61 protein-coding genes and 1 riboswitch (2 of these 62 only partly in view) are annotated in these 55,414 nt (G+C 63.3%); of the genes, 28 read left to right on the top strand and 33 right to left on the bottom strand.

The window, feature by feature from the left end:
- Positions 1-254: the 3' end of a c-type cytochrome biogenesis protein CcsB gene (gene ccsB / locus ACFQ6H_RS07705; protein ID WP_019744351.1), read on the top strand. 709 nt of this gene lie to the left of the window's left edge; the window shows 254 of its 963 coding nt (coding positions 710-963); its start codon lies beyond the left edge, outside the window; it ends in the stop codon at positions 252-254.
- Positions 255-754: 500 nt separating this feature from the next.
- Positions 755-2,110, top strand: a complete 1,356-nt coding sequence (locus ACFQ6H_RS07700) for an AAA family ATPase (RefSeq protein ID WP_378645141.1) — start codon at positions 755-757, stop codon at positions 2,108-2,110.
- A 25-nt stretch (positions 2,111-2,135) separates the two neighbouring features.
- Here ACFQ6H_RS07700 and ACFQ6H_RS07695 read toward each other — a convergent pair whose 3' ends face one another.
- Positions 2,136-2,342: a hypothetical protein gene (locus ACFQ6H_RS07695; protein ID WP_060939066.1), complete on the bottom strand. Its 207-nt coding sequence runs from the start codon at positions 2,340-2,342 to the stop codon at positions 2,136-2,138.
- Between the two features lie 145 nt (positions 2,343-2,487).
- Complete coding sequence (locus ACFQ6H_RS07690) at positions 2,488-2,700, bottom strand: BldC family transcriptional regulator (protein WP_230812117.1); 213 nt, start codon at positions 2,698-2,700, stop codon at positions 2,488-2,490.
- A 272-nt stretch (positions 2,701-2,972) separates the two neighbouring features.
- On the opposite strand from ACFQ6H_RS07690, the gene ACFQ6H_RS07685 reads away from it, so the two are divergent.
- Positions 2,973-3,359 carry a DUF4229 domain-containing protein gene (locus ACFQ6H_RS07685; RefSeq protein ID WP_050656729.1) on the top strand — a complete coding sequence of 129 codons (387 nt, stop codon included), beginning with the start codon at positions 2,973-2,975 and terminating at the stop codon, positions 3,357-3,359.
- Complete coding sequence (locus ACFQ6H_RS07680) at positions 3,356-4,459, top strand: PLP-dependent cysteine synthase family protein (protein ID WP_378537590.1); 1,104 nt, start codon at positions 3,356-3,358, stop codon at positions 4,457-4,459. The genes ACFQ6H_RS07685 and ACFQ6H_RS07680 overlap by 4 nt, the downstream gene beginning before the upstream one ends.
- On the opposite strand, the gene ACFQ6H_RS07675 is transcribed toward ACFQ6H_RS07680, so the two are convergent.
- A complete protein-coding gene (locus ACFQ6H_RS07675; RefSeq protein ID WP_378645120.1) occupies positions 4,357-5,010 on the bottom strand; it encodes a GNAT family N-acetyltransferase in 654 nt (217 codons plus the stop codon). The genes ACFQ6H_RS07680 and ACFQ6H_RS07675 overlap by 103 nt on opposite strands.
- Positions 5,011-5,132: 122 nt before the next feature.
- Between ACFQ6H_RS07675 and ACFQ6H_RS07670 the strand changes: the two genes are divergently transcribed.
- The 4 genes from ACFQ6H_RS07670 to ACFQ6H_RS07655 are packed head-to-tail and all read left to right on the top strand — an operon-like array spanning position 5,133 to position 7,178.
- On the top strand, positions 5,133-5,870 hold the full coding sequence (locus ACFQ6H_RS07670) for a lysophospholipid acyltransferase family protein (protein ID WP_378548621.1): 738 nt from the start codon (positions 5,133-5,135) through the stop codon (positions 5,868-5,870).
- A 55-nt stretch (positions 5,871-5,925) separates the two neighbouring features.
- On the top strand, positions 5,926-6,177 hold the full coding sequence (locus ACFQ6H_RS07665; protein WP_230812121.1) for an HTH domain-containing protein: 252 nt from the start codon (positions 5,926-5,928) through the stop codon (positions 6,175-6,177).
- Positions 6,178-6,182: 5 nt separating this feature from the next.
- Complete coding sequence (locus ACFQ6H_RS07660) at positions 6,183-6,749, top strand: Clp protease N-terminal domain-containing protein (protein WP_378638215.1); 567 nt, start codon at positions 6,183-6,185, stop codon at positions 6,747-6,749.
- A gap of 48 nt (positions 6,750-6,797) precedes the next feature.
- Positions 6,798-7,178 (top strand): phage holin family protein, encoded by a 381-nt coding sequence (locus tag ACFQ6H_RS07655; RefSeq protein WP_003941998.1) that lies wholly within the window; start codon positions 6,798-6,800, stop codon positions 7,176-7,178.
- A gap of 12 nt (positions 7,179-7,190) precedes the next feature.
- Here the strand turns inward: ACFQ6H_RS07655 and ACFQ6H_RS07650 are convergent, their stop codons facing one another.
- On the bottom strand, positions 7,191-8,060 hold the full coding sequence (locus ACFQ6H_RS07650) for a 1,4-dihydroxy-2-naphthoate polyprenyltransferase (RefSeq protein ID WP_230812123.1): 870 nt from the start codon (positions 8,058-8,060) through the stop codon (positions 7,191-7,193).
- A gap of 49 nt (positions 8,061-8,109) precedes the next feature.
- Here ACFQ6H_RS07650 and ACFQ6H_RS07645 point away from each other — a divergent pair, with 49 nt between their 5' ends.
- Positions 8,110-11,358: a BTAD domain-containing putative transcriptional regulator gene (locus tag ACFQ6H_RS07645; protein WP_378548625.1), complete on the top strand. Its 3,249-nt coding sequence runs from the start codon at positions 8,110-8,112 to the stop codon at positions 11,356-11,358.
- 21 nt (positions 11,359-11,379) lie between these two features.
- Here the strand turns inward: ACFQ6H_RS07645 and ACFQ6H_RS07640 are convergent, their stop codons facing one another.
- Both ACFQ6H_RS07640 and ACFQ6H_RS07635 read right to left on the bottom strand, forming a co-directional pair.
- A complete protein-coding gene (locus ACFQ6H_RS07640; RefSeq protein WP_003941848.1) occupies positions 11,380-12,207 on the bottom strand; it encodes an ABC transporter permease in 828 nt (275 codons plus the stop codon).
- Positions 12,204-13,211 (bottom strand): ATP-binding cassette domain-containing protein, encoded by a 1,008-nt coding sequence (locus ACFQ6H_RS07635; RefSeq protein WP_378548627.1) that lies wholly within the window; start codon positions 13,209-13,211, stop codon positions 12,204-12,206. Before ACFQ6H_RS07635 ends, ACFQ6H_RS07640 begins: the two co-directional genes overlap by 4 nt.
- Positions 13,212-13,365: 154 nt before the next feature.
- Here ACFQ6H_RS07635 and ACFQ6H_RS07630 point away from each other — a divergent pair, with 154 nt between their 5' ends.
- On the top strand, positions 13,366-14,259 hold the full coding sequence (locus tag ACFQ6H_RS07630) for a hypothetical protein (protein ID WP_378645117.1): 894 nt from the start codon (positions 13,366-13,368) through the stop codon (positions 14,257-14,259).
- A gap of 54 nt (positions 14,260-14,313) precedes the next feature.
- Here the strand turns inward: ACFQ6H_RS07630 and menE are convergent, their stop codons facing one another.
- The 5 genes from menE to ACFQ6H_RS07605 are packed head-to-tail and all read right to left on the bottom strand — an operon-like array spanning position 14,314 to position 17,625.
- Positions 14,314-15,453, bottom strand: a complete 1,140-nt coding sequence (gene menE, locus ACFQ6H_RS07625; RefSeq protein ID WP_378645114.1) for an o-succinylbenzoate--CoA ligase — start codon at positions 15,451-15,453, stop codon at positions 14,314-14,316.
- Complete coding sequence (locus ACFQ6H_RS07620) at positions 15,450-15,752, bottom strand: DUF3349 domain-containing protein (RefSeq protein WP_003941976.1); 303 nt, start codon at positions 15,750-15,752, stop codon at positions 15,450-15,452. The genes menE and ACFQ6H_RS07620 overlap by 4 nt, the downstream gene beginning before the upstream one ends.
- Positions 15,753-15,756: 4 nt before the next feature.
- Positions 15,757-16,092, bottom strand: coding sequence for a DUF3349 domain-containing protein (locus ACFQ6H_RS07615; protein WP_378447163.1), 336 nt, complete (start codon positions 16,090-16,092; stop codon positions 15,757-15,759).
- Positions 16,093-16,146: 54 nt separating this feature from the next.
- Positions 16,147-16,410 carry a hypothetical protein gene (locus ACFQ6H_RS07610; protein WP_378645111.1) on the bottom strand — a complete coding sequence of 88 codons (264 nt, stop codon included), beginning with the start codon at positions 16,408-16,410 and terminating at the stop codon, positions 16,147-16,149.
- 15 nt (positions 16,411-16,425) lie between these two features.
- Positions 16,426-17,625, bottom strand: coding sequence for an anion permease (locus ACFQ6H_RS07605; RefSeq protein ID WP_378447164.1), 1,200 nt, complete (start codon positions 17,623-17,625; stop codon positions 16,426-16,428).
- A 284-nt stretch (positions 17,626-17,909) separates the two neighbouring features.
- Here ACFQ6H_RS07605 and ACFQ6H_RS07600 point away from each other — a divergent pair, with 284 nt between their 5' ends.
- From ACFQ6H_RS07600 to ACFQ6H_RS07580, 5 genes are read left to right on the top strand one after another with little or no spacing between them, the layout of a single operon-like run.
- Positions 17,910-19,334, top strand: coding sequence for an ABC transporter substrate-binding protein (locus ACFQ6H_RS07600; protein ID WP_378645108.1), 1,425 nt, complete (start codon positions 17,910-17,912; stop codon positions 19,332-19,334).
- Positions 19,335-19,394: 60 nt separating this feature from the next.
- The gene (locus ACFQ6H_RS07595) at positions 19,395-21,653 is read left to right on the top strand and encodes an ABC transporter permease (protein WP_378537610.1); all 2,259 of its coding nucleotides are present in this window, start codon (positions 19,395-19,397) and stop codon (positions 21,651-21,653) included.
- The gene (locus ACFQ6H_RS07590; protein ID WP_050656716.1) at positions 21,646-22,389 is read left to right on the top strand and encodes an ABC transporter ATP-binding protein; all 744 of its coding nucleotides are present in this window, start codon (positions 21,646-21,648) and stop codon (positions 22,387-22,389) included. The genes ACFQ6H_RS07595 and ACFQ6H_RS07590 overlap by 8 nt, the downstream gene beginning before the upstream one ends.
- Complete coding sequence (locus ACFQ6H_RS07585) at positions 22,386-23,144, top strand: ABC transporter ATP-binding protein (RefSeq protein ID WP_378645105.1); 759 nt, start codon at positions 22,386-22,388, stop codon at positions 23,142-23,144. The genes ACFQ6H_RS07590 and ACFQ6H_RS07585 overlap by 4 nt, the downstream gene beginning before the upstream one ends.
- A 2-nt stretch (positions 23,145-23,146) precedes the next feature.
- Complete coding sequence (locus tag ACFQ6H_RS07580; protein ID WP_003942018.1) at positions 23,147-23,506, top strand: hypothetical protein; 360 nt, start codon at positions 23,147-23,149, stop codon at positions 23,504-23,506.
- An 80-nt stretch (positions 23,507-23,586) separates the two neighbouring features.
- On the opposite strand, the gene ACFQ6H_RS07575 is transcribed toward ACFQ6H_RS07580, so the two are convergent.
- Together ACFQ6H_RS07575 and ACFQ6H_RS07570 are read right to left on the bottom strand one after the other, a co-directional pair.
- Positions 23,587-23,976, bottom strand: coding sequence for a VOC family protein (locus ACFQ6H_RS07575; RefSeq protein WP_378537614.1), 390 nt, complete (start codon positions 23,974-23,976; stop codon positions 23,587-23,589).
- Between the two features lie 29 nt (positions 23,977-24,005).
- On the bottom strand, positions 24,006-24,899 hold the full coding sequence (locus ACFQ6H_RS07570) for a 1,4-dihydroxy-2-naphthoyl-CoA synthase (RefSeq protein WP_378537616.1): 894 nt from the start codon (positions 24,897-24,899) through the stop codon (positions 24,006-24,008).
- A gap of 83 nt (positions 24,900-24,982) precedes the next feature.
- Between ACFQ6H_RS07570 and ACFQ6H_RS07565 the strand changes: the two genes are divergently transcribed.
- Genes ACFQ6H_RS07565 through ACFQ6H_RS07555 form a run of 3 tightly spaced genes read left to right on the top strand, consistent with a single transcriptional unit; the run spans position 24,983 to position 27,119 of the window.
- Positions 24,983-25,627, top strand: a complete 645-nt coding sequence (locus tag ACFQ6H_RS07565) for a PaaI family thioesterase (protein ID WP_378447168.1) — start codon at positions 24,983-24,985, stop codon at positions 25,625-25,627.
- Position 25,628: 1 nt separating this feature from the next.
- A complete protein-coding gene (locus ACFQ6H_RS07560) occupies positions 25,629-26,624 on the top strand; it encodes an o-succinylbenzoate synthase (protein ID WP_378645102.1) in 996 nt (331 codons plus the stop codon).
- A 48-nt stretch (positions 26,625-26,672) separates the two neighbouring features.
- Positions 26,673-27,119 (top strand): DUF6918 family protein, encoded by a 447-nt coding sequence (locus tag ACFQ6H_RS07555; RefSeq protein ID WP_378447170.1) that lies wholly within the window; start codon positions 26,673-26,675, stop codon positions 27,117-27,119.
- A 66-nt stretch (positions 27,120-27,185) separates the two neighbouring features.
- On the opposite strand, the gene ACFQ6H_RS07550 is transcribed toward ACFQ6H_RS07555, so the two are convergent.
- Positions 27,186-28,013, bottom strand: a complete 828-nt coding sequence (locus tag ACFQ6H_RS07550) for a siderophore-interacting protein (protein ID WP_378645099.1) — start codon at positions 28,011-28,013, stop codon at positions 27,186-27,188.
- A gap of 58 nt (positions 28,014-28,071) precedes the next feature.
- Positions 28,072-28,674: a flavin reductase family protein gene (locus ACFQ6H_RS07545; protein ID WP_378645096.1), complete on the bottom strand. Its 603-nt coding sequence runs from the start codon at positions 28,672-28,674 to the stop codon at positions 28,072-28,074.
- A gap of 68 nt (positions 28,675-28,742) precedes the next feature.
- Between ACFQ6H_RS07545 and menD the strand changes: the two genes are divergently transcribed.
- The 4 genes from menD (at position 28,743) to ACFQ6H_RS07525 (ending at position 32,746) form a co-directional block, all read left to right on the top strand.
- Entirely contained in the window at positions 28,743-30,356 is a 1,614-nt protein-coding gene (gene menD / locus ACFQ6H_RS07540; protein WP_378447173.1) for a 2-succinyl-5-enolpyruvyl-6-hydroxy-3-cyclohexene-1-carboxylic-acid synthase, read from the top strand.
- Positions 30,353-30,796, top strand: coding sequence for a DUF3592 domain-containing protein (locus ACFQ6H_RS07535; RefSeq protein ID WP_378638307.1), 444 nt, complete (start codon positions 30,353-30,355; stop codon positions 30,794-30,796). Before menD ends, ACFQ6H_RS07535 begins: the two co-directional genes overlap by 4 nt.
- 68 nt (positions 30,797-30,864) lie before the next feature.
- Complete coding sequence (locus tag ACFQ6H_RS07530) at positions 30,865-32,010, top strand: glycosyltransferase family 4 protein (RefSeq protein ID WP_378645093.1); 1,146 nt, start codon at positions 30,865-30,867, stop codon at positions 32,008-32,010.
- A gap of 37 nt (positions 32,011-32,047) precedes the next feature.
- Positions 32,048-32,746, top strand: a complete 699-nt coding sequence (locus ACFQ6H_RS07525) for a demethylmenaquinone methyltransferase (RefSeq protein WP_003941879.1) — start codon at positions 32,048-32,050, stop codon at positions 32,744-32,746.
- Between the two features lie 52 nt (positions 32,747-32,798).
- Here the strand turns inward: ACFQ6H_RS07525 and ACFQ6H_RS07520 are convergent, their stop codons facing one another.
- The 3 genes from ACFQ6H_RS07520 to mhuD all read right to left on the bottom strand — a co-directional run bounded on the left by ACFQ6H_RS07520 (position 32,799) and on the right by mhuD (position 34,321).
- Positions 32,799-33,575: a CbtA family protein gene (locus ACFQ6H_RS07520; protein WP_378645091.1), complete on the bottom strand. Its 777-nt coding sequence runs from the start codon at positions 33,573-33,575 to the stop codon at positions 32,799-32,801.
- Positions 33,566-33,760, bottom strand: a complete 195-nt coding sequence (locus ACFQ6H_RS07515) for a CbtB domain-containing protein (protein WP_378645089.1) — start codon at positions 33,758-33,760, stop codon at positions 33,566-33,568. Before ACFQ6H_RS07515 ends, ACFQ6H_RS07520 begins: the two co-directional genes overlap by 10 nt.
- A 24-nt stretch (positions 33,761-33,784) precedes the next feature.
- A riboswitch (cobalamin riboswitch) is annotated at positions 33,785-33,924 on the bottom strand.
- Positions 33,925-34,012: 88 nt separating this feature from the next.
- Positions 34,013-34,321 (bottom strand): mycobilin-forming heme oxygenase MhuD, encoded by a 309-nt coding sequence (gene mhuD, locus ACFQ6H_RS07510; RefSeq protein WP_007726927.1) that lies wholly within the window; start codon positions 34,319-34,321, stop codon positions 34,013-34,015.
- A 45-nt stretch (positions 34,322-34,366) separates the two neighbouring features.
- On the opposite strand from mhuD, the gene ACFQ6H_RS07505 reads away from it, so the two are divergent.
- Positions 34,367-35,104 carry an alpha/beta fold hydrolase gene (locus ACFQ6H_RS07505; protein ID WP_378645087.1) on the top strand — a complete coding sequence of 246 codons (738 nt, stop codon included), beginning with the start codon at positions 34,367-34,369 and terminating at the stop codon, positions 35,102-35,104.
- Here ACFQ6H_RS07505 and ACFQ6H_RS07500 read toward each other — a convergent pair.
- Entirely contained in the window at positions 35,089-35,514 is a 426-nt protein-coding gene (locus ACFQ6H_RS07500) for an HIT family protein (protein WP_378534940.1), read from the bottom strand. The genes ACFQ6H_RS07505 and ACFQ6H_RS07500 overlap by 16 nt on opposite strands.
- A 38-nt stretch (positions 35,515-35,552) precedes the next feature.
- Positions 35,553-38,174: a LuxR C-terminal-related transcriptional regulator gene (locus ACFQ6H_RS07495; protein WP_378645084.1), complete on the bottom strand. Its 2,622-nt coding sequence runs from the start codon at positions 38,172-38,174 to the stop codon at positions 35,553-35,555.
- A gap of 293 nt (positions 38,175-38,467) precedes the next feature.
- Between ACFQ6H_RS07495 and ACFQ6H_RS07490 the strand changes: the two genes are divergently transcribed.
- Positions 38,468-39,379, top strand: coding sequence for a hypothetical protein (locus ACFQ6H_RS07490; RefSeq protein WP_378645081.1), 912 nt, complete (start codon positions 38,468-38,470; stop codon positions 39,377-39,379).
- A gap of 49 nt (positions 39,380-39,428) precedes the next feature.
- Positions 39,429-40,445, top strand: a complete 1,017-nt coding sequence (locus tag ACFQ6H_RS07485; protein WP_378645079.1) for a hypothetical protein — start codon at positions 39,429-39,431, stop codon at positions 40,443-40,445.
- On the opposite strand, the gene ACFQ6H_RS07480 is transcribed toward ACFQ6H_RS07485, so the two are convergent.
- The 10 genes from ACFQ6H_RS07480 to ACFQ6H_RS07435 form a co-directional block, all read right to left on the bottom strand.
- The gene (locus ACFQ6H_RS07480) at positions 40,442-41,323 is read right to left on the bottom strand and encodes an A/G-specific adenine glycosylase (RefSeq protein ID WP_378536154.1); all 882 of its coding nucleotides are present in this window, start codon (positions 41,321-41,323) and stop codon (positions 40,442-40,444) included. The two genes, ACFQ6H_RS07485 and ACFQ6H_RS07480, sit on opposite strands and share 4 nt — an antisense overlap.
- 149 nt (positions 41,324-41,472) lie before the next feature.
- On the bottom strand, positions 41,473-42,012 hold the full coding sequence (locus ACFQ6H_RS07475; RefSeq protein ID WP_378546318.1) for a hypothetical protein: 540 nt from the start codon (positions 42,010-42,012) through the stop codon (positions 41,473-41,475).
- Complete coding sequence (locus ACFQ6H_RS07470) at positions 42,009-43,259, bottom strand: MlaD family protein (RefSeq protein WP_378645076.1); 1,251 nt, start codon at positions 43,257-43,259, stop codon at positions 42,009-42,011. The genes ACFQ6H_RS07475 and ACFQ6H_RS07470 overlap by 4 nt, the downstream gene beginning before the upstream one ends.
- On the bottom strand, positions 43,256-44,329 hold the full coding sequence (locus ACFQ6H_RS07465) for an MCE family protein (RefSeq protein ID WP_378645073.1): 1,074 nt from the start codon (positions 44,327-44,329) through the stop codon (positions 43,256-43,258). Before ACFQ6H_RS07465 ends, ACFQ6H_RS07470 begins: the two co-directional genes overlap by 4 nt.
- Positions 44,329-45,408: an MCE family protein gene (locus ACFQ6H_RS07460; RefSeq protein WP_378645071.1), complete on the bottom strand. Its 1,080-nt coding sequence runs from the start codon at positions 45,406-45,408 to the stop codon at positions 44,329-44,331. The genes ACFQ6H_RS07465 and ACFQ6H_RS07460 overlap by 1 nt, the downstream gene beginning before the upstream one ends.
- Positions 45,405-46,397, bottom strand: coding sequence for an MCE family protein (locus ACFQ6H_RS07455; RefSeq protein WP_378645068.1), 993 nt, complete (start codon positions 46,395-46,397; stop codon positions 45,405-45,407). Before ACFQ6H_RS07455 ends, ACFQ6H_RS07460 begins: the two co-directional genes overlap by 4 nt.
- Entirely contained in the window at positions 46,394-47,404 is a 1,011-nt protein-coding gene (locus ACFQ6H_RS07450) for an MCE family protein (protein WP_378645065.1), read from the bottom strand. The genes ACFQ6H_RS07455 and ACFQ6H_RS07450 overlap by 4 nt, the downstream gene beginning before the upstream one ends.
- On the bottom strand, positions 47,401-48,585 hold the full coding sequence (locus ACFQ6H_RS07445; protein WP_378645062.1) for an MCE family protein: 1,185 nt from the start codon (positions 48,583-48,585) through the stop codon (positions 47,401-47,403). Before ACFQ6H_RS07445 ends, ACFQ6H_RS07450 begins: the two co-directional genes overlap by 4 nt.
- On the bottom strand, positions 48,582-49,427 hold the full coding sequence (locus tag ACFQ6H_RS07440) for an MlaE family ABC transporter permease (protein ID WP_378448203.1): 846 nt from the start codon (positions 49,425-49,427) through the stop codon (positions 48,582-48,584). The genes ACFQ6H_RS07445 and ACFQ6H_RS07440 overlap by 4 nt, the downstream gene beginning before the upstream one ends.
- Complete coding sequence (locus ACFQ6H_RS07435; RefSeq protein WP_378546338.1) at positions 49,427-50,293, bottom strand: MlaE family ABC transporter permease; 867 nt, start codon at positions 50,291-50,293, stop codon at positions 49,427-49,429. Before ACFQ6H_RS07435 ends, ACFQ6H_RS07440 begins: the two co-directional genes overlap by 1 nt.
- 228 nt (positions 50,294-50,521) lie before the next feature.
- On the opposite strand from ACFQ6H_RS07435, the gene ACFQ6H_RS07430 reads away from it, so the two are divergent.
- Both ACFQ6H_RS07430 and ACFQ6H_RS07425 read left to right on the top strand, forming a co-directional pair.
- Positions 50,522-51,160 carry a carbonic anhydrase gene (locus ACFQ6H_RS07430; RefSeq protein ID WP_007726896.1) on the top strand — a complete coding sequence of 213 codons (639 nt, stop codon included), beginning with the start codon at positions 50,522-50,524 and terminating at the stop codon, positions 51,158-51,160.
- 97 nt (positions 51,161-51,257) lie between these two features.
- On the top strand, positions 51,258-52,001 hold the full coding sequence (locus tag ACFQ6H_RS07425) for a DUF4232 domain-containing protein (protein ID WP_378534964.1): 744 nt from the start codon (positions 51,258-51,260) through the stop codon (positions 51,999-52,001).
- Between the two features lie 27 nt (positions 52,002-52,028).
- On the opposite strand, the gene disA is transcribed toward ACFQ6H_RS07425, so the two are convergent.
- Positions 52,029-53,114 carry a DNA integrity scanning diadenylate cyclase DisA gene (gene disA / locus ACFQ6H_RS07420; protein ID WP_378546691.1) on the bottom strand — a complete coding sequence of 362 codons (1,086 nt, stop codon included), beginning with the start codon at positions 53,112-53,114 and terminating at the stop codon, positions 52,029-52,031.
- Between the two features lie 96 nt (positions 53,115-53,210).
- Between disA and ACFQ6H_RS07415 the strand changes: the two genes are divergently transcribed.
- On the top strand, positions 53,211-53,771 hold the full coding sequence (locus ACFQ6H_RS07415) for a PaaI family thioesterase (RefSeq protein ID WP_378645059.1): 561 nt from the start codon (positions 53,211-53,213) through the stop codon (positions 53,769-53,771).
- A 23-nt stretch (positions 53,772-53,794) separates the two neighbouring features.
- Here ACFQ6H_RS07415 and radA read toward each other — a convergent pair whose 3' ends face one another.
- Positions 53,795-55,228: a DNA repair protein RadA gene (gene radA, locus ACFQ6H_RS07410; protein ID WP_276116490.1), complete on the bottom strand. Its 1,434-nt coding sequence runs from the start codon at positions 55,226-55,228 to the stop codon at positions 53,795-53,797.
- Between the two features lie 98 nt (positions 55,229-55,326).
- Positions 55,327-55,414, bottom strand: partial view of a copper chaperone PCu(A)C gene (locus tag ACFQ6H_RS07405; RefSeq protein WP_021342814.1) — the final stretch only. Its footprint extends 548 nt past the window's final position; the window shows 88 of its 636 coding nt (coding positions 549-636); the start codon falls outside the window, past its right edge; it ends in the stop codon at positions 55,327-55,329.

Genomic DNA, 55,414 nt, shown 5'->3' with positions numbered 1-55,414 from the left:
GCGCAGGCGTAATCCTCGGTGCCATCTGGGCGGAAGCTGCGTGGGGACGCTTCTGGGGTTGGGATCCGAAGGAGACGATGTCCTTCATCGCCTGGGTGATCTACGCGGCCTACCTGCATGCGAGGGCAACGTCCGGGTGGCGGGAGACGAAGGCTGCTTGGATCAACATCGCCGGTTTCGTTGCGATGCTGTTCAATCTCTTCATCATCAACATGGTCGTCTCCGGCTTGCACTCCTACGCGGGACTCAACTGATCCTCTCGAGGTACCGTGGGTGGCTGCCGACCGGTCTGTAGGTATTACCGGTAGGTAGGTCAGGGGCGGCACCAGCTACGATGCAGCTCGGTGAATAACTAGCTGCCTGGTAGCTGTGGGGATCGACGAGGGGGAACGGCGAGATGGCCGACAAGATTGAAGACGCCGGAGCAGGATTGTGGGAGCCGGTGCGTCCTGCCGAGCCGACGCGGCGCGAGCCGCGCGCATCCGCGCCCGAGCCGTCATCCGACTCGGTTCCCAGCGATGTTCGCAGTCTCTTCGTGGCCCCGGTCGACTCCGGTCCGCTCCAGCAAGTAGGCGGCCAGGCGCCCAGTGCATCCCCCGCCCACCCCCCCAGTGCACCCGCCGCCCAGCCGCCGCTTACGACGCCGGCAGCTCCGCCGGTGCCTGCGTCAGGCCCTAAAACTCCGGTCATCCAATACCCGGAAGCACAGCCAGGCCCCATCAACGGCCAGTTCTCGACCTCGCCCGCGATGCCGATGCAGACCTACGAACCCGCGAATCGTGCAGGGTCGGTTCCGGATTCACGAGTCGCCGCTCCGCAATCCGTACAGAACTCGCAGCCCGTTCAGAACCATCCCAGCCCGACCGCGAGACCGCTCCAGCAACCGCAGGCACCTTCTTCGCCCGGCATGCATCAGCCCAATCCCGTGATTCGGCAGTTCGGTCACCCCGGCGCTGCGCCGGTGCAGAACGGTCAAGCGCTGCAGAATGGTCAAGCGCTGCAGAATGGTCAAGCGCTGCAGAATGGTCACACTCTGCAGAACGGTCACACCCTGCAGAACGGGCAGGCGATGCCGGTTGCTCCGCCGACGGCGGCACCGGTTCACCCTCCGATGCAGAAGGCCGGATTCAACCCCGCTCCCGGCAATCGTCCTGAGCCGGCTCTTCCGATGACGGCGCAAGACCTCTCGGCAGCGCTTCTCGTCAAGCCGGTCCGGCCAGCCCCGGCCGGCGGCTGGCGCAAAGCGCTGTACACGATGTCCGGCCGATCGGTGAACCTCGGGAACGGCGCGAAGGATCAGCATGTCGTCGAGTTGACGCGCCAGATCAACCAGCCGCTGCAGGGCTGCTACAAGGTTGCGGTGCTCAGTCTCAAAGGTGGCGTCGGAAAAACCACGACCACTGCGACGCTGGGATCGATGTTCGCATCGATTCGCGGCGATCGCGTCGTCGCAGTCGATGCAAACCCGGACCGGGGAACCCTGAGTCAGAAGATCCCGCTCGAGACGCCGGCAACTGTGCGTAACCTGCTGCGTGACGAGAACAGTATCGAGAAGTACAGCGACGTCAGAGGCTATACATCGCAAAACCAGCACCGGCTCGAAGTGCTTGCGTCCGACAGTGATCCAGCAGTCTCGGAGGCCTTCAGCGGCGTGGACTACACGCGCACGGTCGACATGCTCGAAAAGTTCTACAGCATAGTTCTGACCGACTGCGGCACCGGCTTGATGCACTCGGCGATGCAGGCCATTCTCGAGGGCGCAGATTCGTTGATCGTCGTCAGTTCCGGATCCGTCGACGGTGCACGTAGCGCCTCCGCAACACTTGATTGGCTCGACGCTCACGGTTACAGCAGGCTGGTCGCCACGTCCGTGGCCGTCATCAACGCGGTGCGGCCTCGCTCGGGCAAGGTTGATCTACCGCGCGTCGTCGAGCACTTCGAGCAGCGCTGCCGAGCGGTGAGGTTGATTCCGTTCGACCCGCATTTGGAAGAGGGCGCCGAAATCGATCTGGACCGGTTGCGTCCGGGTACTCGGGAAGCGGTGCTGGAGTTGGCTGCTGTGGTTGCGCAGGACTTTCCGGCCTCCCCGTACGGCTTCTCAGGGCGGTAATCGGATAGCCGGGTAAGCCCGGACGCTACGTCGACGTGTCAGTCGGCGGTACGTCCGGCCCTTCCGTGCGCTTGCGTCGTGTTTGCTGGTTCACATTCCACAGGAATTCGGGATCGTCGTCCGGTCCGCGCACGCCGCTCACCGGGGCGCGCGTCGACGGATCGGGCCCGAATGCCTTCCACATCAGAACGATCAATGTCACCAAACCCACCAACGCCAACAGATACAACACGGCGCACCTCCTCAGGGAACTGAGGTCGAGCCTACTCAGTCTCCGGCCCGCATCACCAGAAGTGCTGCGGACAAGTGTTTAGGCTCAGTGCGTCAGTGCTGTATCTGTCGGGTAGTACGTGTTTCTCTTTGCGGGCTGTGGATGCTCAGTTGTGGTCCGCTTCCGTGGTCAGCGATCGCAGAAGCTGCATGACCTCGGTCTCACGGAATCGACGATGTCCCCCTGGTGTGCGAAGCGAGCCGAGTCGTCCTGCGTGTGCCCAGCGGGTCACGGTCTTGGGATCGACATGAAACAATGCCGCTACCTGTCCGGGCGTCATGAGTGCGTCTGCGGCGGTATTGAAGGTTGGTGCGCTCATTGTGAGGTCCTCCATGTTGATGTCGAACGTTGACGAACAGTGACTCTGAACAGTGATACCGAACCGGCGTGTCGAGCAGTTGCCGAAAACCTGCGTCGAGTTTGTTTCGAAGTCCTTCGCTTACATTCGACCGTTTTCTGAGTGGTAGCGCAATGTTTGCACAGATATAGCCGGGTAGTCGATCTTTCAAGACAAAGTAATGTTTAAGTAAAGGACAAAATGGATATAGCGGGCTCGGTGCTACCGGTATTCGGAATGGGTAACCTGAGAGGGTGAGTCAGTTGTCTGAAAACCCCGAAAATGTTCCTTCTGAGCCGGTCAAGGCCAGTAAACCTTCCGCAAACTCTGGGCAAGCAAAGTCGGCTGCCGGGCCGGTGACCAAGGGTCAACTGGCCCGCGACGTGGTGCTGTACTCGGTCGCCCGGTTGCTGCTTGTCGTCGTGATCGGTGCCCTCATCATCGGCGGCGGAAAGCTCGCCGGCACCGACGTTCCGCTGATTGTCGCCGCACTGTTCGCAGTGCTGATCGCCTTGCCGCTGTCGCTGCTGCTCTTCGCGAAACTGCGCAAGCGTGTCAACGCAGGCATTGCGGCCGTCGACGCCCAGCGGCGGTCCGATCGTGACGATCTTCGTTCCAAGCTGCGTGGAGACGGCCGGTGACCACGGAGTCGCTCGACGTCGACCGCCGGACGTCTCGGCAGTGGGTCGACAACGCGGTGCGGTTGATCGAAGCTGATGCGCAACGCAGCGCGGACACTCACCTGCTGCGGTATCCGCTGCCGAGTAACTGGACCGTCCAGCTCTATCTGAAGGACGAGTCGACACACATCACGGGAAGTCTCAAACATCGACTCGCGCGGTCGCTTTTCCTCTACGCGATCTGCAACGGCTGGGTTACCGAAGAGACCACCGTCATCGAAGCGTCGTCCGGTTCGACGGCTGTGAGCGAGGCGTATTTCGCGAAGTTGCTCGGTCTGGATTTTGTCGCGGTGATGCCAGCGAGCACGAGTCCCGCCAAGATCGCGTTGATCGAGGCGCAGGGTGGACGTTGTCATTTCGTGAGCGATCCGTCCTCGATCTACTCGGAATCGCATCGGCTCGCGAGTGAGTTGAACGGTCACTACATGGACCAGTTCACCCACGCCGAGCGTGCGACGGACTGGCGCGGAAACAACAACATCGCCGAATCCATCTTCACTCAGCTCGAGCACGAGGAACATCCGATTCCCGACTGGGTGGTCGTCGGAGCCGGAACGGGCGGAACCGGCGCCACGATCGGCCGCTTCCTTCGCTACCGGAAATTCGACACCGGACTGTGCGTCGTAGACCCGGAGCACTCCGTGTTCTTCGACGCGTGGCGAGCGAGCGATCCGTCGATCGTCGGTACTCGGGGCTCCCGGATCGAGGGCATCGGCCGTCCGCGCGTCGAACCGTCGTTTGTCGGTCAAGTGGTCGACCGCATGATCAAGGTGCCGGACGCGGGCTCGATTGCGGCGGCACGGCACGCCAGCGCCGCCCTGGGGCGCAAAGTGGGTGGCTCGACGGGTACGAACCTGTGGGGAGCTTTTGCGTTGCTTGCGGAGATGATGGCCGCCGGACGCAGCGGCAGCGTCGTCACGCTTCTGTGCGACGGCGGAGAGCGCTACTCGGGCACCTACTACAACGACGAATGGGTGGCCTCGGAAGGGATAGACCTGCTCGGCCCCACAGCAGTGCTGGACGAGTTCGTTCGTTCGGGTGCGTGGACCGCCAACTCCTGAACCGCATACTCCTGCGCCGCGCGCTTCTGCACTGCTGACACATGACCGCGGGCGGGGCGGCTCATTGTCACGCGAGGCCACGCGTCCAGCCCGGATGACTGCTCGACCATTCTGATGCGGATCAGGCCGGGGGAGAGTGTGTTCTCCGCCAGGCGCACGAATCCGAGTCGCTCGTAGTACGGCGCGTTCCACGGAACGTCGACGAAGGTCGTCAGAGTCACGAGATCGTGGTGATGGTCCGCCGCCCATTCGGTGACAACGTCGATCAGTTGGGCTCCGAGTCCTTTGCGGGCATGGTCGGGGTGAACGGAAACCTGCTCGATATGTGCGCCGCCGTCCACGATCTCGACCAGTGCGTACGCAACGGGCACGTCGTTTGCGTCGGTCTGAACCCAGATGTGTTCGGCGGCGAGAAAATCGTTCAACTCGTCGAGCGTCGGCGGTGGATCGTCTGCGATGGCGTCCATCCCGATGTCTCGGAACGGTTCGCCCGCGGCGATCTCGATCTGTTGCAGTGCGGGTAGGTCGGTGGATATGGCCGAGCGGATCACAGAAACCGTTTTACCTCGAGAAGTGCGTTTCTCCCAGCGCTACGCCATGTGAAACACAAACCTACGCAACCGTAGGTTGTGTATCGTTTGTCCAAGGGACACTTCTCCAGCGAGGGCGGATCATGGGCAATCCTGAAGTTTCACTCGACAATTACGAAGCTGTGTACGAGTACTACCGCAGCCATCAGCAGAACCGGTTTGTGGCGAAGCTCGCTTATGCCGCGCTGGCGGTGAAGTACCGCCCGCGGGTGAAGTACGCGCCGGGTGCGGAAGCTGCGCTGAAGACTCTGCTCGAACGCAAGACGCAATTGGTCGTGGCAGTCAATCATCTGACGGAGAGCGACCAATTCACACTCGCCGCGACCGCGTGGCGTACTCCGTTGCGTCGCGTGATCGGACGGACCAGGGTCCTCGCCAAAGACGAACTCTTCGTTGATCCTTCGCAGCGCAAGAAGGTCGACATGATGGGCAGCATTCCGGTTTTTCGCAGCAAGAACTACGGCCTTCGCGCTGTTTCGGATGCCGGCCGCGTGATGATGGACGTCGCGGCCGAGCGTCTGGGCAATGGGGATTGTCTGGCGATTTTCCCGGAGGGGACGTGCAATACCGAGGATCCGACGCGGCTGCAGCATGTCAACAGCGGTATCGGCCACATCGTCGCCCGAGCCGAGAAGTTGGGATGCTCGCCGGCCCTGGTGTCGATCGGCATCAACTACGGCCCGGTGGCCGGCGACGTGAAGGCTGCGAGCGTCTTCGTCGGGATGCCCGTGACCGAACTTCCGGACAAGCCGATGGATATCGCCCGAACCGTGCAGGCTGACCTGCAGTTGGCAGTGGACGGCGCAGTCGCCGGGTACTGACATGGCGGTGTCAATTTTGGTTGACAGATTTCGATTGTCAATCTAAATTGACACTATGACCGAAGCAACCTCTCTTGCCGCTGCCGCCGGCAGTCCGGATCCCGCCGAGGGATTGCGTGCCGTTCGAGCGCTGCGACGTCTACTCGAAAAACTCGAGGCCATTCAGGTCGCCAATGCGCGTCGTCACGGATGGTCCTGGCAGGCAATCGCGGAAACCCTCGAGGTCAGCCGTCAAGCCGTCCACAAGAAATATGCGTCCGCGCAATCGGAATCGATGCTGCGTTCACTGCGCGAGAAGGGCAGGTAAGTGCCATGTTCGAAAGGTTCTCCGCGCAGGCGAGGGGAGTCGTCGTCGATGCTGTCGCCGGCTCCGGTCCTGTCACTCCGATGGAACTGTTGACCGCGTTGCTCACCTCTGATCGGGGCATCGCCACCGAGGTGCTCGCCGAGTCTGGTGTCACGCTCGACGTGATCCGCCACGCCGGCGCCGGGTCGAACGAAGGTAGCTCGAACAAGCTCGACGACGACGCCGAGATACTCAAGTCGATCGGCATCGATCTCGATGCGGTTCGGGAGAGTCTCGAGCAGTCCTTCGGCGAAGGTGTGCTGGACGAGACTCCTGTGCCGGACGGCGTCGACACTTCCCGCAAGAGCCGATTCGGGTTCCCTCGTTCACGATTCGAGAAGGACTCCAAGAAGGTGTTGGAACTCTCGCTCCGTGAAGCGCTCGCGCACAAGGACAATCGCATCGGCGCCGAACACATCCTGCTCGGCATCCTGCGTGTCGCCGACGGACCCACCCGTGAGGCTCTCGAAACGCAGGTCACGATGTCGGTGATCCGTGAGCGGTTGGAAGCGAAGATGAATCGCGCGGCCTAGATTCGGCACGGTTCCGCATGCACGGGAGGGATGTGCCAGCATTCAGACATGACATTTCTGGCACGTCTCATCATCAACGGCATAGCCATCTGGCTGGCGTCGGCGTGGGTCACCGGCATCACGATCGCCAACCACGACAACGGCACCTGGGGCACGGTTCTCGTGATCGCGGTGATCGCCCTGATCTTCACGGTGGTCAACGCCTTCATCAAGCCGGTAGTACAGCTTCTCTCGCTACCGCTGCTCATCCTGACGCTCGGACTGTTCACTCTCGTGATCAACGCCCTGATGCTGATGCTGACGGCGTGGATCTCGTCCGGAACGTCCTACGGCTTGACGGTCGACGGCTTCTGGACGGCAGTCTGGGGCGCGCTGATCATCTCGATCGTGAACTTCCTGCTCAGCGCGTTCGTGCCCGACAACCGTTGAGTGCGTCGACGTTCAGGCGAGACTGAGCGCAACTGCGGTCGCGGCACCCCAGACGAGCATGGCAAGTCCGGTGTCGCGCAGCGCGGGGATCAGGGCCATTCCCTGCCCGCCTGAACGCAGCGGGGCGTTGGCTCGGATTGCCAGTGGCAACGCGAGCAATCCGAGCAATGCCCACGGGGTGCGCAGGATCAGCAGCAGGGTCGCGACGAACGGAACGGCCAGCAGGATCACGTGCAGCGTGCGGGTCTTCGCGTCGCCGAGCCGTACTGCGAGAGTGATCTTTCCGGACTCGGTGTCGGTCGGGATGTCGCGAAGATTGTTGGCAACGAGCACTGCGCTCGAGAACGAGCCGATGGCGATCGCTCCGGCCAGCCCGGCCAGATCGACCCGCTCGGCCTGCACGAACTGAGTTCCCAGCACTGCGATCAGCCCGAAGAAGATGAACACGGCGATCTCGCCGAACCCGCTGTATCCGTACGGCTTCTTGCCGCCGGTGTAGAACCAGGCACCGATGATGCAGAACACGCCGACCGCGACCAGCCACCACGCTGTGGTCGCCGCCAGAACGAACCCGGCCACCGCGGCAACGGCGAAGCAGCTGATCGCTGCGGCCTTCACGGCTCCGGGACTGACCAACTTCGATCCGACCAAGCGCAGTGGCCCGACGCGGTCGTCGTCCGTTCCGCGGATTCCGTCGGAATAGTCGTTCGCGAAATTCACCCCGACGATCAAGGCCAAGGAGACGACCAGTGCCAGGAGCGCCTTCCACCACACTGCGAGGTCCAGGGACGCCGCGGCTCCGGTGCCGACCAGCACGGGCGCAATCGCGTTCGGGAGTGTGCGCGGCCTCGCGCCTTCGATCCATTGAGCAGCTGTTGCCATACAACGATCTTTGCACTGTGCAATACGATCGAACGCGGTGGATCAGCACATGACTCGAGACGTGAGTGAGCGCGCCAGGTACGCGCAGTCGGGCGAAGACCTGGCAGACATTGCCTTGCTCGGACCCGTTTCGACCAAAGTGGGCGATCGCCTGGTTCCGCTGCCGGGTCCGCGAGCTCGAACTCTGCTGGTTGCGCTGGCTCGCAATCCCGGTGAGCCACGCACCGCGCAGAGCCTGATCGACGACGTCTGGGGGCTGGAGCCGCCGCGCTCACCGATGAATGCCCTCCACACTCAGGTCTCGCGCTTGCGATCTGCACTCCCGGACGGGGCCCTCGAGGTCACGGCGGCCGGATACCGGCTCACTCTCGCCAGAGCGCGCGTCGACCTGGCCCGGGCAGCGGACGCGGCTCGTCGTCTGCACGCCGGCGACGCGGACGCGTCCGAGGCACTTGCGGCCGCGACCGAGGCGCTGCGCCTGTGGCGCGGCACACCCGGGAGCGACGTCGTCGGCGACGTCGCAGATCGTCTGGCGCTCGACGCGGGCCGCGTGTACGACGAACTGGAGACGGCGCAGATCGACGCGTTCCTCACGCTGGGGGAGTACGCGGCAGCCATTCCACTGGTGCGCGGACGGCACCTGGCGAGTCCATTCGACGACACGGCAGCCGAAGCGCTGATGCGTGCGCTCGCCGGAGCCGGCCGGGTCAACGAGGCACTCGAGGTGTTCGCGGAGTTCCGAAACCATCTCGCCAACCGTCTGGGCGCTGATCCGTCACCCGCACTGGTGACTCTGAACGCGAAACTTCTGGGGGCACCTGCGGCAATACCGCGGGCTGCGCGTGCGATCGGCCTGCGGGCTGCCCCCAACGCCCTGCTCGGTCGCGACAACGACATCGACCAGATCGAATCCTTGCTCGCCCGCTCTCGCGTCGTTACGATTCTCGGACCCGGTGGTGCCGGAAAGACCCGCCTTGCACACGAATTGGGTCTGCGTGCATCCGTGAACCACCCGGGCGTGTCGGTGGTACTGGTGGAGTTGGCGTCGTTGCGTAGCAGCGAAGATGTGATCGCGGCCATCGGCGGCACCCTCGGAATCAGTGAATCCGACCTGGCTCCAGGCAAATTGACCGTCGGCCGGACGCATTCGGCGCGAGAACGACTCAAAGAGGCGCTGTCGGCCGGTCCGATGTTGCTCATCCTCGACAACTGCGAGCACGTGATCGGCGCGTGTTCGGAGATCGTGGCCGAGATGATCGCGGCCGGTCGTCAGTTGACGGTACTGACCACCAGTCGATCGCCGCTCATGATCAGCGCCGAGGCTGTGTACCCGTTGCCGCCGTTGGCGATCGACGACGGAACCGGCTCGGCAGTCGAACTCTTCTCAGCGAGAGCCCGCGCGGTGCGGCCCTCTGTTCATCTGGACGTCGACGCCGTCGTCAAGCTGTGTACGACGCTCGACGGACTCCCGTTGGCGATCGAACTCGCGGCCGCCCGGGTCCGGACGATGAGCGTCGACGAAATCGGTTCGAGACTGCGAGATCGGTTCGCGTTGTTGCGCTCCGATGATCCGACGTCTCCGGATCGGCATCGCACTCTGCACGCGGTGATCGACTGGAGTTGGAATCTGCTGGGCGGCGGCGATCAGATTGCGCTGCGTCGGTTGTGCCGATTCCCGGCAGGCTTCACGCTTTCCTCGGCGCAGGCCGTTGCCGGGTGGGGCGAGTTGACCGATGTGGCCGGTGCCGTCGAAGCGCTGGTGAATCAGTCTCTTCTTTCCGTCAGCGACGGGGAGGGTGAGCTTCGCTACTACATGCTCGAGACGGTCCGTGAATACGGCGAGGAGCAACTCGCCGCGTCCGGAGAGGGGCCGGAAGTGATTCGGCGCCTCGATGACTGGGCGATCGCGATCGCCGAGGACGCCGTCGTGCGTGCGCGCACCGATCAGCTGCGTCTGATTGCCGACCTGGACGCCGAGCACGACAACCTTCTCGCAGTTCTTCGCTGGGCAGTCGAGCGCGGCGACGCGATCACCGTGGCCAACGTCTTTCCCGTCCTTGCGATTCTGTGGGCAGTGCGTGGATCGAACTCGGAAATCTCGAACTGGGCGTCGAAGATCGTCGGGGCTACCGCGGACAACGATCTGCGCGACGTGAATGCGGAACTGGTGGGTGCCACGTTCATCCTGGTGGCGATGCATCTCTATTTCGGGGAGGCCGATCGAAACCATGCCCGCGCACGGGTTCGTCTTCGAAAGTTGTTGCGAGAGCGCGATGATCTCGGTCCGTTGTTTGCGTTTCTGATCAGACTGTCCACGAGTGGGATCGCCAACCACAAACTTGCGCGGTTGGTCGCGGAGGGCGTTCGCAGCCCCGACCCCGAGACCCGAATGGCTGCGCTGTCCGCGCGTTCGAACATGCGGGAGAACATCGGCGATCTGCGCGGCGCATTGCTCGACGGGCAGGCTCTGTTCGACTACGCGACCAGTGTCGGTGACGAATGGGGACTGGCGATGGCAGCCCAACATGTCGGGTCGGTTCACAGCCAGTCCGCCCGCTACGGCGACGCCATTGCGTTCTACGCGATTGCGGCGGCGTCGATGGAACGTCTCGGCGCGCGTGACGAGGCGATGCAGCTCATCTGCTTTCAAGCCGGAGCGATGATCGCATCCGGTGACACCGCCGGCGGGCGAACACTTCTCGATCGGGCGCGCCCGGCCTTGGCGCACTCGACCGGGACCGGTGCGATCGAAACCGATCAACGGCGCGCGGCACTCATGGCGAGCATTGCCGAGGCGGATCTCGCGGACGGCCGTATCGAGGACGGCCTGGCCCGCTATCGAGAAGCACTGGAACTGTTGGGTCCTGCAATCGAGAACATCTTCGGTGATCCCTTCGTCGTTCTACTCGGTGCCGCGGCAGTGTGTGCTCACGTCGTTCACGGACGACACGAACTCGTAGCCGGTCGGGTTCTTCAGATGAAGGATTCGAGTGCTCTCAAGTTCGATCCGAACGGTTATGCGGACCTGCCGCTAGCGGGTTCCTTGGCGTCGGCGATCGGGTCGTTCGATCTTGTCACGGGCAACATCGACCGCGGGGTCGAACTGATGGCTCTGTCGTTGAAAATGCCCGGGAGACAAGACTTCGTCTCGCTCCACCATGCGCGCCTGTCCGACTTCGCCGTTGGTGTGGTCGGAGCCGACAGGTGGTCCGTGGAAACCGAAAAGGTGTCGGGCTACTCACGCAGAGCGGTCCGCGAAGCAGCGTTGGCTGTGCTTCGCGGACCGGTGCTCGATTAGAGCTGGACAGTGGTGCGGGACTTAGGTCTTGCGCATGTACATCCGGACGGTCAGAGGTGCCATGACGGCAACGATCACCGCGGCGCCGACCAACGACCACACGACGTGGATACCGAAGTGACCGTCGTTGGCCAGCTCGCGAACCGCGGTTACCAGGTGTGAGACCGGATTGACGTTCACGAACTTCTGAAGCCAACTTGGCATGGTGGCAGGATCGACGAACGCATTCGACAGGAACGTCAGCGGGAACAGCACGAGCATCGAAACGCCCTGCACCGTGGACGCTTTGTTCATCAGCACGCCCATAAGAGCGAAGATCCAGCTGATCGAGAACGCGCACACCATGACCAGGATCGCGGCGGACAGAATGCCGACCACGCCGCCCGCGGGGCGGTAACCCATCGCGAAACCGACGATGAACGTGATGGTCGTGGCGATGCCGTAGCGCACGACGTCGGCGAGCAATGCACCGGACAGCGGGGCGATACGAGCGATGGGAAGGGACTTGAAGCGATCGAACACGCCCTTGTCCATGTCCTCACGAAGCTGAGTGCCCGTGACGATGGAACCGGTGATGACGGTCTGAACGAGAATGCCGGGGATGATCGTCGGCAGATATGCCGTCACGTCACCGGCGATCGCGCCGCCGAAGATGTACGTGAACATCAACGTGAAGATGATCGGCTGGATGACGACGTCGAACAGTTGCTCGGGGTTGTGCTTGATCTTGAGAATTCCGCGGTACGCCATCGTGAACGTGTTCGCGAAGCTCTGCTGCAGGCTGATGCGGCGGGGTGCGGCATCCGGCTGGGCTATCGGTGACCGGGGTTTGGTGAGGGTGGTTGTCATGCGACGCTCCGATCGGAGTCGTTGTCGGACTGGGCGTCGTTGCGTCCACCGTCTTCGGGTTGGTGCCCGGTGATGGTCAGGAACACTTCGTCCAGGCTGGGTTTCTGTACGTTGATCTCGTCGACGGCGATACCTTGCTCGCGCAGGCGGATCAGCAGGTCGGCGGTGATCGACGGGTCGCTCAGCGGGGCGGTGATCCGTCCGACCTCGGGCGTGACACCTACCTCGACACCGAGCGCCGACGCGATCAGCGAGCGAGCTTCCTCGGTGCGATCACGATCGACCAGCTTGAGCTGGAGCGAGGAGATCCCGACCGAAGCCTTGAGTTCGTCGGCAGTGCCGTTGGCGATCACGCGGCCGCGGTCGATCACCGCGATGCGATCCGCCAACTGATCGGCCTCATCCAGGTACTGCGTCGTGAGCAACACCGTCGAACCCTCGGCGACCAATCGTCGGATGGTCACCCACATCTGGGCGCGGGTGCGCGGATCGAGGCCGGTGGTGGGCTCGTCGAGGAACAGCAGCGGCGGGCGGGCGATCAGGCTGGCTGCCAGATCCAGGCGTCGACGCATACCACCGGAGAAGTTCTTGAGCGGCTTGGTCGCGGCCTCGGCCAGGTCGAACTCTTCGAGGAGTTCGAGGGACTTGGTGCGCGCATCGCGGCGGCTCAGGCCGAGTAGCCGCGAGAAGATCACGAGGTTCTCGGTTGCGGTGAGGTCCTCGTCGACGGAGGCGTACTGCCCGGTGACGCCGATCAGGGAGCGGACTGCGGTGGGTTCACGGCTGACGTCGTGGCCGAAGATGCGCGCCTCACCGCCGTCGGGGCGAAGGAGGGTGGCGAGCATGCGGACGGTGGTGGTCTTGCCGGCGCCGTTCGGTCCGAGGACGCCGAAGACCGAGCCGGTGGGGACGGTGAGGCTGACGCCGTCGACCGCGCGGTGCTCGCCGAACTTCTTGACGAGTCCGTCGGCCTCGATGGCAAGAGGCGAAGCTGTGTGGTTCATGGGATGAAGCTTGGCAGACCGATCTTGCATGGACCTTGCGTGGAACTTGCGGTTACTTGCACAGCGCGCGAGGTCGGTGCTCCACAACCGGCAGACAATCCCCAGACGGATCTTGTTTGTCGGTGTGCGGGCGCGATGGCGTCACGCTCGCTGCATGGGAATTCTCACGCGGGCGCAGGCTCACCGGGACGGCACCAGCGACGCGCAGTTGCAGCGAGCGGTCAGGCGCGGTGAGCTGTACCGAATCGCAGCGGGGATCTACATGCGAGCCGATCACTTTCGCGAACTCGATGAGAGAGCACGCCACCGGTGCGCTGTCCTCGCGGCCGCTGAAACCTGTGGTCCAGGTGCGATCGTGAGCCACGCTTCGGCAGCGGTCACGCACGGATTGGATTGCGGCGGATTGCGATTGGGCACCGTGCACATGACGCGTAACCGGTGCTCGGGTGGGCGGAAGAGTCAGACCTTGCATCTTCATCCAGCAGTGGTCCCGCCCGAGGAGGTCGTGCTGATCGACGGTGTCGCAACCACGTCACTTGCGCGAACGTTCGTCGACCTCGCACGGACGACGTCGTTCGAGAACGCCGTGGTGATCGGCGATTGCGCCCTGCGACGCGGGATGAGACGTGAGGACGTCGACGCTTCGCTCGATCATGCGCGCGGAAGGCTGGGCATGAGTCGTGCGCGAGTGGCGGCGGAGTTCATCGAACCGGGTGCCGAGAGCCCAGGGGAGTCCATCAGCCGCGCCCGCATGCGCGCCGACGGTTGGCCGAAGCCGACCCTGCAGCACGAGATCCGTCACGGTGGCAGGTTCATCGGACGAGTCGACTTCTTCTGGAAAGAGCACGGTGCGGTGGGCGAATTCGACGGGATGGTCAAGTACCGCGGCGACAACCCGGGTAGGGCGGTAGAGCGCGAGAAACTGCGTGAGGACGCGATCCGGGACGCGGGGTTCGAGGTGTTCCGCTGGGTGTGGGCGGATCTTCGCGACTTCGAACGCGTCCGGGAAAGGTTCGAGCGGACTTGCCTCCGCGCAGCCGCGCGCTGATTGTGCAGCCGCGGGGCTGATCAGGCCTGCGGCTGAACAATAGTGCTGCGGCTGCTAGCTGAACCGCGCTACCAGGGCGGCGCGGTCGAGCTTGCCCGGTCCACGCAGGGGGAGCGCGTCCACGACGAACAGTTCGCGCGGGGCTGCGGTGACGTCGAGTGTCCGCTGAGCATGTGTGCGCAGTTCCTCGAGCGTCGGAGCTTCGCCCTCTGCGACGACGACGGCCACCACCCGCTGCCCGAGACGCTGGTCCTCGATGCCGATCACCGCGCACTCGCGAACGGCGGGGTGATCGGCCAACGCGGCCTCGACCACCTGCGGTACGACGGTCAGCCCGCCGGTGGAGATAGCTTCGTCCAGTCGGCCGCTGATGCGCAGGACCCCGTCGACCACCGATCCGGCGTCGTCGGTCCGGAACCACCCGGGCTCGGCGAAGGCAGGGTGGTCGGGAAGCCCGCGGTACCCGGACGCGAGCATCGGCCCGCCCAGCAGAACCCGGCCGTCGTCGATGCGAATCTTTGCCCCGGACAACGGGATTCCGTCGTACACACAGCCGCCCGACGTCTCACTCATCCCGTAGGTGCGGACGACGGTGATGCCAGCTTCGGTGGCCTGCGCGAGTACCGGTGCGGGAGTCGCAGCGCCGCCGAGCAGGACAGCGTCGAGCGAAGCCAACGCCTCGACCGCGACGCGATCACCGAGTGCCTTGACCAACTGTGTCGGCACCAACGAGGTGTAGCGGCGCGGTCCGCTCATCGAGGCGACAGCGCCCGGCAATGCCGCCGGGTCGAAACCCGCACTGACGTCGACGATCACCGGTTGTGTTCCGGCGAGGACACTGCGCAACAGAACCTGCATCCCGGCGATGTGGTGCGGAGGGAGAACCAGCAACCAGGATCCCGACCCGCCGAGGCGTTCATGCGTCGCGTCGCCGCTGGCCCGCAGTGCGCTCGCCGTGAGCATCGCACCCTTCGGAGTTCCGGTGGTTCCCGAGGTCGCGACTACCAGCGAAACACCGTCGTCGATGGGCTGATCGGGGTGCAGAGCGCCGCTCAGGCGGGCAGTCTCGCGTGCGTCGGCCGCCGGGACGGGGAGCACGGCGTCGTGCTTGCCTTCGAGGATCTGCGCGATGCGCGGCAGCACCTCGAAAACGGCCTCACCCTGCGGAACGGCCAGTGTGCGAAGAACGCTCACCGGACGTCCGGCCCGGCCAGCGGCCAACCACCGGCAGCCAGATGGCTTCGCACGCGGTCGACGTCGGTTTCGAGTGGCATCTCGTTGGTGATCTTCGTGATGAGGACCTGGATGTCGGTCTTCTCGATGGGCAGATCGCCGTCCTCGATCAACGCGTCGGCGACGGCGTCGACCTCGGTTTCGGAGAGTCTGCGAGTGAGAAGTGCGAAGAGGGGGATGTAGTCCTGCTCAGGGACGCCATTGGGATAGCCGGCCCGCAACCAGCCGACTATCGACGTGAGGAAGGGCGGAAGGGCCATGACGTCAGCTCACGTCTCGAACTTCGTTGTCTGATTCCGCGTCTTCGATGACCGGCCACCCACCTGCACGCAGTCTCTCGCTGACACGATCGACGTCGTCCTCGGAAGGCTCCTCGTTGAGGATTCCCTCGATGATGGCGCGGATGGTGTCGTAGTCGACGTGCCGGTCCGGTACCTCGTGTGCGGACTCGATGGACATCGAAACGACCTGCTCGATCTCCTCGTCGGTCAGACGACGACGGAGAACGGCGAGCAGCGCAAAATGATCCTTGTCCGGGATGCCCTCGGGGTACCCGGCACGCAGCCAGTCGAGCACGCTGCGCAATGAATACTTGCTCAAATCCTCGGCCTCAATTTCGTTTCGGTGGTTTCAGTGGTGTGCCGCGACGACCACTCAGAAGACGTGGATTCCGAACGTGCTGGCCAAGAAGTTCTTCATCAACAACAGTATTCCGGCGAAGATCGTGACGAGCACGACCGCAAAACAGAGGTACGCACCCATTTTACCCAGGGTGGAAGACCCTTCGGTGCCGTCGGCGTTCGGCAGGCTCAGCGACTTGAGGCCGAAGGCGAAGATCGCCGGCAGTCCGGCTCCGAAGAGCAGTCCGACTGCCACTACCTGCCAGAGCGAATCGAGGGTATCGGTGAGTAGATGCATTCTCTTGCGCCCCTTTCAGGAGTTGCGAGTGGGTTCGGTGGACGGAGTGGGATCGGCGACCGGAATCTCTCGAGCCGTCGCATCCGGATTCTCGTCCCATTCAGCGGTGACGTTGGCCGCGTCTACAGGTTCCTTACGCGAACGCAGGTACATGAAGATCGCGAACGCGATGAGAGCGGCGAAGACGACGAGCACCCCGGCAAGTCCGCCGACCAGATGTGCGAGTGCCCAGCAGATAGCGCCGACGACAGCGGCCGACGGCAGCGTGATCAGCCAGGCAGCGGCCATTCGGCCTGCGACGCCCCAGCGGACCTCCGCGCCCTTACGGCCGATGCCGGTGCCGAGGATGGATCCGGTGGCGACGTGGGTGGTCGAGAGGGGGAGTCCGAGATGGCTCGACGTAAGGATGATGGCGGCCGACGACGCTTCGGCTGCCAGACCCTGCGGCGCGGCGATCTCGACAAGGCCCTTGCCCAGGGTGCGGATGATGCGCCAACCGCCGAGGTAGGTGCCGAGAGCGATCGCGACGGCACAGGTGAACTTCACCCAGAACGGCATCTCGGTTTCGGCGGTGATGGTGCCGTGAGCGACCAGGGCCAAAAAGATGACGCCCATCGTCTTCTGGGCGTCATTGGTGCCGTGCGCAAGTGAGATCAGTGAGGCGGTGCCGATCTGGCCGTAGCGGAAACCGCGCTCACGCTCGTCTTCCTTGACGGATGCGGTGATTCGGTACACGAGCTTGGTGCCGACGCCTGCGACCAGAGCCGCGACGACCGGCGCGAGGATTGCGGGCACGACGACCTTGGTCAGGACTCCACCCCACTCGACGCCGCCCATACCGATGGAGGCGATTGCGGCGCCGATCAATCCGCCGAACAGTGCGTGCGAGGAACTCGACGGCAATCCGAGCAGCCAGGTCGCCAGATTCCAGATGATTCCGCCGACAAGACCGGCGAACACGATCAGCAGCAGATCCTGCCCACTGACCGCGCCGAGGTTGACGACGCCTTTGGCCACGGTTGCGGCGACCTCGACGGACAGGAACGCACCGACCAGGTTCAGGATCGCGGAAAGTGTGACCGCAACTTTGGGCTTGAGTGCACCGGTCGCGATGGAGGTGGCCATTGCGTTACCCGTGTCGTGAAAACCATTCGTGAAATCGAACGCGAGGGCGGTGACAACTACCACCAGGAGGATTAAAAGCTCTGCGGTCACAACGTGAATTGTGCGTATCGAACGCGTAAAAGTACAGCGAACGGGATGCGAACAGCGGCTCCGTGGAGTACGTCGCCGCGCGTGGGCTGCGGCGCTGCCGTTCGTGATGTGTTCAGCGCCACGAAATTCGAGCCCTGTGTGGGACCTCACTTTTTGGTCTCACTCACCGGGAAGGCACATTCGGGCCGTTTTAAACGCTGATTACCTACGGGCACCGAGCGCACCGGAACAGGGGTTTCACCCCTGTATCTCGGTGTCTGTCAGTGAGAAGGAGAGCTCCGACCGTGAAGCCCAACAAGTCCACGAAGCTGATCGTGGCACTCGCCGCGACCGCCGTTCTGGCATCAGCCTGCGCATCGAATCGTGGTGACGATCCCTACGCCGTCGCTGTCGGCGGATCAGGCGTCAGCGCCGACGTCGCGTCGAGCACCTCCGATGCCAAGTTCGGCACCCTCGATTCGCCGTGTGGCGAAGGCGATGCCACTGGCGCAACCGATCAGGGCGTCAGCGACACCGAGATCAAGATCGGATTCGGTGACGACCGCGGGTACGTGAAGTCTCCGGGGCTGAACAAGGAAATGAGCGACGCGGTGAACGCGCTCATCTCGTGGTGCAACGATCAGGGCGGCATCAACGGCCGCAAGGTCGTCGGAACCGACTACGACGCCGCGATGACACAGGCCAACTCGGTCATGCAGGAAGCGTGCGCAAGCCAGTTCATGATGGTCGGCTACGGCTTCGCGATGGATCAGACCGCCGAGCAGACGCGTGTCGCGTGCAACCTGGTGTCCGTGCCAGGCTTCACCGTCTCGCCCGACGCAGCCAACGGACCGATGACGTTCCAGGGTGTCCCGTTCCCGGTCGATTACGCGAACGGCTCGCAGTGGTTCCAGATGGCCGAGATGCACCCCGACCTGGTCAACGACTTCGACGTCGTCAACAGCACGATGCCCACGATCATCAGCTCCACCACGAAGATTCGTTCGATTGCCGAGGCTGCGGGCTTCAAGCTCAAGGATTGTGGCGTCACCCTCAACTACGAGGGTGAATCGAGCTACGTGCCGTTTGCCGAGAAGTTCAAGGAGTGCGGCGCGAAGGGGATCTGGACGTCACGATCGGCGAGCCCTTCGGAACTGAACTTCGTCAAGGCCCTCGACCAGGTCGGGATCGACCCCATCTTCTTCGGTGAAGCCACCTGGTACGGCGCGACCGTCTCCGATTGGAACAAGGACACCGGACTGCTCGACAACCTCAACGCGGGCATGACCTTCCAGATGCTCGAGAACGCGGACAAGGTGCCCGCAGTGAAGAAGTACGTCGATCTGGTCTCCGAGCAGGGCGGCAAGACCGCGCTCCTCGGTATGCAGGCGGCGTCGTCGTTCCTGCTGTGGGCGGCCGCCGCGGACGAGTGCGGCAGCGATCTGACGCGCCAGTGCATGGTCGACGAACTCTCGAGCATTCACGAGTGGGACGGCGGCGGTCTGCACGCCGCCACCGATCCCGGCAAGAACATGCCGGCCACTTGCGGACTCACGACCGCGCTGAAGGGCAATACCTACTCGCAGGCGTTCCCGTCGACCGCGGGCGAATTCAAGTGTGACCCCAAGTACCTCGTCGCGACCGACAAGAGCACCTGGGGAACCGAACTCGGCACCGACCGCGTGTCGACGAAATACCAGAACGCGAACGTCATCAAGCCGCAGTCCTGATTCTCCTGACTCGGGCGGTGAGCGCCAACCACCGCCCGAGTCCCTAACGAGGGTTCAGCCATGAACACTTTTGTCACTTTCACGATCCTGGGCCTGGTCCTGGGGTCGGTGTACGCGATCGCCGCCTCCGGGCTGGTGCTCACGTACAACACGTCAGGCATCTTCAACTTCGCGCACGGTGCACAGGCAATGCTCGGTGCGTTCATCTACTGGCAGTTGCGCTACGGCTGGGAACTTCCCACCGTCGTCGCCTTGCTGATTTCACTCGTCCTGGTCGGGCCACTGATGGGCCTCGGCCTCTACGTCCTGATCATGAAGGGTCTGCGCGATACCGCCGAGGTCACCAAAATCGTTGTGACGGTCTCGATCCTGCTCGGAATGCTATCGATCTCGCACTGGTTCTGGCACCCCGAAACTGCTCGGACGATGCAGATGTTCTTCGGCGACCAGTCCAAGATCACGGTGTTCGGCGCGAGCATTCGCTACCACGAGTTGATCTGCATCCTCGTTGCGATCGCCATCGCGGTCGGCCTGCGCATCCTGTTCACGCGCACCCGCGCCGGCGTCGCGATGCGCGGCGTCGTCGACGATCCGGAACTGCTGCGCCTCAACGGGCACAATCCGGAGCGCCTCGCGGCACTCTCGTGGGCGATGGGTTCGACGCTCGCCGTCCTCGCCGGCATCCTGATCACCCCGATCAGCGGCGGCACGCTCGAAGCGAACATGTTGACGCTCTTGGTGATCGACGCGTTTGCCGCGGCCATGTTCGGGCGGTTGCGCAGCATCCCGCGAACGTTTGTCGGCGCCGTGGTTCTCGGGCTTGCCGGTACGTACGTATTGGCGTACTTCCCGACGAGTTGGAGTTGGACGTCGAATTTCCGTGTCTCCCTGCCGATGATCGCGCTGTTCGTCGTACTCATCGTCCTACCTCAGGACCGCTTGCGCGGTGCGGTCACTCGTACTCGCGAGCGCTACCACGTGCCGAGCGTGCGCAAGGCCGTCGTCTGGGGCGTGGCCCTGATCGTCATCGTCTACCTGATCCGTCTGCTGATGGTGACGTCCGCGGTCACCACACTGACCATCGGAATGACGTTTGCGATCATCGCACTCTCGCTCACCCTCCTCACCGGCTATGCGGGTGAATTGAACTTGGCGCCGGTGTCTTTCGGCGCTATCGCCACCATCGTGGCCTTCCACTTCGGGATCTCCGGTTCCGGATTGGCCGCGCACCTCAACCTGTGGGGCATCGTCGTCGGAGTCCTGGTCACCGCAGTCATCGGCGGCCTGGTTGCCCTGCCGGCGCTGCGGCTGAGAGGGCTGTATCTCGCGCTGGCAACCATGGCCTTCGGAGTGTTCCTCTCCAACATGGTTCTTCGTGACACCACCGAACACGAGATGTTCGGCATGAAGTACTCGCTGTTCAAGGACGGGAACATCGCCCTGCCGCCGCTGAAGATCGGCCCGCTCGATCTGAGCAACGAGACAGTGTTCCTGATGACCGTGACCGCGCTGTTCTCGGTACTCGGCGTCGGCGTCATCGCGTTGCGTAACAGCGGCTACGGGCGCCGACTCGCTGCGATGAAGGACAGCCCGGCCGGTTCGGCCATGCTCGGGCAGAGCCTGGTTCGGCTCAAGCTGAGCGTCTTCATGATCTCCTCGGGGATCGCCGGCCTCGGCGGCATTCTGATGTCGAGCGCCATGGGCTCCGTTTCGGGCGAAAGCTTTGCCATCATGGTCAGCCTCTCGCTGCTCATGCTGACCGTCGTCGCGGGTATCGGATACGTGACCGGTGCCCTGTTCGGTGGGCTCATGGCCGGAATCGGTTTTGCCGTCATCATGGTCTCGTTCACCAATCTGGCTTCGGCGCAACCGGAGTTGGAGGGAATGTGGCTGCTCTTCGGCAACATCGCGGCCGTCAGCCCGGCACTGATCGGTATCGGTGTCGGCGCGAACCCCAGCGGAACGGTCCACAGCGTGATCGAGGGCTACCGAAGACTTGCCGACGCCAGGCCGGTTCTGATCGGCGGCGCCGCAGTTGTTCTGCTGACGTACGTCCTTGCCCTGACTGGCGTGCTCGGCAACTGGTGGTTCGCGTCCATCACGATTGCCGTGGTGTTCATGCTGCCGGTGATCGGAGAGATGGTCATGCCCAGTGCGGTTCTCACTCCGGAAGAACTGGCCGCCAAGTCGACAATCGTTCCCGAGGACGTCGGGATCGTCGTTCCGTACAGCCCCGAGATCCGTGACGAGATCGACCGCGAACTGGGGATTCCTCAGTACCAGGGCGGCTCGCCGAAGGAGTTGACCGCTCATGTCTGATGCACCACTTCTCGAAACACGCGGTGTGAGCGTTCGTTTCGGTGGACACGTCGCGGTCAAGGACGTTTCGCTCACCGTGCAACCCGGCACGGTGACGGGACTCATCGGACCGAACGGTGCCGGTAAGACGACGCTTTTCAACACCATCACGGGGCTGCAGAAACCCACGTCCGGTCAGGTGTTCCTCGGTGGCGTCGACGTGACGAAGCTGCCGCCGCACAAGCGTGCGGGTCGGGGGCTGGCACGTACCTTCCAGCGGCTCGAACTGTTCGTCTCGCTGTCGGTGCGTGACAACCTGCGCGTCGCGGGAGACATCCACAAGGCGAACGGCCGCAACAAGATCGACGTGGACGGCGAGACCGATCGCCTGCTGGAGCTGACTGGGCTCACGGATGTCGCGGACAAGGACGTCGCGGACATCCCCACCGGACGTGCTCGCGTCGTCGAAGTTGCACGAGCCCTCATGACCGACCCGCGAGTGCTTCTGCTCGACGAACCGGCCTCGGGTCAGACCGAGCAGGAAACCGAGGTCTTTGCCGAGATGCTCACCGAACTGGCTGCAGGTGGACTCGGAATCTGTCTGGTGGAGCACGACATTCCGCTGGTGATGAAGGTGTGCTCGACCATTCACGTGCTCGACTACGGCGCCGTCCTTGCCTCGGGTGATCCGGAGAAGATCCGGACGGATCCGGAAGTGATCGCAGCCTACATCGGGACCGAGGAGGAGGCGGTATGACTTCAGCGAAAATTGGCGAGGCGAAAATTGGCGAGGGTATACGCAGTCCCGATTACTCCGAACCGTTGCTCGAACTGTCCGGTGTCCGCGCCGGTTACGGATCCATCGAGGTTCTGCACGGGGTGGATCTGATTCTCGAACCGGGCGCCGTGGTGGCGTTGCTCGGGCCCAACGGCGGCGGCAAGACGTCGACGCTCAAGATCTGCTCGGGCGTCCTTCCCGTCACCCGCGGCGAGTTCCGGCTCGCGGGCGAGGTCGTCAACGGCGTCGAACCTTCGGAGTTGGCGCGGCTGGGGGTCTGCTCCATCCCCGAGGGACGCGGGATCTTCGCGAACCTCACTGTGCGCGAGAACCTGTGGATCGCCACGGGAACGGGCGTCGGGTTGGCCGAACTCGAAGAGGTTGCGTACGGCAGGTTCCCGATCCTGGGGGAGCGGCGTGGACAGTTGGCGGGATCGATGTCCGGTGGGGAGCAACAGATGCTGGCGCTGTCGCGGGCACTCGGCACTCACCCGACGGTGCTCCTGCTCGACGAGCTGTCGATGGGTCTTGCACCTCGAATCGTCTCGCAGATGTACGACGTCGTCGGCTCGCTTGCAGCCGAGGGCATTTCCATTCTGGTTGCCGAGCAGTTCGCGCGAGCGGTGCTGCCCATCGCGACCTCGGCCGCACTGATGTTGCAGGGACGCGTCGTGAAAACCGGCGATCCGCACGACATCGAAAACGAACTTTCTACCAGTTATCTAGGAGGATGACGATGACTACTCTCGCCGAAGATCGCCGTGAGGAATTCAAGAAGAACATCGCAGAGTTGAAGCTGGACAAGAAGCAGGCAGGCGGCGACGCGGCGACTCGCATCGCCGGCCTGGTGCTCATGGTCGTCGGAGTGGTCGGCGCCTTCGTCGTCTACATCTCCTCGCTGACGCTCTCGGACCTGCGTGATCTGGTGTCGTACCAGATCCTCACCGTGGTTTTCCTCGCCCTGACGGTGGTCGGCGCTGCGCTCTTCCTGGCCGCATCGGTGGCAAAGGTGCTGCGGCTGTGGTTGGTTCGCCAACTGCTCGAAGGTCAGGCCCAGACCGATCAGATCTCGCAGGCGTTGAGCACGCGCAACTGATCCCTGGGAAGAACCGAAAGATGCCCGCCACGAAAGTCGTGGCGGGCATCTGTCACTGCTCGGCTACAGCTGTGTCTCGACTACGCGGACGGTGGCCGGGAATCGCGTCGGATGGGATGGTTCTCCGGGATCTGCACCATCACGATCGGTGTCCCGTCCGGGTCGGCAATCCACATCTCGTGTAGACCCCACGGTTCCTGTCTTGCCTCGCGCGCGATCTTGACCCCGGCGAGAACCAGTTCGGTCTGAGCGGCAGTGAGGTCACGGACCTGCAGCCAGATCGCGCCGCGAAACCCACCCTCGCCGGTGCCGCCGTGTGCGGCGACTTCGATCAGCCCTTGGCCGGCGAAGAAGACTGTGCCGCCTGGATATTCACGAGCGATCGCCAGACCGAGGGTGTCTCGGTAGAAGCTCAGCGTCCGTTCGTACTCGCTCGGGCGCAATATCGTACGGCTACTCAGAATCTCCACGTCCGGCCTCCCGTCTCACACCTACTGTCTCAGAAGTACCAGGGATATGGTGACCAATCGGGATCGCGCTTCTCGAGGAACGAGTCGCGACCCTCGACGGCCTCGTCGGTCATGTACGCCAAACGTGTTGCCTCACCGGCGAACAACTGCTGACCGACCAACCCGTCGTCCTGCAGGTTGAACGCGTACTTGAGCATCCGCTGCGCCTGCGGCGACTTACCGTTGATCTTGCCGGCCCAGTCGATCGCGACGTTCTCGAGTTCCGCGTGGTCGACAACCTTGTTGACGGCGCCCATCTGATGCATTTCCTCGGCGGTGTACGTCTCACCCAGGAAGAAGATCTCGCGGGCGAACTTCTGGCCCACCATCTTTGCCAGGTAGGCGCTGCCATAGCCGCCGTCGAAGCTTCCGACGTCGGCGTCGGTCTGCTTGAAGCGAGCATGCTCGCGGCTCGCGAGCGTCAGGTCGCACACCACGTGCAGGCTGTGGCCGCCGCCCGCAGCCCAGCCGTTGACCAGGCAGATGACTACCTTCGGCATGAAGCGGATCAGGCGCTGAACCTCGAGGATGTGCAGGCGTCCCGCGCGTGCCTTGTCGACGGTGTCCGCTGTTTCACCTTCGGCATACTGGTAGCCGTTGCGGCCACGGATGCGCTGGTCGCCGCCCGAGCAGAACGCCCAGCCGCCGTCCTTCTCGCTCGGTCCGTTGCCGGTAAGCAGCACCGCTCCCACGTCGGAGGTCATGCGGGCGTGATCGAGGGCCCGGTACAACTCGTCGACGGTGTGCGGGCGGAACGCATTACGTACTTCCGGTCGGTCGAAGGCAACGCGAACGGTGCCTTGGCTGACGTGCCGGTGGTAGGTGATGTCGGTGAGGTTCTCGAATCCGGGGACAGGGCGCCAGAGCTGCGGGTTGAAGGTCACCTGAGCCACGATAGAGGCACGCCTCGCGCGTCTAACGGATACCTGAGGTAGAACACGTTCCCGGGCGCGCTAACGTGCAGGTCATGAGCGAACAAACCGCAGACGGCACGGAGATCGTCACAGACGGTGAGAACCGGGGCGGATTTCCGCGGTTCCGGCACACTCCCGCAGGTCCGGACTTCGGCCGCTTCGTCGAGGCAATGCGCAGGTTGCAGGACCTTGCGGTCTCGACCAACGTGCCCGACGACGTACTCGCAGACATCGCTACACAGGCTGAGGAGCTTGCCGATCGGTTGACGCCGTACGAGGTCCCGGAAGGCAAGTCGCCCGCGGGTTCCAACATTCAACTGCCCGGTCGCGGCAGCCTCCTCATGCTTCCGTGGATGGTCGAGAAGTTCGACACCGAAGGGGTCCGCAGTACCGGTGTCTTCCGTCGCTACCACCTGGGCGGCAACGGTGCCGCTCACGGCGGCGTATTGCCCCTGCTTTTCGACGACGTCTTCGGGATGACGGTCCACGCGGGTGGCCGTCCGATCTCCCGCACCGGCTACCTCCACATCAATTACCGCGCGATCACTCCGCTCAATCAACAACTGGTGATCGAGGGGCAGGTGGATCGGGTCGAGGGTCGCAAGACTTTCGTCAGTGCGCGCCTGACCGATCTCGACGGCAAGCTCCTCGCCGACGGTGAGGCGCTCATGATCGAACTGCTTCCTGGACAGCCCTGACATGTTCCCCTCGTTCGACGATCTGATCGCGGACGCCGTGGTGCTCGCGCTGCCGATGCGAGTTCGCTTTCGCGGCATCACGACTCGTGAGGCGCTGCTCGTTCGCGGCCCGGCCGGGTGGGGAGAATTCGCCCCGTTCGTCGAGTACGACGACGAAGAGGCATCGCAGTGGCTGCTCGCGGGTATCGAAGCGGCGTGGCTGGGTCCGCCGCCGGCGCTTCGTGACGCAGTTCCCGTCAACGCGACCGTGCCGGCGATCGACGCGTCTGGCGTTCCGGAATTGTTGGAGCGCTTCCCCGGGGCCCGGACCGCCAAGGTCAAGGTCGCCGAGAAGGGGCAGTCTCTGGCACAGGACGTCGCACGGGTGAACGAGGTGCGTCGGCACATCCCGAACGTGCGCGTCGACGCCAACGGCGGTTGGAGTGTGGACGAGGCGATCACTGCTTTGCGTGCGATCACCGAGGACGGTGACCTCGAATACGCCGAGCAGCCGTGTGCCAGCGTCGAGGAACTGGTCAGGGTTCGCGCCGCGGGGACCGGTGTGCGGATCGCTGCCGACGAGAGCATTCGCCGTGCCGAGGACCCGCTGCGCGTCGTACGAGCCGGGGGAGCGGACGTAGCCGTCGTAAAGGTGCCGCCGCTGGGCGGAATGCGTGCTGTGGTGGCGCTGTCGGCGCAGCTGGCGGACTACGGGGTGCCGGTAGTGGTCTCGAGTGCGCTGGACACGGCTGTGGGGATGTCAGCGGGGCTGGCTGCCGCGGCAGCCTTGCCTTCGCTTCCGTTTGCCTGCGGCCTCGGCACCGGCGGCCTGTTCGTCCGGGATGTCGCGGTCACCGGGGCAGCCGTCGACGGCGCTTTGTCCGTTGGCGCGGTCGAGCCCGACCCCGTTCTACTCGAGACGCTGGCCGCGCCTGCGGACCGGCGCGACTGGTGGCTGGATCGTGCTCGGCGCTGCCATCGGATACTCGGCGGTAAGGACCTGCCGAATTTCGTATAGTCTCGGGCCCGACCTGATGAACATCAGTGAAGAATGAAGGGATCGAAAGTGGTTGCAGCTCTGAACGAAACCCTGCTCGAGGAATCACGGGTTCCCGCGGTCGTCGCGGACGTGCAGACCTTGATCGACGCAGAGGTTTCGGATAAGTCGGGGGCCTCAGGGCTGGCTCTCAAGGGTGGCTACGGCGCGGTCAAGAAGGTGAGCCCGTCCATCGTGCCGGACGCTGTCACCGCGCTTCTGCCGGCTTTCGTGGCAAAGCTCGAGCCGTACTGGCAGGACTTCTCGGCTTCCGGTGAAGGCAGCTTCGCCGATTTCATCAGCGCCCGCGGTGACGCGGTTGCCGATTCCCTCCTCGAGGTGACGGACGAGCGTATCGACGGCAGCGACAAGGCCGTCGTCAAGTCGATGTACTCGAAGCTGCGCGGTTCGGCCAAGAAGCATGTGACTGCAGCTCTGCCCCGTTTGGGCGAGCTGATCCAGAAGCACGCTGCCTAAGCGAACATAAAACAACGAGCGGCCCGGGAGTTTCTCCCGGGCCGCTCGTCGTTTTCGATGCGTTTGTCAGTGAGCCGAATGGCCGTGGCGCCAGAAGCCGGTGAAGGTGATGTCGGTTTTGGCGAACTTCCGGTCGTTCACCAGGTGCCGACGCAGCCCGGTGGTAAGCGCCTGTTCGCCGGCGACAAACGTGTACGACGGCCCCTCGGGCAGTTTGGCATCGCGGACGGTCTCGAGGGTAAGAACACCCGGCGTTGCGTGTTCGTCCTCGCGAACGAGCCAATGCACGTTGACGTTCGCCAGCTCCGGAATGTCTTGCTTGTCTTCGATGTTCGGAATCTCGACGAAGACTTCGGCACGCAGATCTGCGGGCGCGGTTTCCAGAATGCCGATGATCGCGGGAAGCGCACTCTCGTCGCCGACGAGCAGTTGCCACGTGGCCTCGGGAGTGGGGTTGTAGATGCACCCCTCGTCCAGGAGGGCGACCTTGTCGCCGGCCGACGCGGTGTCCGCCCACGCGGATGCCGGGCCGATGTCCCCGTGGTAAGCGAAGTCGATGTCGATCTCCGTGGTCTCGCCGAAGAGGCCTGATCCGGCCGCGCGATAGGCGCGAATCGTGTAGTTGCGCACGACAGGTCGCGTGTCCTTGGACATCAACAGATACTGCGCGTACCAGAGATTGCTGGCCGCGCTCGGCAACCGGAGTTCACTCTGACCGAGTTGCGGGATGAACATGCGGAACCACTGATCGGCACCCATCGGTGCGATGGTGGACAGTTCCTCGCCCGCAATGGTCACTCGGATGAAGCTGGGGCTGATTCGCTTGTTCGCCACGACCTGCGCCGACACGATGCTGCGTGAGGCTGGTTTCACGAACTTGGCGCGCTTGGCCATGACTGGTTGCTCCCTGATTATCTGTTACTCGTACCTAATCAGGTAACCCTAACCTGATTTAGCGTCGCTGTGGAGTGGTGGGTCTGTCCTTTTCGACGACTTCGGGCGGAAGGCCCCACTGCGCTCGGCCCAGTCGACTCATCGGCGCTATCGCCGCGAAGTCCGGTAGCCCGTCGTCGGCCACGGCCTCGGGACGCACAGCGACCGCGACCACGTTTCCCATCACGACAAACGAATTACCGACCTCGATGACCTGGTGGAGCGTGCATTCGATGGCGATCGGGGAGTCGGCGACCCGGACCGGTCGAACCCGCTCACTCGGCTCACTCGCGATACCGAGCTCGAGAAATTCGTCGGCATCGGCGTCGTAGAAAGCCGAACTGGCGTTCACGACGTCCGCGAGCGGAGCCGTCGCGAGATTGACGACGAATTCGCCGGTCGCTTCGATGTTGCGCAGACTGTCCTTGCGCCCGACCGACGTGAACTGCACGATCGGCGGCGCCGAACTGGCCACGGTGAAGAAGCTGTACGGAGCCAGATTGCCGACGCCGTCGGCCGACACCGTGGACACCCACGCGATCGGCCGGGGGACCACCGAAGCGGTGAGTAACTGGTAGAACCGGCGGGGTTCGAGCTCGGCTGGATCGAAGAGTGTGCGCACCCACACATAATGCCGCTGTCCCCGCCCCTGGGCATGCTTGCGCCCGAACATCTGACACTCTTGAAGGCGTGAATCCGTCCACTGCACAAGCCACAGCCGTCGTCGACGAACTGGTTCGTGGTGGCGTGCGTGAAGTCGTGCTGTGTCCAGGCTCTCGCAACGCGCCCCTCGCATTTGCCCTACAGGCTGCCGACCTCGACGGCCGGTTGCGTCTGCACATGCGGATCGACGAGCGGACTGCAGGCTTTCTGGCACTCGGACTGGCAATCGCCGGGAAACGACCGGTCCCCATCGTGATGACCTCCGGGACCGCCGTCGCCAACCTCGGACCCGCTGTCCTCGAGGCCAACTACGCGCGAGTGCCGCTCGTCGTCCTGAGCGCGAACCGGCCGTACGAGATGCTCGGCACCGGCGCCAACCAGACCGTCGAACAGCTCGGGCTCTTCGGCAGTCAGGTCCGCGCAACCATCAGCCTGGGCCTGGCCGAAGACGATTCGACGCAGAACAGCCAGTGGCGCTCGGCAGTCTGCCGTGTGCTCGCCGCTGCCCGCGGAACCCGATCCGGAAACGCGGGCCCCGTGCATTTCGACATCCCGCTGCGTGAGCCGCTGGTGCCGGACGTGCACGTGCAGGGACCGGTTCCGGAGGGCCGTCCCGGCGGTGCGGCCTGGACCACCACGCAGAACGCGACGCTCGACGTTCCGGTCGATCTGGACCTCACCGCGGACACGGTGGTCATCTCCGGACACGGCAGTGCACTTCGACCCGAGCTGGCCGGCCTGCCGACGGTGGCCGAGCCGACGGCTCCGATGCACGGGATCGCGCTGCATCCACTCGCTCTCTCGCAACTCAAGCCCAAGCAGGCGATCATCACCGGCCGCCCGACGCTGCATCGCCAGGTCTCGAAGGTGTTGGCCGACCCGAGCGTCGACGTCTACGCGCTGACAACCGGGCCGCGCTGGCCCGACGTGTCCGGCAACGTACTCGCCACCGGTACCAGGGCAGTGGTCACCGGAACGCCAGATCCCGCGTGGATCGCTCGGTGCGCCGCGCTGACCGAACACGCCGAAACTGCCGTGCGTAAGCAACTCGACGCCCACCCCAAGGCCACCGGCCTGCACGTCGCAGCGGCCGTGATGGATGCGTTGGTGGACGGTGACCAGCTTCTGCTCGGCGCATCCAACCCCGTTCGCGACGCGGCCCTCGTGAGCTACCCCAAGCCCGCTGTGCGGGTGCTGTCCAACCGCGGTGTCGCAGGTATCGACGGCACCGTCTCGGCGGCGGTCGGGGCCGCGTTGGCGTACGAGGGTGGCCGGACCGTCGCCCTCATGGGCGACCTGACATTCCTGCACGACGCTTCCGGACTGCTGATCGGGACCGGTGAGCCGAGGCCGAGCGACCTCACCATCGTCGTCGCCAACGACGACGGCGGCGGCATCTTCGAGCTCCTCGAACAAGGCGACCCGCAGTACGCGGGAGTCTTCGAGCGAGTCTTCGGAACTCCGCACGGCATGGACCTGGCCGCGCTCTGTGCGGCGTACCGCGTGCCACACGCAGCTGTCACCGTCGACGCCCTGGCCACGACGCTGGCGCAACCAGCCAACGGGATCCGTGTTCTCGAGGTCGCGACAGATCGCAGTGGGCTGCGCGAACTCCACGCTTCCGTGCGGGCACAGCTGTGACGCAAACAGTTCTGCGTCGCTTCCGCATCGGCGTGCTGGTGGTTGCCGTCGGCATTTCGGTGCTCGCGGTCATCCTCGTCCTCGGGGCCTGGCGCAACGATCGGACCATCGAATCGAACATGGGGACCGCAACTGCCGAGGTGCTCTCGGCGGGTTCGCTTCGGTCGGCGATCAGCTTCGTGACACCGGACGGCGCGAATCACAACCCCGAACTCGGTGTGCTCTACCCCACCAATCTGACTGTGGGACAACGTATCGAGGTGGAGTACTACAAGACGGACCCCGATTTGGTCAGGGTAGCCGGACGCAACGCGACGGTGGCGCTGATCCCGGCCGGATCCGTGATCGTCGTGACGTGGCTTCTGGCAGGACCGTCGATCTGGTACCTGCGCAAGCGGGAAGCACAGGCAGCGGGTTCGGCGCCGGTCGCCTCGAGTTAGTTCGCGCTTCGCCCGAACTTCACACGAACATGACGTGGACTTTTCCTGGCCCTGTCACCGTTCTCGGTGTGAGAGTAGCCATCGTTGCGGAGTCATTCCTGCCCAACATGAACGGCGTCACCAACTCGGTACTGCGCGTGCTCGAACACCTCGATCGCACTGGCCACGACGCCATGGTCATTGCGCCGGACACTGTCGGATCCGACACCTCTGCCGCCACCGAACACGAAGGTGTTCAGGTGGTTCGGGTGCCCGCCGTCATGGTGCCCAAAGTCAGTTCACTCCCCGTCGGCCTGCCACAACCACGTCTGACGACGGCCGTGCGGACCTTCGCGCCCGACGTCGTACATCTGGCGTCACCGTTCCTGCTCGGTGCCGGGGGAGTCGCCGTCGCCAAACGCCTCGGAATCCCCACCGTCGCGGTTTACCAGACCGATGTCGCTGGATTCGCCGAAAGCTACGGGCTGGGCGTCACCAGTCGCGCCGCGTGGGCGTGGACCCGTCGCATCCACAAGAGCTGCAACAGGACCCTCGCGCCCTCCACGTCGGCAGTCGACGCCCTCGAAGAGCACGGCATTCCGCGTGTCCACCGGTGGGCCCGCGGCGTCGACGCACAGCGATTCGCGCCTTCGCGTCGTAGCTCGGCTTTGCGCCAGTCCTGGATCGGTGACAACGACAGGTTGGTGGTCGGCTTCGTCGGTCGCCTCGCGCCCGAAAAGCACGTCGAACGATTGGCGGCGCTGGCCGGCGATCCCAGTGTGCAGATCGTCGTCGTCGGAGACGGCCCGGACCGCCAGAATCTGCAGCGACTGATGCCGGACGCGATCTTCACCGGACAACTCGGCGGTACCGCGCTTGCTGACGCTTACGCCAGCCTGGACGTGTTCGTTCACCCCGGCGAGCACGAGACCTTCTGCCAGGCGGTTCAGGAAGCGCTCGCGAGCGGTGTGCCCGTCGTCGGACCGGACGCCGGTGGCCCCCGTGACCTGATCTCGCATTGCCGTAACGGCTACCTCCTGCCGGCGGACAGGTTCACCGAACTCCTGCCCAGCGCCGTCGACGCACTTCGCCAGCGTGATCTGCGAGTGCAGTTCGGCTCCGCAGCGAGGCGCTCGGTGCTGCACCGCACCTGGCCGGCCATCTGCGAAGAGTTGCTCCGTCACTACGAGGACGTGCAGGGCCTCGGGCGGCGAACGGGTGCCAGAGCAGCCTGAACGCCCTCGCTGCCCGAGGGTTGGTAGCGTTTCGGGTGTGGCCACTACACACGGAACCCGAGCAACTCTCGAGAAGCAACCGCACGAAGTCGCGTCGATGTTCGACGACGTCGCGGAGCGATACGACCTCACCAACACCGTGCTGTCCTTCGGCCAGGACAAGGGTTGGCGCAAGGCCACCCGCGAAGCCCTCGACCTGAAGCCGGGCGAGAAGGTGCTCGACCTCGCGGCCGGAACAGGTGTCTCGACCGTCGAGCTGGGGCGCTCCGGTGCCTGGTGCGTCGCCACCGACTTCTCCAAGGGAATGCTCAAGGCCGGAATCTCGCGCAAGGTCCCGATGGTCGCGGGTGACGCGATGTACCTGCCCTACGCCGACAACGTGTTCGATGCTGCGACGATTTCCTTCGGCCTGCGCAACGTCTCCGACTTCGAGGCCGGACTTCGCGAGATCGCCCGGGTAACCAAGCCGGGCGGACGCCTCGTCGTCAGTGAGTTCTCGACGCCCGTCTTCGGGCCGTTCCGCACGGTCTACATGGAGTACCTCATGAAGGCGCTCCCGCAGGTCGCACGCACCGTCAGCAGCAACCCCGACGCCTACGTCTACCTCGCCGAATCGATCCGCGCCTGGCCGACCCAGGAAGAGCTGGCACGCAAGATCGAGGCCGCCGGGTGGAAGAACGTCAAGTGGCGCAACCTCACCGGCGGCATCGTGGCGCTGCATTACGCCACTGCCTGACTGCTGTGCGCCATTATTAAACCCCCGCGGTTAATAAATGCGCACAGCAGGTTCAGCGAAGGGCGTACTTCTTTGCCACGTCGGCGTTCTTGGTCGCGCGCTCGGTGAGGAAGGCAAATGCCAATCCGAGTACGAGCCACAGCGTCGCCTGCGTGGCGAGCGAGGAAAGTCGGAACTCCCACAGCAGAGTTGCCGGGAAGTCGTCTCCCACCTCGTTGATGCCGGGAAGCGAGACGTAACCGATCGCGACGATCACCAGGAACGCAGCCACCGGAGCGGCGATGCGCACACTGAGGAATTCGTGTCCGGAAACTGCCTTTGCTGCAGCTGCCGCCGCAGTGACGGACAGCAGCCCGAGAATCACGGCCGCCAACCACAGCAGTGTCCGCTGGTTGATGGTGTCCGGATCTCCGACGGCCGGCGGATTGGCCGGGTACTTGAAGAACGGCACGGCCTCGATGGCCAGCCAGCCGCCGACGGCGATGGCGATCGCCAACAACGGCCCGGACATTCCGGTGAGTCGTCGCGCGTAGTTGGCGACGACCGAGAAGATAGCGCCGAGCGCGAGTCCGGCCAGCGCGGTGGCCAGGAACAACCCGGCGCGCTGCCCGTCGCGGCTCACCAGTGGTTCTTCTTCGTCACCGTGTGAATGCCCAGCGGCTTCGCCGGCATGTTCTCCAGCAGCACTGTTGGCTTCTTCGATCGCAATGGCAGCGTTGACGTGCGGTTCACCCAGCACGAACGCAACACCGCCGGCAAGAATGCCCGCGATCAAACCAGCCAACAATCCACGAATGAGAAGCTTCGTGAAATTGTCGACTAGTGGCACGGCAGGCCCATCAAGTGGCGTCCGTCGTGCATCAATTCATGCATGTACATGCCGGTGCGAGAGATAGCGCCCTGGTCGAATCCGACCAGGTAGAGAGCCAGCATCGCAAACAGCACTACCGTAGCGGCGAGGAAAGCAAGACGAGTCGAATCGATCGACGTATCGGGAGAATAGGCGAGAGCCATCGAAGCCTCCTGGGATTTTCGCGTCCCCTAGGTCCATGCGATGGCCGAAGTGTCTGGCTGTCGAAATAGTCGTGCCGAAAAAGGCACTTCACCTCGAATTACAGTGGCGCGACCGCTCCGGGCTTTCACCGGATTCCTGTCGGACCATCGCGTTTACATGCGAACTTTTGCACTACTGCCCGCACCGTGTCAACGCGTGAAGCCGAGATGACCGTCGATTGTGCCCGGCAAGGCGGGCACAATCGTTCGAGATCAGCTCTTGGCGGCGACGTCCAGGACAACTTCGAACTCGAGCAACGACGCACCCGAAGCGACGGGCTTCGCACGCTCGCCGGAATGGGCTTCACGGGCAGGGCCGTCACGCCAATCGGCGAACGCCTGCTCGGACTCCCACTGAGTCACCACGAAGTAGCGGCTCTCACCTGCGGTGGGGCGGAGGAGTTGGAATCCGAGGAAGCCCGGGGAGTTCTCGACTGCGTGAGCGCGTGCTGCGAAGCGCTTCTCCAGTTCGGGGCCGGCGCCCTCGGGGACCTCGATTGCATTGATCTTCACGACTGCCATGAAAGCGACATTACCCGTGTACCTTCACCGCGTACCGTGACACTCGTGTTGCATGACGAAGGTGGAACGGGACAGCCGATTCTGTTGTTGCACGGCCTCATGGGCAGTTCCCGAACGTGGCGTCGCCATGTGCCGTGGATCCGGGAGTTCGGCCACGTCTACACCTTCGACGCCGCCGGTCACGGCAGGCCGGCGCCGGCGGAACTGACTACCGAGGCATTCGTCGAGGACCTGACATCGGCGGTTACCTCCATCGAAGGTCCGATGATCGTGATCGGTCATTCGATGGGCGCTCTGCACGCGTGGTGCTTCGCCGCTGCGCATCCCGAGAAGGTGTGTGCCCTGGTCCTCGAAGACATGGCCCCGGACTTTCGCGGACGCACCGCAGCGGATTGGGCGCAGATGATTTCGGCGTGGCCGCAACCGTTTGCTTCCGAGGACGCGATGAATGAATTCTTCGGCCCCGTCGCCGGCCAGTACTTTCTCGATTCCTTCGACCGCCGCGACGACGGGTGGTACCTGCACGGTGACGTCTCGACCTTCCGCGACATCTCGGAGGAGTGGGGCACGCGGCACTTCTGGGATCAGTGGAAGGCGATCGAGGCGCCGACTTTGCTCATCGAGGGGGAATTCACCATCACCCCCGAGGGGCAGATGCGAGAGATGGCCGAGCGGCCGCAAGCCCGGTACGTATGCATTGCGGACGCCGGTCACCTGGTCCACGACGATCAACCGCAGCGTTACCGCGACGTCGTGACGGACTTCCTTCAGACAGTGAGCTGACTGCGGATCGACGAGCCCACCTGCTCCAGTTCGACGGCTCGTCTGGCCAGAAGTCCGGCAGCGAACTTCGCCTTGTCGCCGCGATGGCGGGGGACCACGTGCAGGTGCGAGTGGAACACGGTCTGGCCCGCGGCGCGACCGTCGTTGACCAGGAAGTTGACGCCGTCTGCGGCGATGTCGCAGCGCCGCAGAGCACCGGCGATGAGCGTCCCGACGCGGAACATCTCTGCGCCCTCATGGCTTTCGAGAGCATCGAGGTTTTCCGCATGACGCTTGGGGACCACCAGAGTGTGTCCGCGACTCACCGGTCGGGCGTCGAGAAATGCGAGAGTCGTCTCGCTCTCGTGAACGAGAATCGCCGGCTCGGTCAGTGCGATGATCTTGCAGAAGACACAGGTATCGGTGCTCATGTCTACAGAATGTAGTCCGAATCAGATCCGGTCCGGGACTACAGCAGGCGCAGTTGACGTGCCTTCGTTATCGCTTCGTTTCGATTGTGTACGTCGAGTTTCTTGTAGAGAGTGCGTAGTTGAGTCTTGACGGTGTTGACGGAGACGTACAGTTTGTCGGCCATCGCGGCCGACCCCATTTCCAGTGCCAGGAGTGAAAGTACCTTCTGTTCGCGTTCGGTCAGTTCCACGATGTGCACGAATTCCGGAAATGATTCAGCTCGAGGCCTTTTCGCGAACTCGGCGAGTGCTCGCGAATTCGACTTCGCCATCGATTCGAGTTTCTCGACGTCTGTCGATGCGATGGTCGCGAACGAACGCAGAAGTCCGGTTTGCTCCGCGATACTGCACGCTCTGGACCATTCCTGAGCGGCGAGGCGTGGCTCACCCAATTCGGAGTGTGCAACCGCCTGCACCAGAAGCGATTCCATCTGTGCCCGCGGATAGGATTCGCCCGACCAGTCGAACTGGTGACACAGTGCCACGGCGGCTTCGTTCTGGCCGATCCGTTGGCGTAAACGTGCCACCGACGCGAGTGTCCACGGGTTGGCTGCAGGATCAGCGATATCCTTGGCCAGAGCAACTGCCTTGTTTCCCTCGCCGAGTGCGAGCAGGAGGTCGATCTCGGCAGATTGCAACAGAGGAAGTGCGAAAGATGTAGCCGTGTACTGCTTGGAATGAGCTTCAATCGCGTTGTGGAGCAACAACAGAGCGGAAGATGCAGTGCCCTGAGTCAGGGCGAATTGGCTGTGCGCATAGACGACGAACGCCCACAGTTCCTCGGCGTCGGACGGAACGCCGAGTTCGGTCAATGCGATATGTGCGTCATCGAAGTCAAGCGTGTCGAGAGCGGTGAGAGCCCGTGCGGTCAAGCCGGCGATCTTGACCACAGGTTCGAGCCAACCTCCGGGGTCCGGATGCTTCTGCTCGAGTTCGAACCAATGTGCGGCCTGTCGCGGCTCACCTGCCAGCGCCCAATTCAGAGCGGCGCTGCCAGCGGAGTTGCGAGCGATGAAGTCGACTCCGCGAGACAGAGCACCGTGGTATGCCATTCGAGCTTTGATCGTGGATTCGGTGAGTCTGCCGTTCAATTGGAAATTGATCGCCCATTGAAGTCGCATGAGGGGGAGTTGTGCGTTGACGGTCTCCGGGTTGTTCTCCAGCGCACTGCGACTGAGGTGAGCCAGACGCCTGGTGGTCTCTGCCGCTAGTCCGTACTCGCCGGCGAGCCTGAGCATGATCGATTGGACGCAACCGATGCTGAGAGCGTCTTTTGCCTCAGCCCCGGCGCCGAGTTTCCACAGTTCGGCGGGCGATTCGGGCAGCGAGTCGACGACACTTGCACGCTTGCTCGGATGCATGGTGAACAGGGCGCGCCCGGCCTGGACAGCGGAGTGTTTGTCGGCAGCCTCCACCGGAATCCGTTGAAGTGCAGAGCGAACCGTGTCCAGGCTGCTCACGATCATCGTCACCCAATGCTGTTCGACGATGTCGACTGCGAGGGTCCAATTCTGTGCCTCGATCGCGTAGTCGAGCGCCGACGCGTGATGGCCGACGTCGAGTCGATTATGGGCAAGGAATGAAAGACGTTGCGACGGTTCGATTCCACTGCGGGTGTGGCGCGCGAGTAATGATTGCCGAATGGCGGGCGACAACTCCCAGGTCTCGTCGGCCTCGCTTTCTGAACGCGACAGTAATCCGGCAGTCTCCAGTGTCACCAGTCTCGCCCGAATTCGACGAATAGTCTCTGCAGCATCATGGTGCTGGTACTCGAACAAGACTGCGGCGATGTCGACGGTGATCGATCGAGCAAAGGCGATCGCGAGCAGGAACTCGTGTTGCTTCACGCGCTCGGCGATGGTGAGGACGGAACCAGTCACGTAGTCGTCTATCGCTCGCGCGACGTTCTCCTCGATTACCTGCCGGCGATTGTCGCCGCCTGGAATTTTTGCGACTGCGGCAGCGGCGGCGCGGACCAGCGAGGGGAGCCCACCAGTCAAAGATGTGATTCTTTCAGCATCGCCCGCAGCCGTGTGAGCGTCGGTCTGTTCCAGTACGTGGGCGGTATCGGCTGCCGTGAACAACAACTCGCCCGCGCTGACAACCTCATGATCTGTGTCGAGAAGGTACGGCTCGGAGAACATTCCGAAGCCTGAGAGCGTCACCACGAGGTCAAGATTGTGGCAGCGAGTGAGGAGTTCGATCAATTGATCATCCAACTCCGGTTCCGGTACCAGATCCGGCCTGATCAAAACGAGCAGTACGGGTCGGGACAGATCGTTCAAGGATTTGGTGATCGCGGTGTAAGGATCGGCGAGACCACCGGCGTCGGGTAGTGCTATTCCGGCGGCGTGAATTCGCTCCAGGACCAGTGCCCAGAAAGTTGCGAGTGTCGATGAAGGAGGTGGCGCCGAGACCCACACCAGAATACGTTCGGACGCCAGATTGGCGCGTAGCCACGACGCGATCAACGACGATTTTCCGTAGCCGTTCGGTGCGCGGACGATGGTCAGAGCGGCGCGGCGGTCGAGTTTCGCGAACAGAGCCTGCCTGGGAATCGACACGGCGATCGTGCGTCTTTCGGGAATAGCTGCCCAGTCATGGCCGTCCATCCCGAACATCAACGCGGACCCTTTCTGCCTTCGCGCCCCCGTTGTAATTGAAGGTTTGGGCGGATTGTCTCGATCCATCTATCTACAGGGTGGAGCGTAGCTGGTGCGAATCCAGAGTGTGCCATCCCGGGCAATTCACCCGGGACTTCACCCTGGGTGAGAGAAGTTCACCCACACAATCATGCCTTCACCATTGGCTTTCGAGTCCCTCGAGCGACTTCTATTGAACGTAGCTCGGGATTCGCCAAATGCGGCCGAGGATGCCCGCCAGGGGCCCGAGAGTCAGACATCGAAGGAGCGTCGTGAGAACTCGTCTGTCAGAGGTGTGGTCGAAGGCCGTTACGGTCGGACTCCGGCCGAGGGCGTGGCGCCGAGGAGTACGAGGCATCGGCGTAGTTGTCGTGACCGGAGCTCTGGTGGTCGGCGCTGCTGCGCTCGGCGTGCTGCCGATGCAGTCGGATGTTCGATTGGCAGCCGAAGGAGAGTTCGTGCCTCCCTTCACCGTCGAGCTGACGGCGATCGACGGTGCACCGCCCTTCGATCCCGCTGACGGTCCAGGGCTCGATCCGGGACCGTCCAACGGCATTGTCCGAGAGGGTGATCCGGTGACGTACGTCGTCGACATCGGTGTTCGAGACCAGTCGCTCTCGGACGTGGTGGTGCAACTTCCGGTGCCTCGAGGTTTTACTCTGCCGTCCGTGCCGGACTACTGCGGAGACGACTCGGGCATCGACGAGGTCGGGTTACTCTGCCGGGTAGGGGATCTGGAAGCAGGTCGATACGTCACTCGAACCGCGACGATGACTGCAGGTAATCGGGACGACGCTGACGGTTTACCGATAGCGGCAGTGGTCACTGCGGATCGGGGTGCGGTGCGCGTGCGGTCGGGCGACGTCACCGTGCGAGTGTCGACTACCCCGGGAGTGTGTGATCCGCAAGGGAATTCTGTCGACGGTCAGACGGTCCAGGGAAATCCGGTTGCGGCGAACGGGCAGATCTCGGGTCTGGTGACGTCCGGAATATCGGAAGCAGTGAGGATCGACGGTGTCGATCAATGCGGGCATGCGATAACACGGACGGTCAAGCCGTTCGAAGGTCGCTTCTCGTTTGTCGGACTTCTCCCGGGTGGGTATCGCGTCACGGTCGACGGCCGAGCGCCGGTGGACCTCGTGCTGGAACCAGGCGCAATGGCGCTCAGTGGCCTGACGTTCTGATACGGCTCCGCAGAGATCTCGACCCCCGCAACAGTCAATGGAGGATCCAGTGCGTGAAAGCCTGGGCGTTGTATTCGAAAACAGTTCCATTTCAACAGCTCTCGTAGATGCCGACACGCCGCTACTTGGTTCGATCGACGAGTTCCGTCACCCGTGGGGTGTAGACGGGACTCTTCCCTCTGCGCAGACGTCGGCACACGCGCTCGCCTCCGCTGCGGAGGTCGCCACCAGCCGAGCTTTGCGCTCGAATCTGCGCCCCACCGTCGTCGGAGTGATGTGCGAGCGTGCGGACGTGCGCAAACTTGTCCCAGATGTGTTGTCTTCCAGTGCTTTCGAGAACGTCGAGTTGGTCAACGGTCTGGACGCCCGCCTTGCCTACCTGCGGACTGTGGACGCGCTGAACGGTGTTTCGCCGATCCTCGCATTCTGGCCGGACGGCAGCGAGATTGTGATCGCGGCCATTGATCCGAGTGCCGGCGTCGTGGACTCGGCTCACCGCTACGCCACCGCCGAGTTGCTTGCAGACAGCTCGACATTTGCTGCGACTTTGGATCTGCTCGTCGCCGAACAAGACCCAGCTCCGAAGATGCTCGTCGCGATGCTGGTGAAGGAAGAGGCCAGGCAGCCCTGCGCCGAAGCCGCCGAACTGGCCGGGCTCGGCTTCCTGTTTCTGAGCGAGCGCGCACAACTGGCGATCGGCGCTGCGCTGGTAGCGGCCACGAGGGGAAATGAAGTTCGGCCTGGCGTGGCTGTTCAGCCCGTCAACAGGATCCGGTGGGCAGCGGCAATAGTGTTGCCGCTTCTGCTCATGCTGACGGGATTGCTGATCGCCCTCTCTCCAGACGGGTCGCACGCGGTGTCCACTGACAGCCCGAACGTCGGCGCCGAGCCTGCGACCTCGACCAGCGGGCCACCGCCAGGCGCTGCACTACCGATTGTGACCCTTCCGCCCTGCGACCCGGTTGTACCCGTCGTTCCCGCTGCACTTCGACGTTCGGATCCTGAAGTCGCACCACCCCAGACCGCCGAACCCGCAGCAGCATGCGACCCGATGCGAGTCGGTTAAGCCGTACCCTCTCCCGCCAGCGCAAACAGGCCGTCGTCGGTCTGCTCGACCAGTCCGTCGACCAGCAGGGAATGCAACGCGCGGTCACGTTGACCAGGATCAGTCGGCCAGACGATGTCCAGTTGCGCACGTTCGACCGGACGGTGACTTTCACGCAGAACGGCCATCAGTTTCCCCCGTACCTGGCGATCGGTGCCGGCGAACTTCTGCACTTTCTTGGGCGGTCCGGTGTGTGCCGGCTTGCCCGACGCGACCCAGGCGCAATTCGGCAACGGACAGTTCTCGCAGTTCGGTGTCCGCGCCGTGCAGATCAGTGCGCCGAGTTCCATGAGAGCTGCGCTGTAGGTGGCGGCGCGCTCTCGCGTCCTCGGCAGTAGTGCCGCGACGTCGGCGAGGTCGCGCGTGTTGGATGGATTGCCAGGTTCCGCATTGCCATGGACCGCCCGCGCAACTACGCGTCGTACGTTGGTGTCCACCACCGGTACTCGCTGTCCGTACGCGAAGCACGCTACGGCGCGGGCAGTGTACGAACCGATTCCCGGCAGTGAGAGCAGGATGTCGACGTCTTGCGGCACCACGTCACCGTGCTCGGTGGCCAGGACGCCGGCGCATTCGTGGAGGCGCAGCGCACGTCGAGGGTAACCGAGTTTGCCCCACGCGCGAAGCACTTCTGCCTGACTGGACGCTGCCATCGCCGACGGAACCGGCCAGCGCTCCACCCACTCTTCCCAGATGGGCGCAACACGCACCACTGGCGTCTGCTGGAGCATGATCTCGCTCATCAGGATCTGCCAGGCACTGACGCCCTCACGTCGCCACGGCAGGTCACGGGCCGTATCGGAGTACCACTTCAGCAGCACCGAAGATTCCACTGCCACCGCTACCGACACACTCCTCGAACCTGCGCTCCCGGCCGACGAAGGACACGTCGACTTGTGGAGGCCACTTTATCGGCAGGCGCCGACACGGCTGCGTTCCGATACTGCTGCGTTCCGATACGGCCGCTTGCTGATGGCAGACCTCCCGGTCACAACAATTGCACGTTGCTCAGTTTCCACTCGCCGTCTTCACGGACCAGTGAGAGTTGCATGCGGTTGCGGTCGATCCTCGGATCGGGGGAGTTGGTATTGGTGATCGTTTGATCGAGGAAAACGAGAACTTCGGCGTTGTCGCGGTCACTGCTCGCCAGCCCGGCTGAGATGATCTGCGCTGACGAGGTCGCCTGATACTGCACGATCATGTTCTGCAGGTTGGCTGCCACTTGGGCGTACTGGCCGGCGAACTCACCGACGGAGTTGTCGCGCACCACGGAGAGATTCTGATCGAGGTTCTCGAAGTTGTATGTCGCGAGGTCGGTGGCGAATTGCCGTCCGCTCTCGAGTGCGCTGGTGCGGGCGTCGTCGTCGACGGATTTCTGCCAGGTCGCGAATGCACCCCATCCGAGCGCAGCGACGACGACCAGGACGCCGGCAATGATCACTACGGTCTGCTTGCGAAGCCGCTTGGGCTTGTCGACGATTGCGGGTGTCGGGGGCTCGGGTGTCTGGGGTTCAGCTGTCTCGGTCATTGCGTTCCTTGAACTAGTAGTGCGGCAAACGAGTTGTCACCGAGAACGGTGTTCTGACCACCGTTGAGGCCCAGGCGAATCGATGTTCCGTCGCCGGTAGCGACCGTGCCGACGGCAGGATCGTATTGCGCGACCCCGTCGATCGTTCCAGTGTTTGCTCCGGTTGCGGTGGGGATGTTCTGCGAACCTCGGTTCTGGATGCGGCCCGACTGGTCCGTGCAGTGTTGGTTCTTGTCGATTGTGGTCGGTGAGGTGTCCTGTACCGATCGCCGGGGTGTGTCGTAGAGGCAGACCGGACCGAGTGCTGTGATCAGATCAAGTTGTGCGCGTCCGTCTTTGACGATGCTTCCGAACTTCTCGAAACCTTTCGGGACCACCACCAACAAGGCGTCGACGGCAGGCATCCGTGCTGTGACGATCTGCGTGGAGACGAGGGAATTGGCCAACAGCAGACTGAACGGTTCACGGCTCTGCTCGATGAGAGGGAGTATCTGATTGTCGAGAACGCTCGGGCTTCGATCGAGGAGTGTGCGCAGTTGCGGGTCGGAGTTTCGTACCTGATCTGTCAATTGGCGAAGTGTGAGTGCAACTTCGGGAAGAGCATCGACGTTGTCTTCGTTCGCGGCAAAGAGTGAACGCGAATTCTGTACGAGTGTGTTGACTTGCGGTTGATCGGCTCGGACAGTGCGCGCGAGTACGTCGAAGTTGTCGACAAGAGCCTGTAGATCCGGACCCGATCCGTTCAATCCCTCACCGAGTTCGTGCGAGAGGGTCCGCAGGTCTGCCGGATCGACGGTGTCGGCAGCAGCGTTGAAATTCGCGATGACGGTTCCCAACGCGACCGGGATCGACGTGCGCTCAGTCGGAACCACCGAACCTTCGGCGAGGTAGGGGCCGCCGTCGGTCCGCGAGGACAACTGAACTTTCAGTACCGGAACTGCGGTGTCCTGGCTGATGGCCGCATGCGAATCGTTGGGGATCTGTTGGTCGGCGGCGATGCTCAACGTCATCACGACGAGGTCCCGGGCGGAGTCCACCTGCACCGACTCGACGTCGCCGACGGTGACTCCGCGGTATGCCACCTCCGAACCTGGTGCGATTCCGGCCGCGTTCTCCAATTCGACGGTGACCGAGAAGGTTCCGGTGAACGGATCTCCGGCACCTACTTGCCGGAGTACGTACGTCGTGCTGATCACCGCGATGAGGAGGAAGGCCACGATCTCGAAATAGACGGTTCGGTTCTTCATCGCGCGCCTCCTTGCAGGGGTGTCGTGATCGGCAGCTCCCGGTCGGAGGCCGGCAGAGGTGGCAGTGGCGGTGCGGCACCGGGAATGATCTCGTTGAGCACTCCGGTCACGGTTCCCTCGAGATCGACGTCGAGGTCGATGTTCACGTAGTCACCTGGGCTGGCGCGTTCGAGGAGCACTCTCGCGTTGTCCAGGTTGGTCATCGTCTCACCCAGTGTCGGGCCCATCGCCGAGAACTGGTCGAGGATGGGTGAGAGTCGATCGGTGATGTCGGAAATCTGGTCGGCCGACTGATCGAGTACGGAATTGGTTGCGGTACTGAGCCTGTCGGTCTCATCGAGAAGATCCAGCAGTGGTTGTCGTTGGTCGGAGACAACACCCAAGGCCGGCGTGAGTGCGCGCAACCCTTCGTTGATGGTGGCGCTCTCGTCACCGATCAAGGCGCTGAGCCGATTCAGTGAGTCCAGGGCCGAGTTGATCGATTCTTTTCGGTTTTCGAGTGTTCCGAGAAAAGCATCAAGGCGCGCAAGCAGATCGCGGATCGTCTCGTCCCTGCCGTCGAGAATCTGATCAGCCTCGCTGACGATGTTCTTGACCTGCGCCAACCCGCTGCCGTTCAACAGAGTTCCGACGGCGCCGAGTAGTTGTGCGACGTCGGGCCCGCGCACGGTCTCCGATCGTTTGATGGTGGAACCTGGTTCGAGGACGGGGCCGGTCGCATCGGCCGGAACTTCGAGGTTGACGAATGCATCGCCGATCGGGGTTGACAGCTCGATACGGGCGCGGGTGCCGATGGGTAGTTCGATGTCGGACTCGATGTCGGTATGGACCACGGCGGCAAAGGTTTCCGCGCTCATCGAGGTGACTTTGCCGACGACAGCCTGCCCGATCCGTACCTCGCCGCCGACGGGCAGTAGCGACGCGTCGTCGAACTCCATGTTCAACGGGTACGACTGTCCCGGCAGGCCGCGACCGAGGGGGAGATGCTGGAAGTTGAGACTGCAGCCGGTCAAGGGCGCTGCGAAGGCAAGTGCCACAACAATGCTCGCCACGGACCTGTTCGACGCCATCAGTTGCCTCCACCCAGGATGCGTGCCAGCTCGGAACTGCCTGCGGAAGGGAATTCGATGGGATTGACGATTCCCGGCCCGGTGCACAGTGGAATCGGCATCTTCTCGCACAGTGCTCGTGTCGTGTCGAACTGTGAGAGGTCGGTGGCGATGTCCAAGCGGCCGCGTGCTCTGCCGTCTTCGGTGACGAGGTTGGCGACGTTCTCGAATCCCGTTGGTGCCGTTTCGATGATCTCGCGCAGTTGGTCCTGCTTGGTCGCCACTGCTCCGGTCAACTGTGCGAGCGCACCGAGGTCGGCGGTGACCCTCTCGCCGTGTTCGGCGAGTAGCGCCGAGACCTGTCCGAGCAACGTGGTCAGGGAATCGAGCGCCCCGCTGATGTCTTCGCGTTGTTCGCTGAACGTGCGGGCGGTCAGTGTCACCGAGTTCGACAGCGAATCGACCTGGGGCTGGTTGTCGGCGATCAACTGCACGAGGGTGTTCAGGTTCTTCACCAGCTCGGAGATGTCAGGACTTGCACCCGCCAGCACCGAACTTGCCTGTGAGATGGACTGCACGGCATCGTGAAATGCTTGTCCGTTGCCGTCCACCGCGTGGGCGCCTTCTCCGATGAGGTCACCGATCCCACCGCCGTCGGCGCCAGGGCCGAGCGCGACCGTCAGTTCGTTCACCGAAGCAGTGAGCTGGTCCCACGTCAGAGGAGAGTGAGTGCGTTCGAGAGGGATCACCGCGCCGTTGGTGAGGAACTCACCGTCTTCGTAGCCGGGGCCGAGTTCGATCGTGCGGTCACTGATGACCGAAGGAGAGAGGACCCAGGCCTGCGCGTCGGCTGGCACGCGTGTTCCCGGTGGCAGGCTCAGTGTCACCCGTACCCGGGGCCCGTCCGGTGTGACGCTCTCGACTCTCCCGCTGGGAACTCCCAGAATTGTCACCGTGTTGCCGGTGAAGATGGCATCGGTGGAAGTGAATTCGGCAGTGAGAGTGAGCCGGTGCTCGTCACGCGTGATGAACAAGATCGCGCCGATCGCGCAGATCGCTATTGCGGCCAGAGCAGCAAGTTTCTTGACGGTCGTGGTCATCGGCACCCCTGAACAAGCCCTACGACGCACAACCAGTTGTCCGGGATGAGCGTGGAGGGTGAGTTGAGATCGAGCCAGTTGCCGTTGCCGGTTGCGTTGGTGACGTAGCGGACGCTGGGCGCGAAGTTGTCGAGCAGTGTGGTCAGCGATTGTTCGTTCTCGGACAGAACCCCCGTCACCTCGTGGATGTCTCCCATGACCGAGTCGACCAGAGCCTGGTTGTCACCGAGGAACTGGGCAATGGTGGTACTCAACTGATTCAGGTCTTGTACAAGGGCGTTCAACACGTCCCGCCGGTCGGCGATCGTGGCCATCACCAGATCTGCATTTCCCAGAAGGGTTTGCAGAGTGTCCTTCTGCTCGATCAGGGTTGTCGTGGTCTGCTGCGCCCCGGTGAGAAGGGAGCGCAGTGCATTGTCGTTGTCGTTGACGACCCCGGAGAGTGCGTCGATGCCCTCGAGTGAGCGGCGGATGAGTTCGGGATCGTTCGGTGAGTTGTCGGATACCACGGTCAGCATGTTTCGCAGTTGTTGCAGGTCAAGGTTTTCCGACGTGGATTGTGCGCTGCGTCCGAGGTCGTCGAGAGTGAACGGAACACTGGTGTTCGTGATGGGGATGGTCGAACCTGCGGGCAACGAGCGCGATCCGTTCGGAGTGATATCGAGCGAGCGTCGGCCGAGCAGAGTCGAGATCTTGATGTCCGCACGCGAGTCTTCGCCGAGAGTGACGCCGTCGTCGAGTCGGAAGGTGACGTCAACGGAGTTGCCGCTGACCGCCAACGACGTGACTACCCCGCTCGGAACTCCTGCGACGTTGACCGGATCGTCTCGCGTCAACCCGGTGGCGTTGGCAAATACGGCGTGGTACTCGTTGGTCATGACCTTCAAAATCAGTTGAGGGACGACAAGTGCGGCCAGAACGACTCCGACTCCGACGAGAATGCAGATGATTCCGTTGCGGACCGGGTTCTTGACGGTGAGCCAGTTCATCGGCACACCGCCGAGCGCTCGGGACCACCCAGCGCCACCGATTGACCTAGTGCACTGAGTCGAAAGTTGCAGATGTAGATGTTCGCCCAACTGCCGTAGCTCATTGCGATTCCCAACTGGGTGAACAGTTGATCGAAGGCGGTGATACCTGTCGCGAGCGAGTCGCGATTGTCGACGACGGCGCGGGCCGACTGATCGATGGAGGTCAGTGTGCCTGCCAAGTCAGGCTCGACCCGCGTGACCAAGTCCTGAAGGGAAGAGGTCAGGGCACCCGCGGAATCCACTGCGGCCGAGATCTGTTGGCGGTCCTGTGCCAAACCACCGACCAGTGTGTCGAGGGTGTTGATCATCTCGACGAAGTTGGGTCGATTCGTCGTGGTGACGGTCAGTACCCGGTCGAGGTTGGTCAGTAACTGGTCCAGGATCGCGTCGCGGGACGTCAAGTTCTCGGTGACGGCAACGGTGCGCTCGAGCAGGCTTTCGATGGTGGAACCTTGTCCTTGGAATACCTGCACGACGTGTCCGGAAAGCTCGTTGACTTCTGCGGGGTCGAGTGCGTCGAACAGTGGACGGAAGCCGCCGAGGATGTCGGTGAGGTCGATCGCCGGCTGAGTCCGTTCCACCGGAATGGTGGCCCCGGGGGAGAGGTAGTTGCCGGTTGCTCGTTCGTGTGGGTCTGATTCGATCGAAATCGTTCGTGCCCCCAACAGATCCGCATACCTCACCACTGCTCGACCGTCGGTCGGAATGCGTTGTGTGGATTCGAGTTCGAAACCGACGACGGCTTGATTGTTCACCAACTCGACGCTCTCGACGCGCCCGACTCGGACCCCGGCGATCTGTACGTCACTGCCCGTGACCAGACCGGAGGCATTGACGAAGACGGCCTGGTACTGCGAACTCGGCCCGGAGACGGGGTTGATCAGGGTGCTCACCACGATCACGGTGGCGAGAATCGACAGTGCGGCAAACACTCCGAATCTGATCAGAGACTTCTTCACGCTCATTCGCCCACCACCGTCGTGCCACGAAGTACCGGTCCGGCCACCAAGGTGTCCAACGCTGTACCTCCCTGGGTGAGAGCTGCGATCAGCGACTGTTCGACGGGACTGCCGACCGGTCCGACGGTTCCACCCAACGCGGCAGCGGCGGCAGGGCAGTTGGGGCCGCGGGCCGCGTCGTATTGTGGGCAGTCGGTTTTGCCGTACGGATACAGATCTGTGACGGACAGTCGCAGGTCGGTGCTCAGCCATGGCCCGTGTGCCAACGCCGGCGGAAGCTTGATCGTGAGATTGCGCAGGCCGGTGTAGAAGGTTGTGATGTGGTCGGGTCGTGAAGTGATTGCGCCGGTGAGGGAATCGGCGTCGCCGATCACGGTGATCATGCGGTCACGATTGTCACCGATCACAGTCGCGGCAGCAGAACCCGTGCTGGTACCGGCTCGCAGAAGCGCCGCCAATCCGACGGATTTCTCGACGACGGTTTTGGATGTGGTGATGGAGTTCTCGAATGCGGCGAGCATGTCCGGCGCACTCGACGAGAGACTGTCGGCGAGGGTGGCTATGTCGTCGAGGTCGTCACCGAGCCCGTCGATGACGGGCTGCGCACCGACCAACGCGTGGTGAACCGAATCGAGAGATTCACCGATCTGGTTTCCCTTGCCGCTCATCGCGTCCGAGACTGCCGTGAGCGCGACGTTGATGTCGGCGGGGTCGAGGGAAGAAACGAGCGAGTAGATCCGCGAGATCGATTGGTAGAGCTGGACCGCGACCTCGGACTGATCCGATACCAACTCCGTACCCGGCGCGAGAGCAGGGCCACGGGAGAGTCCGGCGGGTTGAATCAGGTCTACGAAGAAGTCGCCGAAGATGTTGCGGGGCATCAGCCTCACCTGACTCGTCGACGGTATGTCCTCGAACGCACCCTCGTCGATTGCGAGTGAGACGGTGGACGCGGTGGTGCCCGGCTCGATGTCGGCTACCGTTCCGACTACGACGCCGCGGTACTGAACAGACGATCCGACGCGTAGCGCACCGGCGGCGGCGGGGACGACAGCGCTGACCTGAGGTGTGGAACCGAAGGTGTCCGTTCCCCTGCTGAACAGGAAGACATAGGCGATGATCAGCAAGACAACGGCAAGTAAACCCCGCAGTGCCAGCGTGATTCGACTGGTATTCGTGACGATCATCCGGTCAACCCGGGTACTTGAGGTTTGAGTCCCCACAGCGCAATGGTCATCGCGACGTCGGTGAAAGCAAGGAAGACGATGCTGGTGCGTAAGGCTCGCCCGGCGGCTCGTCCGACGCCTTCGGGGCCACCTGTGGCGGTGTAACCGTAGTAGCAGTGCACGAGGGTCACCACGACCGCGAACACCATGACTTTTATCAGTGACAGCCAGATGTCGTTGGGGGAGAGGAAAAGACTGAAGTAGTACCCGTACGTTCCCTCGGACTGTCCCTTGACCCGGATCACCGCAAGCGCCGTTGCCATGTACGAGGCAAACAGGCCGACGAGGTACAGCGGGACCACCGCGATCAGTGCCGCGATCATTCGGGTGGTGACCAGATACCGCAGTGAGGGAATCGCCATGACCTCGAGTGCGTCGATTTCCTCGGAGATCCTCATGGCGCCGAGTTGCGCGGTGAATCCGGTTCCGACTTTGGCTGCCAAGGTGATTGCGGCGACGAGCGGTGCGACCTCGCGAGTGTTCGCGATGGCGGACATCACCCCCGACAGTGGAGCGAGGCCGACGAGGTTGAGCCCGCGGTAGCCCTCGAGTCCGATCTGGGAACCGGCGAAGAACGAGATCGCGAAGATGACGACGACGCTGCCGCCGCCGGCGAGGAGGGTGCCCGAACCGAATGCCACCTGCGCGACCAGACGGGCCACTTCACGCCAGTATCGCTGCAGGGTTGCCGGAATCGAGGTGATCACGCGCGCGTGGAAGGTGAACTGATCGCCGAGTCGACTCAACCCGTCGACGGTTCGCGAACTGACCCGCTTGGCACGAATTGCGATGGGAAGGTGCATCAATAGGCACCTTTCACCGAGACGAACAGCGGGTAGAACTGGGTGATCGCGAGATTGGCGACGAATACGAGGACAAACGAGAGCACCACGGTCTCGTTGACGGCATCGCCGACGCCTTGGGCTCCACGCTTGACGGTCAAGCCCTTGTAGCAGGCCACGATTCCCGAGATGAGAGCAAAGGCAACGGCTTTGATGCCGGAGACGACGAAGTCGCTGGGTTGACTGAATTGAACGAGATTGCGTAGGAAGCTCTGTGCGTTGCCGTCGAGTATCAGGACGTGAACGAAGAGGCTTGCGCCCAAACCGATTACGAGAACTATCGAATTCAGTAGGAGGCAGACGATCGCGATCGCGATCATCCGGGGCACGACCAGGCGTTCGAGCACGGGTAGGCCCAGCACTTCGAGTGCGTCGATTTCTTCACGGATCGTTCGCGCTCCCAAGTCTGCGCAGATCGCGGAACCGCCGACGCCGGCGATGATCAGGGCGCACACCAGCGGTCCGGCCTGTCCGATGATGAGGAACGCGACGACGGCACCGCTGTACGCACCCGCGCCGATTTGATCTGCCAGCGCACCGATCTGCAGTGCTACTCCCACACCAAGGGGAATCATCACCAGAGCAGACGCGACCGAGGTGACGTGGGCGAGAAACCACATCTGGTCGAGCGCTTCACGCCAGGCGAGGCGCCGGCGTCGCAGGGTCGTGACCGCGGCAACGCACACACGCACGGTGAAGGTGAACAGCAGTCCGATCTCGGACAGCAGGTTCGAGAACATATTCGTCTTGGCCGGGGAGGCAGGTGTTGCGTCCCCGCTTGTTCCAACTTCGGGGTTGTCTCCGGTTGTTTCAACTTCGGTGCTCACGCCATCCCCCTTTCCGGCCGAATCGTGCTGGTCGGGTTTCTTCGATCACACTCGGATGCTCGAAGTGCTCCAGGTCACGTTGGGAGACGGTATCAGGAAACTGACTCTGAAGTAAGTTCCAATTCGGGTGCTTCATCACAAGGTGTGAAAGCCGACGCGGATCTTTCGTTTGCGTCTACGCAACCTTCCCGGCGAGAGCCCGAAATGCGGCGGGTGCACAATGAGTGAATGCCACGATCAAGCCCCATTTCCGCTTGGAAGTCTCTTCGCGAAGGCAACGAGCGATTTGTCAACGACGCATCCATCCATCCCAGCCAGGGAATCGCCGACCGCGCGAAACTCGTCGACGGGCAGCACCCCACAGCGGTTCTGTTCGGTTGCGGTGATTCGCGCGTAGCCGCAGAGATCATCTTCGACCAGGGCCTCGGCGACATGTTCGTCGTGCGTACGGCCGGTCATGTACTCGACGATTCGGTTCTCGGTTCGATCGAGTACGCCGTTCACGTGCTCAACGTGCCGCTCATCGTCGTCCTCGGGCACGACGGTTGCGGTGCTGTGAAGGCAACGCTCGACGCCCTGGACAAGGGCGCAGTTCCCGATGGATTCATCCGCAGTGTGGTCGAGCGTGTTGCCCCGTCCATCCTGATGGGCCGCAACGAAGGCTTGTCCACCGTCGACGAACTCGAAGGCCGTCACGTCGTGGAGACCGGCTCTCTGATTATGCAGAGGTCCCGGATCATCGCCGACAAGGTGGACAAGGGTGCGTGCGCGATCGTCGGCGTCACGTACACGTTGTCCGACGGTCACATGCGAGTTCAGGGCGCAGTCGGCGACATCGGCGAGAGCGTCGAGACCGTCGAAGGTTAGATCTTCCGGGGCAGTGGTACCTGGCAGCAGACAATGGGTACCGACACGCCGCCTCAGCTGACGGTTAGTGGACCCTGCGCCAACTACCGTTGAGTCCGTGTTGGAACCTAATGGACCACTGCCCCCCGAGATCTACTGGCGTCGCCGGGCGCTGGCCATTGGTGCCGCCGTCATTGCACTGGCGTTGATCATCTGGGCGGCGTCTGCCCTGTTCGGCGGTGGAAGTGATACCCCGGAGGCCGATTCGGCCGCTGCGAGTTCCTCGCTGACAACAGACGTCTCGTTCACTCCCAACCCTTCCGGATCCAACGCGCCGTCGGGTGACGGTGGTTCGGGTGGGGGCGCTGCCGGTGGATCGGGCGGCTCGGGCACGCAAGCTTCGGGATCATCGACATCGGCGTCGTCTTCGTCGACCACCGGCGCCCCGGTTCCGGCCGGTCAGTGCGCCGACTCGTCGCTGGCAGTCAAGGCAACCGCTGACAAGGCGACCTTCGCTCCCGGCGAAGAGCCGTCGTTCACGATCGTCATCACCAATATCGGTTCGGCACCCTGTGATCGAGATCTGGCGGGCGGCCTTCAGCAGGTGCTCGTCTACAGCATCGACGGCAAGACCCGTCTGTGGTCCAACGTCGACTGCTACCCGCAGCCCGCTGCCGACGTGCGCAACCTCGCTCCGGGTGAGCAAGCCGCGTTCAAGGTCGCCTGGTCGGCCACGACCTCGAACCCCGAGTGCGCGACCGCGCAGAACCCCGAGCGCAATCCGGTGGGCGCAGGCGCCTACACGGTTGTCGGTCAGCTCGGCGCATTGCGAAGCTCCCCGGAGCCGTTCAACATCGCGTGAGAGCGAGCAAGCGGCGAACGGGTTGGCCTAGTTGAAGGATCCGGTGATCGACGTCTCGGCGAGCCGGGACAGTCCCTCACGGATGTGACGGGCCCACAGCCCGCCGATGCCCTCGACCGACTGCAGATCGGCAGCCGTAGCGGCCAGCAGCGACTGGAGAGTGCCGAACGATCCGACCAAGCGGTGGATCTGATGGAACTGCAATCGAGGCACACGCATCAGTACGCGATATCCGCGAGGAGTCATCGGAGTATCGAGGGCTTCGATAGTGCCCGGATAACCGAGAACACGCGCAAGCGTCGTGAGATCGAGTAGGTCGGCGTCGGTGACGCGATCGAGTGCGACGAGGACGTTGTCCATCGCCGCGGTACCGATGGGTTCGGGGGCGGCAAGGTAATCCCGAACGATCAGTTGACGTGCAATGTCGTTGTCGCCGACCAGTTCTTCGAGTTGCAGTGCCAGCTGGCGACCGTCGGTGCCGAGCTCGAGGACGTCCTGCTCGATCTCGATTGACACACGGCGAACCATTTCGAGTCGCTGTACGACGGTCAACGCGTCGCGCAGGGTCACAAAATCCTCGATTTCGACGACCGACAGTTGCCGTGTCACTTCGTCGAGGCGCGCTTTGTATCGTTCGAGCGTCGCGACGGCCTGGTTGGCGCGCGAAAGTATGGTGGCCGAGCCGTCGATGACGTGTCGGATACCGCCGACGTACACACTGACGATCGACATCGACTGACTGACCGACACCACGGGATAGCCGGTTTGAATCGCCGTGCGCTCGGCGGCACGGTGCCTGGTGCCGGATTCGACGGTGGGAATCTTGTGATCGGGAACGAGTTGGACGTTGGCGCGCACGATGCGTGTGCCGTCCGTCGAGAGGACAACCGCGCCGTCCATCTTCGACAGCTCGCGCAATCGGGTCGGGGCGAACTCCACGTCGAGATTGAATCCGCCGTCACACAGCGCTTCCATCTCTTCGTCGTATCCGAGGACGATCAGCGCGCCGGTACGACCGCGAAGAATGCGCTCGAGCCCGTCTCGCAACGCGGTACCCGGCGCCAATCTGGCGATGGTCTCTCGCAATGCCGACGACGACTGTGTGTCCGCCATCGCACTGATCATTGAGAAACTCCCTGCTGAGGTCGATGTCACTTCGGTCGGGTCCGATGCCTGTGCCGGACTGATCCCCGTTTAGATTACCTATCCATGAGTAGTACCTGGACCCTGCCTGACGACCTGACCCTCCCGGAGCCGACCGAATTCTTTCCGGCCGCCGGCGAGAAGCTGCCTCAGCACTGGTCGAAATGCTTCGGCTGCGGCGACGACCAGCCTGCGGGAATGGCGATGAGTTTCAGGGCCGGTGACGGGCTGGAAGTGACCGGCCGTCTGGAGGTCGCTAAGAAGTATCAGGGCGGTCCGGGAGTCATTCACGGCGGCATTCTGTCGACGGCATTCGACGAGGCTCAAGGTATGGCATGCATGGCTCTCGGCTCGCCGGTGGTGACCGGGCACCTCGAGATCGACTTCGCCCGACCGATCCCGTTGGGATCGGTGCTCGAATTCCGGGCCCGCATCGACGGCGTTTTGCGCCGCAAGGTCTACACCAGTGCAGAAGCGGTGATCGTCGAAGGTCCGACAGCGGATCCGGACACGGTGGTGGGAACATCCCGGGGACTGTTCCTGACCATCACCTCGGAACACTTCGCCAAGACCAAGGAGTTCGTGGACGGCGAACCGACTTCCCCGTTCGGCACCTCGTCGGTCTGACGAGGTAGTCGGCCGCACGCCGATCACTTCACCGGTGTGAGCTTGGGGCGAGACGGGGCTTGTTTGCCGCCCATCAATCCGGCGTAGGCCAGCGCCTCGGCCAGATTCGCCACTTCGTTGACGCGCATGCCGGGAATGTTCGGGCCGGAATCGACCGGCACGATGGCGCTGGTGAATCCCAATCGGGCAGCTTCGATCAGCCGTCGGTTCACGCCGGCAACTCGTCGAACCTCTCCGGCGAGTCCGACCTCGCCGAGGATGACGAGCCCCTTGGGGACGGGTTTGGCTTTCACGGCGGAAGCGACTGCAATGGCGAGAGCCAGATCGGCACCCGGCTCGGTCATCCGCATACCGCCGACGGTCGCGGCGTAGACGTCGGCCTTCGAGATCGACACTCCGACGCGGCGCTCCAACACGGCCAGAACCATGGCCACACGAGCAGTGTCGAGCCCGCTGACGGCTCGGCGAGGTGTCGGCAGGGGTGTGGTGGCGACGAGGGCCTGAACTTCACCGAGCAGAGGACGCTTGCCGTCCATCATCACGGTGACGGCAGTGCCTTCCACGGCTTCTTCACGGTGATGCAGGAAAAGCCCGGACGGATCGCTGATCTCGTTGATGCCCTGCTCGCTCAGCTCGAAGCATCCCACTTCGTCGGCTGCGCCGAACCTGTTCTTTACGCCACGGACCATGCGCAGGGTGGAGTGCTTGTCACCTTCGAAGTGCAGGACCACGTCCACGAGATGTTCGAGCGAGCGAGGGCCGGCGACGGCGCCGTCCTTGGTGACGTGGCCGATCAGAAGCACCGGGATGCCACTTGCCTTGGCCAAGGAGGTCAGGGCGCTGGTGACGGCCTTGACCTGGGTCACGCCGCCGACGACGCCGTCGACGTCGGCAGCAAGCATTGTCTGCACCGAGTCGACGATGACCAGGGTCGGCTTGACCTGCTCGACGTGGCCGAGAATTGTCGCGAGATCGGATTCTGCTGCCAGGTACATCCGCTCGTGGACCGAGTTGGTGCGATCTGCTCGTAGTCGAACCTGACCGGCAGACTCCTCGCCCGTGACGTACAACGCTCGATCTTCGGCACTGCGCATCGCCCAGCGGTAGACGACCTCGAGAAGTAGCGTCGATTTTCCGACACCGGGCTCTCCCGCGAGCAGAACTACGGAACCCGGAACGACACCACCGCCGAGCACGCGGTCGAGCTCACCGATTCCGGTGGGCTTGGCCTGCGTCGAGGTGCTGTCGATCTGTGTCAACGGGGTGGCCGGCGTCGTTGGTAGTACGGCGCTTGACCCCGCTTTCGCGAGTGAAGCGCCGGCGCGACTGGCGACGGGTGCGACGACGGCGACCTCGGTCATCGAGCCCCACGAGTCGCAGTCCGGACATCTACCGACCCACTTGGGCACTACCGACTGGCATTCGGAGCATCGGTAGTTCGATTTCACTTTGGCCACCGGGACAGACTAGAGGCGGGGTCCGACATGGACCCCGCCTCCAGTGCGATGCTGAAATTGTTCTGCGAGGCGCAGTGTGCGCCTTGGTGTTTCGGGGCTCAGTGCCCAGCTTCTGCAACGTCGGGCGACTTGTCCGACTCGTTGCGCTCGAGCTGCGGGCCGGCATCGACAGGCACGTCGACGGTG

This window comes from Rhodococcus sp. NPDC056506 (assembly GCF_042794945.1).
Taxonomy (GTDB): Bacteria; Actinomycetota; Actinomycetes; order Mycobacteriales; family Mycobacteriaceae; genus Rhodococcus_F.
The sequence above is the reverse complement of the archived record's forward strand: the minus strand, read 5'-3'. Positions and strand labels throughout refer to the sequence as shown.

What these genes read in the sequence shown, in the direction of transcription:
- ACFQ6H_RS07700 (WP_378645141.1), top strand. Translation starts at nt 755, where the DNA reads ATGCAGACCTACGAACCCGCGAATCGTGCAGGGTCGGTTCCGGATTCA.
- ACFQ6H_RS07690 (WP_230812117.1), bottom strand. Translation starts at nt 2,700, where the DNA reads ATGAGCGCACCAACCTTCAATACCGCCGCAGACGCACTCATGACGCCC.
- ACFQ6H_RS07670 (WP_378548621.1), top strand. Translation starts at nt 5,133, where the DNA reads ATGGGCAATCCTGAAGTTTCACTCGACAATTACGAAGCTGTGTACGAG.
- ACFQ6H_RS07665 (WP_230812121.1), top strand. Translation starts at nt 5,926, where the DNA reads ATGACCGAAGCAACCTCTCTTGCCGCTGCCGCCGGCAGTCCGGATCCC.
- ACFQ6H_RS07660 (WP_378638215.1), top strand. Translation starts at nt 6,183, where the DNA reads ATGTTCGAAAGGTTCTCCGCGCAGGCGAGGGGAGTCGTCGTCGATGCT.
- ACFQ6H_RS07655 (WP_003941998.1), top strand. Translation starts at nt 6,798, where the DNA reads ATGACATTTCTGGCACGTCTCATCATCAACGGCATAGCCATCTGGCTG.
- ACFQ6H_RS07650 (WP_230812123.1), bottom strand. Translation starts at nt 8,060, where the DNA reads ATGGCAACAGCTGCTCAATGGATCGAAGGCGCGAGGCCGCGCACACTC.
- ACFQ6H_RS07645 (WP_378548625.1), top strand. Translation starts at nt 8,110, where the DNA reads ATGACTCGAGACGTGAGTGAGCGCGCCAGGTACGCGCAGTCGGGCGAA.
- ACFQ6H_RS07640 (WP_003941848.1), bottom strand. Translation starts at nt 12,207, where the DNA reads ATGACAACCACCCTCACCAAACCCCGGTCACCGATAGCCCAGCCGGAT.
- ACFQ6H_RS07635 (WP_378548627.1), bottom strand. Translation starts at nt 13,211, where the DNA reads ATGAACCACACAGCTTCGCCTCTTGCCATCGAGGCCGACGGACTCGTC.
- ACFQ6H_RS07630 (WP_378645117.1), top strand. Translation starts at nt 13,366, where the DNA reads ATGGGAATTCTCACGCGGGCGCAGGCTCACCGGGACGGCACCAGCGAC.
- ACFQ6H_RS07620 (WP_003941976.1), bottom strand. Translation starts at nt 15,752, where the DNA reads ATGGCCCTTCCGCCCTTCCTCACGTCGATAGTCGGCTGGTTGCGGGCC.
- ACFQ6H_RS07610 (WP_378645111.1), bottom strand. Translation starts at nt 16,410, where the DNA reads ATGCATCTACTCACCGATACCCTCGATTCGCTCTGGCAGGTAGTGGCA.
- ACFQ6H_RS07595 (WP_378537610.1), top strand. Translation starts at nt 19,395, where the DNA reads ATGAACACTTTTGTCACTTTCACGATCCTGGGCCTGGTCCTGGGGTCG.
- ACFQ6H_RS07590 (WP_050656716.1), top strand. Translation starts at nt 21,646, where the DNA reads ATGTCTGATGCACCACTTCTCGAAACACGCGGTGTGAGCGTTCGTTTC.
- ACFQ6H_RS07585 (WP_378645105.1), top strand. Translation starts at nt 22,386, where the DNA reads ATGACTTCAGCGAAAATTGGCGAGGCGAAAATTGGCGAGGGTATACGC.
- ACFQ6H_RS07580 (WP_003942018.1), top strand. Translation starts at nt 23,147, where the DNA reads ATGACTACTCTCGCCGAAGATCGCCGTGAGGAATTCAAGAAGAACATC.
- ACFQ6H_RS07565 (WP_378447168.1), top strand. Translation starts at nt 24,983, where the DNA reads ATGAGCGAACAAACCGCAGACGGCACGGAGATCGTCACAGACGGTGAG.
- ACFQ6H_RS07560 (WP_378645102.1), top strand. Translation starts at nt 25,629, where the DNA reads ATGTTCCCCTCGTTCGACGATCTGATCGCGGACGCCGTGGTGCTCGCG.
- ACFQ6H_RS07550 (WP_378645099.1), bottom strand. Translation starts at nt 28,013, where the DNA reads ATGGCCAAGCGCGCCAAGTTCGTGAAACCAGCCTCACGCAGCATCGTG.
- ACFQ6H_RS07515 (WP_378645089.1), bottom strand. Translation starts at nt 33,760, where the DNA reads ATGGCTCTCGCCTATTCTCCCGATACGTCGATCGATTCGACTCGTCTT.
- mhuD (WP_007726927.1), bottom strand. Translation starts at nt 34,321, where the DNA reads ATGGCAGTCGTGAAGATCAATGCAATCGAGGTCCCCGAGGGCGCCGGC.
- ACFQ6H_RS07500 (WP_378534940.1), bottom strand. Translation starts at nt 35,514, where the DNA reads ATGAGCACCGATACCTGTGTCTTCTGCAAGATCATCGCACTGACCGAG.
- ACFQ6H_RS07495 (WP_378645084.1), bottom strand. Translation starts at nt 38,174, where the DNA reads ATGTTCGGGATGGACGGCCATGACTGGGCAGCTATTCCCGAAAGACGC.
- ACFQ6H_RS07475 (WP_378546318.1), bottom strand. Translation starts at nt 42,012, where the DNA reads ATGACCGAGACAGCTGAACCCCAGACACCCGAGCCCCCGACACCCGCA.
- ACFQ6H_RS07470 (WP_378645076.1), bottom strand. Translation starts at nt 43,259, where the DNA reads ATGAAGAACCGAACCGTCTATTTCGAGATCGTGGCCTTCCTCCTCATC.
- ACFQ6H_RS07465 (WP_378645073.1), bottom strand. Translation starts at nt 44,329, where the DNA reads ATGGCGTCGAACAGGTCCGTGGCGAGCATTGTTGTGGCACTTGCCTTC.
- ACFQ6H_RS07460 (WP_378645071.1), bottom strand. Translation starts at nt 45,408, where the DNA reads ATGACCACGACCGTCAAGAAACTTGCTGCTCTGGCCGCAATAGCGATC.
- ACFQ6H_RS07455 (WP_378645068.1), bottom strand. Translation starts at nt 46,397, where the DNA reads ATGAACTGGCTCACCGTCAAGAACCCGGTCCGCAACGGAATCATCTGC.
- ACFQ6H_RS07450 (WP_378645065.1), bottom strand. Translation starts at nt 47,404, where the DNA reads ATGAGCGTGAAGAAGTCTCTGATCAGATTCGGAGTGTTTGCCGCACTG.
- ACFQ6H_RS07445 (WP_378645062.1), bottom strand. Translation starts at nt 48,585, where the DNA reads ATGATCGTCACGAATACCAGTCGAATCACGCTGGCACTGCGGGGTTTA.
- ACFQ6H_RS07440 (WP_378448203.1), bottom strand. Translation starts at nt 49,427, where the DNA reads ATGCACCTTCCCATCGCAATTCGTGCCAAGCGGGTCAGTTCGCGAACC.
- ACFQ6H_RS07430 (WP_007726896.1), top strand. Translation starts at nt 50,522, where the DNA reads ATGCCACGATCAAGCCCCATTTCCGCTTGGAAGTCTCTTCGCGAAGGC.
- disA (WP_378546691.1), bottom strand. Translation starts at nt 53,114, where the DNA reads ATGGCGGACACACAGTCGTCGTCGGCATTGCGAGAGACCATCGCCAGA.
- ACFQ6H_RS07415 (WP_378645059.1), top strand. Translation starts at nt 53,211, where the DNA reads ATGAGTAGTACCTGGACCCTGCCTGACGACCTGACCCTCCCGGAGCCG.